Here is a 57,671-nt window from a genome sequence, read left to right on the forward strand (position 1 = left end):
GCATTGAGGTTAGGGTGTAATATGGGGCCGCCTCCGGATAGAGAGTAGGCGGTGGAGCCTGTCGGTGTGGCGCAAATTAATCCGTCAGAGCGCTGACTAAAAACAAAATGGTCATCAATGTAGAGCTCGAACTCTATCATGTGGGCGACTTTGTCAGAATGCAGAACAATTTCGTTAATGGCGCGTCCTGCACCTGCTGGAGAACCGTTGCTAATCACTTCGGCAGAAAGTAGAAAACGCTTTTCAACGCGGTATTCGCCTTCTAAAACGTTAAGCAAGTGGGTCATTACTTCGTCAGGGTCCAGGTCAGTCAGAAAGCCTAAATTACCCCGGTTCACACCAATGACTCCAATGTCATGTTCGCAGAGCGCTCTTGCTGCACCTAACATATTACCATCACCACCAACGACAACGGCAATGTCAGCCCACTCTCCAAGCTCTGCTAAGTTTATGGTTTTGATTTTACCAGACTCAAGTAGCTTTTGAGGTAACTGTTCAGCAGTGCGGGACTCAAGTGCTATGTCATAGCCACGTTCGTTTAGTGCCGTCGTTACCGTTTCTAAAGTGAGTTGTGTGCCGCGGTCATTGACCTTGCCGAGTAAGCCAATTCTCTGAAATGCGCTCATAATGACAGTTCCTGTGGTTTAGGCTGTTTACGCTACGATCAGGTGGAAAATTTATCAAGTCATAGAAAGCCCCTTGAAAGTAAAAAACTTGCCCCCATTAACTTGGCAACCTCAATTTAAACCGGACTGAAGAGAGTCAAATATGGCGGATAAGAAAGACCAACAGACTGAACAGAATGTTGACCAGACGGTCGAGCAACAGCAAGCAGAGCAGCAGGCTGCACAAGCGGCGGAAGAAGCGATGCAACAGGACACAACAGCTGCGGAAGCAGAAACAGCAGGCACATCTGCCGACCAAACTGACAAAATTGCCGAGCTTGAGCTGGCACTGAGTAAAGCTGAAGCACAGGCGAAAGACCAGCGTGAGTCGGTGTTGCGTACGCAGGCTGAAATGGAAAACGTACGACGTCGTGCAAGCCAGGACGTGGAAAAAGCGCATAAGTTCGCGCTAGAGAAGTTCGCCAATGAATTGCTAACGTCCGTGGATAACCTGGAAAGAGCACTGCAACTAGCCGACCAGCAAGACGAGTCGAGCCGCAATTTTATTGAAGGTATTGAGCTGACTTACAAGAGTCTGACCTCAACCCTGGAAAAGTTTGGTGTGAAAGCGGTAGGAGAAGAAGGCGAAGCCTTTAACCCTGATTTGCACCAGGCCATGTCGATGCAAGAGTCTAGCGAGCACTCAAATAACACCATTATGGCTGTCATGCAGAAAGGCTACGAACTAAATGGCCGCTTGCTGCGTCCCGCTATGGTTATGGTTGCGCGTAATTCGGACTCGGGCGTCGATACGAAAGCATAAAGATTAATCAAATATCCTTACATAGGGTGTTGAAATCAAAATAAAGAGACCCCAAATAAGGGGTAACGAAACAAATTTCATGAATCTGGAGTTGGAGACGAATCATGGGCAAAACAATTGGTATTGACTTAGGTACAACAAACTCTTGTGTTGCTGTACTAGACGGCGGCAAAGCACGCGTTATCGAAAACGGTGAAGGTGACCGCACAACCCCTTCAGTGGTTGCATTTACTGACGACGGCGAGATTTTGGTGGGTTCACCAGCAAAACGCCAAGCAGTAACTAACCCGAACAAAACTTTATTCGCAATTAAGCGTTTAATTGGCCGTCGTTTTCAGGACGACGAAGTCCAGCGCGATATTGGCATTATGCCTTATAAAATCGTTAAAGCGGACAATGGCGACGCTTGGGTAGAAGTGGATGGCGATAAAAAGGCACCACCACAAATTTCTGCAGAAGTTCTGAAGAAAATGAAGAAAACCGCAGAAGAGTTCCTGGGCGAGAAAGTAACAGACGCCGTTATTACTGTCCCTGCATACTTTAATGACGCTCAGCGTCAGGCAACGAAAGACGCAGGTAAAATCGCAGGCTTAGAAGTTAAACGTATCATCAACGAGCCGACCGCTGCTGCATTAGCCTACGGTATGGACAAGAAGTCTGGCGACAATGTCATTGCGGTTTATGACTTAGGTGGTGGTACCTTCGATATCTCTATCATCGAAATTGATGAAGTTGAAGGCGAGCACACGTTTGAAGTATTAGCGACTAACGGTGACACGCACTTAGGTGGTGAGGACTTTGATAACCGCTTAATCAACTACTTAGTTGAGCAGTTTGAAAAAGACCAGGGCATTGATCTGCGTAAAGATCCATTAGCAATGCAGCGCTTAAAAGAAGCGGCAGAGAAAGCAAAAATTGAACTGTCATCGGCACAGCAGACCGAAGTGAACCTGCCTTATATTACGGCAGACAACACCGGTCCTAAGCACATGGCAATTAAAGTAACTCGTGCGAAGCTTGAGTCACTGGTTGAAGACTTAATTACTAAGTCACTAGAACCGGTTAAGCAGGCATTGGCAGATGCAGACCTGTCAGTAAGCGACATTAACGACATTATTATGGTCGGTGGTCAGACTCGTATGCCGAAAGTGAGCGCTGCGGTTACTGACTTCTTTGGCAAAGAGCCACGTCGTGACGTGAACCCGGATGAAGCTGTTGCAGTGGGTGCTGCGGTTCAAGGTGGTGTCTTGTCAGGTGATGTAAAAGACGTACTGTTATTGGATGTATGTCCGCTGTCACTGGGTATCGAAACCATGGGCGGTGTAATGACTAAGTTGATTGAGAAAAACACCACGATTCCAACCAAAGAATCGCAAACGTTCTCAACAGCTGAAGACAACCAGTCTGCGGTAACTATCCACGTTATCCAGGGTGAACGTAAGCGCTCAGCCGATAACAAGTCACTGGGTCAGTTTAACTTAGAAGGTATCCGCCCGGCAGCGCGTGGCGTACCGCAAATCGAAGTCACGTTCGATATTGATGCAGACGGTATCTTGCACGTATCGGCGAAAGACAAAGACACGGGTAAAGAGCAGAAGATCACCATTAAAGCGTCTTCTGGTCTGGATGAGTCTGAAGTCGATAAAATGGTGAAAGACGCAGAAGCCCACGCTGAAGAAGATAAGAAGTTCGAAGAGATGGTGCAGGCGCGTAACCAAGCTGACGGCTTAGTTCACGCAACTCGTAACCAGCTGAAAGAAGTTGGTGACGCTCTGTCTCAAGAAGACAAAGACGCCATCGAGAAAGCGTGTGAAGAACTTGAGCAAGCAGCCAAAGAAGGCGACAAAGAAGCCATCGATGCGAAGTCTCAAGCTCTGATGGAAGCGTCTCAAAAATTGATGGAAGCCGCTCAACAGCAGCAAGCTCAGCAAGGTGCTGAAGGCGCAGCCGGTGGTGAGCAGTCTTCGTCAAAAGCAGATGACGACGTTGTCGATGCTGAATTTGAAGAAGTCAAAGACGACGATAAGAAGTAAGCACTAAGGCAACTTCGCTAATCAACACGGGTGTTGCCGCAAGGTAATGCCCGTGTATTCGTATCAGAGTAGGACAGAAGACGTAACATTATGGCGACACAAGATTTCTATCAAATTCTTGGGGTCTCAAAAGACGCCAGCGATCGTGATATTAAAAAAGCATACAAGCGTATGGCGATGAAATATCACCCGGATCGCACCAAAGGCGATAAAGACCTCGAGTTAAAGTTTAAAGAGATAAAGCAAGCCTACGAGGTCTTATCTGACCCGCAGAAGCGCCAGATGTATGACCAATATGGGCACGAAGCCTTCGAACAGGCACGTCAGGGCGGTGGCGGCCCGGGCGCCGGCGGATTCGGCGGTGGTGCCGATTTTGCTGATATTTTTGGTGATGTATTCGGTGATATTTTCGGTGGCGGTGGTCGCCGTCAGCAGGCACGTGCGCAGCGTGGCGCGGATTTACGCTACAACCTGGATATGTCGTTGGAAGAAGCGGTACGTGGTAAAACTGTTGAGTTAAAAATTCCAACCTTGGTTGAATGTGAAGACTGTGACGGTAGTGGTGCCAAGAAAGGCAGCAAACCGCAGACCTGTGGTCATTGTCACGGAGCGGGTCAAATTCAGATGCGCCAGGGCTTTTTTGCTGTCCAGCAAACCTGCCCACAATGCCGCGGTAAAGGTACTATTATCAGCGATCCATGCCGCACGTGTCATGGACAGGGCCGCAAAGAGGAAACTAAGACCTTGTCGGTTAAAATTCCGGCCGGCGTGGATACCGGCGATCGCATTCGCTTAGCCAATGAAGGTGAAGCGGGTGAGAACGGCGCTCCAGCAGGGGACTTATATGTTCAGGTGCATGTCCGTGAACACCCAATTTTTTCTCGCGACGGTAATAACCTGTACTGCGAAGTGCCGGTAAGCTTTACAAAAGCCGCGTTAGGTGGAGACATTGAAGTGCCAACGCTGGATGGCAAAGTGAAGCTAAAAGTGCCAAAAGAAACGCAGACCGGAAAACATTTCCGCATGCGTGGCAAAGGCGTGAAATCAGTAAGAACTGGTGCCGTTGGTGATCTTATTTGTAAGGTGGTTATAGAGACACCTGTGAACCTTTCGGCCAAGCAGCGTGAAATGCTTGAGGAGCTGGAAGAATCTATGGGAACCGGCGACGAAGCTGCCAAGTTTAGACCCAAAGAAAAGGGCTTTTTCGACGGCGTAAAACAGTTTTTTGATGACTTACGCGGATAAATTGGCTATCACTATAGTGTATTAGCTAATGATTGGAGGCAGCGGATGCAGCTTAAAACAGTTTTGTTAGGTATAACAGCAGCAGTGACTCTGGCCAGTTGTGCACAGTCACCAACCGGACGTTCACAGTTGCAGCTCTATCCGAGCAGTGAGTTGAACAAGATGGGTGCTGCCTCCTACGAGGAAATGCGTAAAGAAGGTAAAATCAACCAAGATGAACAGGTTAACGCATACGTGCGTTGTGTTACCGATGCTTTGGTTGAGACTTTGCCGGGTGACTATGCGCAGATGGACTGGGAAGTCACTGTGTTTGATGAACCAACGGTCAATGCTTTTGCACTACCTGGTGGTTATATAGGTGTTTATAACGGCTTGCTGGAAACTGCGGAAAATCAGCATCAGTTAGCGGCGGTTATTGGACACGAAATTGGTCATGTCATTGCTGAACACAGCAATGAACGCATTTCCAGTAATATGCTAGTCGGCTTAGGATTACAGATTGGTGGTGTTATCGCCAGCACTCAAATGGACAGTGATGAAGCTGGCCTGTTAATGGCGGCATTGGGGATTGGTGCTCAAGTCGGTGTACTTTTGCCGTACTCTAGAACGCATGAGTCTGAGTCAGATGAGTTAGGTCTAGAGTATATGGCTGACGCCGGTTTTCAGCTCGACCAAGCGCCGGAATTATGGCGCAATATGAAAGCCGCGTCCGGCGGCTCTGCCCCGCCTGAATTACTGTCAACTCACCCGAATCCAGACACTCGTATTCAGGACTTAGAAGCGCAAATACCCTCGCTTCAAAGCCGGTATCAGCAAGCGGTTGCTGCAGGTAACACGCCTAACTGTCAACGACCTGCATCGCTCGATAAACCTGCTGAGTAATGACCAGGTCCTAAAGTCAGCAAACAAGCGCGGTCTATTATGCCGCGCTTTTTGTTTAAACGGTTATAAGGTATATCAACCGGTTCTTTCCCTTTGTAAAGTGACACACTAGTCTAGCGCCCATTTCTCAGAATAACGGGCAGTAGTATGTTGAAAGTGTGGTTCGCAATTCCGTTTTGGCAGCGCGTGTTAGGGGCATTTGCTGCTGGTATGCTGATTGGTGGCTTAGCACCGGAAGTAGGTGTTGCCTTAAAGCCATTGGGTGACCTTTTTATTAAAGCCATAAAAATGCTCGTGGCTCCATTAATATTCTGTGCCATTGTCAGCGCTATTACTGATCTAAACGATGGCAAAAAATTAGGGCGACTGGGTGTAAAAACCATTGGTTTATTCATGTTCACAGCGGTTATTGCCAGTGCAATAGGTTTGACACTGGCGACCGTTATCGACATTAGCCCGGAAACCGTTTTGACCCCAACTGAACAAAATGAAAAAACCATTCCGAGTGTGTCAGAAGTTTTTCTCAACTTTGTTCCTGATAACCCATTTGCGGCGCTGACAGAAGGTAACGTTCTGCAAATCGTGGTTTTTGCGGCGCTAGTCGGTATTGCCATTCAGCGACTCAGTCAGAAGGCAGAGCCGTTACGTAAGACGATAAAGTCTGGCGCAGAGGTTATGTATGAAATCACTCGCATGGTTTTACAACTGACGCCTGTTGGCGTATTTGGCCTTATGTCCTGGGTTATTGGTGAATATGGTTTTGCAACGCTGCTGCCGCTGGCCAAGTTTGTTGGGGTTATTTATCTTGCGTGTCTTATTCATATAGTAGTTGTCTACGGAGGCTTGGTAAGAACCGCCGGCGGTATGAGTGTACGGGAGTTTTTTAAAGCCGTATTTGATGCTCAGATAGTTGCATTTACGACCTGTAGCTCGTTCGGTTCTCTACCGGCGGCTCACAGAGCGGTAACAGAACGCCTTAAAGTCTCAAAAGACTACGCAAGCTTTGTGTTGCCTCTGGGGGCTACTATAAATATGGACGGTTGCGGTGGTATTTACCCGGCTGTGGCATCCATTTTTATCGCTCAGCTTTATGGTATTCCGTTAGAATGGATGGATTACGGACTCATCATGCTTACCGCAACACTGGCGTCAGTGGGGACAGCCGGGGTTCCCGGTACCGCATTGGTTATGTTGACGGTCACCTTGAACGTTATTGGCTTGCCGCTGGAAGGCATCGCCTTTATTGCAGCCATTGACCGTATTATCGATATGGCGCGTACGCTGACAAATGTCACCGGTGATATGATGGTGTCACGAGTGGTTGCACGTAGTGAAAACCTGTTGCAGGATGACAGCACAGTTAAAACGGAGTCATAACAATGTTAAAAGTGGGTGTTTTGGGTGCGTCCGGGCGCATGGGGCAAGCGGTTGTTACTGCGCTTGGGCAAAGCGAAAAGGCAGAATTGACGGCTGCAATTGTCCGCTCAACCAGTAGCTCTTATGGAAAAGAGCTGGATACCGGCCTCACGTACACGTCATTGCAAAACACCAATGCACAAAACATTGATGTGCTTATTGACTTCTCACTGCCCGAAGCACTGGAAGAGAACTTAACCTATGCTTCGAAAAACCAACTTCCTATTGTGGTGTGCACGACAGGGCTTACGGATGAGCAACAATGCATGCTGGCAATCGCCTCTGAGCAGATTCCTGTACTCTACGCACGCAATACCAGTGTGGGAGTGGCTTTATTAGAGCAGTTAGTTGCATTAGCGAGTGCCGCTTTATCAACAGCTGACATTGAGATATTTGAAGCCCACCATAAACACAAAAAAGATGCCCCCTCAGGTACGGCTATAGCACTTGGGGAGGCCGCCGCAAGTGGGCGTCGTCAAAACTGGAATGAAGTGAACGTCGGCGTTCGTGGTGATGGCGTCAGGCAAGATGACAGTATCGGCTTTTCGGTGATGCGCGCGGGCGATATTATTGGTGAACATCAGGTTACCCTTGCCACAGAAGGTGAGCGTATAGAGTTAGGCCATAAAGTCAGTAATAGAAATACCTTTGCGCAAGGCGCTATCAATGCGAGCTTATGGCTATACGGGCAAAAGCCCGGTAACTATGGTATGCAGGATATACTCGAGCTTAACAAGGTGTTCAGTCAGCTGCTCAAGCAATAAATATAACTGGACGATTTCCGTAAAATTTCGTAGAATAAGTGCAATTTGCCTAAGTCAATTCGGGCAGTTAATTCAGTCAGTTAACGTGCTTTTGGATGTAACAGGCAAAATGCGCGGTTCAGGACGCAAGGCGGGCGAAGTCAAATTATTTGATTCACCCGTTTTTTTATGTACGGAGGTTGCCCTTGAGTATTCTAGCGAGTCAATCCGCTAAACGAGCGATTCTGGTGCTTGCCGACGGGTCCGTTTTTCGCGGAACCGCAATAGGAGCGGAAGGCTCCGCCGTCGGTGAAGTTGTCTTTAATACGGCAATGACAGGCTATCAGGAAATTCTTACCGACCCATCTTATACCGAACAAATTGTTACCCTCACTTATCCCCACATTGGCAATACAGGCACTAACTCAGAAGATCAAGAATCTGATAACGTGTGGGCGAAAGGGTTAATCATTCGTGATCTGGCTATGAAGGCCAGTAACTTTCGAAAAGAAGAAACGCTAAGCGCCTATTTGCAACGTCATAATGTTGTGGGTATTGCCGATATCGACACCCGTCGTTTGACTCGCATTTTACGTGAAAAAGGCGCTCAGAATGGCTGTATTATCGTCGGTGAGCTTGACGAGCAGAAAGCGCTGAAGTTAGCGCAGGAATTCCCCGGGCTTAAGGGTATGGACCTTGCGAAAGAGGTTTGCTGTGACAAACCGTATGAGTGGAAAGGCGGAAGCTGGCAACTTGGCGAAGGTTTCACTCAACCTGAACAGTCAAAGTACCATGTTGTCGCATACGATTATGGCTGCAAACAAAATATTTTAAGGCTGTTGGCTGACCGTAATTGTAAAATAACCGTCGTACCGGCACAGACACCGGCGGAAGATGTTCTGGCAATGAACCCTGATGGCATCTTTTTATCCAATGGCCCGGGCGACCCAGAGCCATGTGACTACGCAATTGAAGCCATAAAAACCTTCCTGGACAAAGATATTCCTATTTTCGGTATTTGTTTAGGTCACCAACTGCTGTCAATTGCCAGCGGAGCGCAGTCCGTAAAAATGAAATTTGGTCACCACGGCGCAAACCATCCAGTTCAAGACCTTAAAACTAAGCAGGTCATGATAACGAGCCAGAACCACGGTTTTGCGGTTGATGAAGAAAACCTGCCGGCGTGTCTTGATGTCACGCATCGCTCATTGTTCGATGGCACTTTGCAGGGCGTTCACCGTAACGATAAACCCGCGTTTAGTTTCCAGGGGCACCCTGAAGCGAGTCCGGGTCCACACGACGCCAGTGAGCTTTTCGACCATTTTATTGAATTAATGCAGGCTAATGCGTAATTCGTTGCTCAATAAGCAATTACGTATAGCGAGAGGATAGACAGAGCGACTTATGCCAAAACGTACCGACATTAAAAGCATTTTGATTTTAGGCGCAGGTCCGATTGTTATCGGTCAGGCGTGTGAGTTTGATTACTCTGGAGCCCAAGCTTGCAAAGCCCTGCGTGAAGAAGGTTACCGAGTTATATTGGTAAACTCGAATCCGGCAACCATCATGACTGACCCGGAAATGGCCGATGCCACTTATATTGAGCCAATTCACTGGGAAGTTTTAGAAAAAATTATTGAGCGCGAGCGTCCTGATGCCATTTTGCCAACAATGGGTGGCCAAACGGCACTGAACTGCGCGCTAGACCTTGATCGTCATGGTGTACTTGAGCGCTATAAAGTAGAAATGATCGGTGCTAATGCCGATGCTATTGATAAAGCAGAAAACCGTGACCGTTTCGACAAAGCTATGAAAGCTATTGGTCTGGAAACACCTAATGCGGAAATGGCGCACAGTATGGAAGAAGCGTTCGATGTGCTGGACCGTTTAGGCTTTCCGTGCATTATTCGTCCGTCTTTCACTATGGGTGGAAGCGGCGGTGGTATCGCGTACAACCGAGAAGAATTTGAAGAAATTTGTCGCCGCGGCTTAGACTTGTCACCGACAAACGAGCTCCTTATCGATGAGTCGCTGCTTGGTTGGAAAGAATACGAAATGGAAGTGGTGCGCGATAAGAGCGACAACTGCATTATCGTGTGTACCATCGAAAACTTCGATGCTATGGGTATTCATACTGGTGACTCCATTACGGTTGCTCCGGCACAAACACTGACCGACAAAGAGTTTCAGATAATGCGTGATGCGGCGATGGCCGTGCTGCGTGAAATTGGTGTTGAAACCGGTGGTTCAAACGTACAGTTCGGTGTTAACCCAGACACAGGGCGTATGGTTATCATTGAGATGAACCCGCGAGTTTCTCGCTCCTCGGCTCTGGCATCGAAAGCAACGGGCTTCCCAATTGCTAAGGTAGCGGCGAAGCTGGCAGTTGGTTATACGCTAGACGAGCTTGAGAACGAAATTACCGGTGGTGTCACACCAGCGTCGTTTGAGCCTGCGTTAGACTACGTGGTCACTAAGATTCCTCGCTTTAACTTTGAGAAGTTTGCAAACTGTAATGACCGTTTAACCACACAAATGAAGTCGGTGGGAGAGGTTATGGCTATTGGCCGTAACTTCCAGGAATCGATGCAAAAAGCGTTGCGTGGCTTGGAACTTGGGGCTGCCGGCTTTGACCCTGTGGTCGACCTGCAGGCAGAAGATGCGCGCTCGAAGGTCATTCGTGAATTGAAAGAGCCGGGCGCTGAACGTATTTGGTACATTGCGGATGCGTTTCGTTTAGGCATGACTGTTCGCGAAGTGTTTGAATTAACACGCATAGACGAGTGGTACCTGATTCAAATTGAAGAGCTTATTAACTTAGAAAAAGAAGTCGACGAATTGGGCTTGGCCGGATTGACCGAAGACGTTATGTCTGTGCTTAAGCGTCGCGGCTTTGCCGATGCTCGCATTGCAGATGTTCTGCACGTAAGTGAGGCTGAAGTTCGAAAAAAACGTCAGCAATACAATATTCACCCGGTTTACAAGCGCGTCGATACGTGTGCAGCGGAGTTTGCTTCAAGCACTGCATACATGTACTCGAGTTACGATGAAGAGTGTGAAGCAGAGCCGTCTGATAAAGAGAAAATCATGGTTATTGGCGGCGGTCCTAATCGCATCGGGCAAGGTATTGAGTTCGATTATTGCTGTGTTCACGCAGCGCTGGCGCTTCGCGATGATGGCTATGAAACCATTATGGTGAACTGTAACCCAGAGACTGTGTCAACCGACTACGACACGTCTGACCGCTTGTATTTCGAGCCTATTACTCTGGAAGATGTACTGGAAATTGTGCGTATTGAGAAGCCCAAAGGCGTTATTGTTCAGTACGGTGGCCAGACTCCTCTGAAACTGGCGCGTGAGCTAGAAGCGAATGGTGTACCTATTATTGGTACGTCGCCAGATGCTATTGACCGGGCGGAAGATCGTGAGCGCTTTCAAACGGCGGTTCGTCGTTTAGGCCTTAAGCAGCCGGAAAACGCCACGGTCACAGGCTTTAATGAAGCTCTGACTGAAGCGAAACGTATTGGTTATCCGTTGGTTGTTCGTCCCTCATACGTTCTGGGTGGCCGGGCTATGGAAATTGTCTACGACGAGACAGATTTGCAGCGTTATCTGACTGATGCCGTAAAAGTATCAAACGATGCGCCTGTATTGCTGGACAAGTTCCTTGATAATGCGATTGAGGTCGATGTCGATGCTATTTGTGACGGCAAGGACGTCCTCATTGGCGGTATAATGCAGCACATTGAAGAAGCCGGTGTTCACTCAGGTGACTCGGCGTGTTCATTACCTCCTTATTCTTTAAGCGATATCATTCAGGCGCAACTACGTGAACAAATGCGTAAATTGGCGTTTGAGCTCAATGTAAACGGCTTAATGAATGCACAGTTTGCTGTAAAAGACGACGAGATTTACTTAATAGAAGTGAACCCTCGTGCGGCTCGTACCGTACCTTTTGTATCTAAAGCAACCGGTGTACCACTGGCGAAAGTTGCAGCACGAGTTATGGTGGGACGCAGTCTTGAAGAGCAGGGCTATGTGAAAGAGATTATTCCACCGTATTACTCGGTCAAAGAAGTGGTTATTCCTTTTGCTAAGTTCCAGGGCGTGGACCCTATTCGAGGTCCGGAAATGCGCTCAACGGGTGAAGTTATGGGCGTTGGTGAAAGCTTTGAAGAAGCCTACGCCAAAGCTAATTTAGGGGCTGGTGAAGCGCTGGCGAAAAAAGGTAAAGCGCTTATTTCAGTGAAAGACAGCGATAAACAGCGTCTTATGGATCTTGCTCGTGGCTTGCTGGCACTAGGGTTTAGCCTTGAAGCAACGCGCGGTACGGCGAAGATGCTTGCAGAAGAAGGTATTGACTGCTCTATCGTCAATAAGCTTCAGGAAGGTCGACCAAATATTGTTGATGCTATAAAGAATGGCGAGTACAGTTATATTATCAACACGGTAGAAGGTCGTCAGGCGATTGAAGACTCTGTTTACATTCGTCGAGAAGCGCTGTTGAATAAAGTGATTTACACCACCACATTAAATGCAGCGTTCGCAACCGTTAAAGCAAACACCGCGGACGACAGAGCTCGGGTTAGCTCAGTACAAGAATTACATAAAAGGGTATCGTTAGTATGAACCAGATTCCAATGACGGAACGGGGCGCTCAGTTGTTAAGAGATGAGCTGAAGCGTTTAAAAACGGTAGAGCGACCTCGCATTGTCGAGGCGATTGCCGATGCACGTGAGCACGGTGACTTAAAAGAGAACGCTGAGTACCACGCTGCGCGTGAGCAACAAGGTTTTTGTGAAGGTCGAATTCAAGAAATTGAATCGAAGCTTTCTAACGCTCAAATCATTGATGTCACTAAAGTACCTAATAACGGTAAAGTGATTTTTGGTGCAACAGTTACAGTGTATAACACCAAGACTGATGAAGAGGTTACTTATAAAATTGTTGGTGATGATGAAGCGGATATTAAGTCGAACCTTATTTCCGTTAACTCTCCAATTTCTCGTGCCTTAATTGGTAAGGAAATCGATGATGTTGCAACAGTAACGACACCTAATGGTGAAGTTGAGTACGAGGTTGTTGCAGTAGAGTACAAGTAACTCCTTAAATTTATTGATATTTTTAAAAGGCTGGAAACTTAAGTTTACCAGCCTTTTTTATTTTTTAGCCTTGTTTTTGGTTGTTTTTCCACCGTCTTGCTGTATATTTCCGCACCCATCACTAACTGTTAACATAAATAAAACAAAGAAGCTAAACGATGGACACGGAAGCCCCGGGGTTTGACCCTCTCTCCTATACTCAAGTTGACGACTTATCCGTTACAGAATGTTTTGAAAAGCTGAAATTGGTTTCAAACAAGTCTACCTATAAAGATGTGGCTATTTGGCTCGGCAAAACACAGATGGACTACAATAATTGGCGTCGCAGTGGCAAGCTGCCTTGGTTTGAGATTATTCGGGCGTTACTCAGAGAAGGTATATCGCTGGACTGGTTCTTCGCGCCTGGACAAGAGTTAAGTAAACCACAGTATGTCTATAGTTCTGCTGACTACACCAAAGCAAGTGTCCGGGAGCACGAGCAATGGCAAAGATTTAACTTTCTGAATGCTCACCGAAGAGTCAGGCCATTATTGGAAAAATACCAACTAGAGAGCAGCAGAAAAGCCGAAGCCTTTCTGCTGGAGTGCTACCTATTGTCTAAAGACAACTTTCTGAATAAAGAACAGGCGGTCGAGCTTATTGCTCGCGCACTGGCCATGGACCCTCCCAAGACGGAGGAGCTGAGTTAACTTAACGGCGAGGTAGTTTTATCTGAGGCTCTTCGGCCTGTTTATACAGAATTTGAGTTTTACCAATAATTTGCACTTGCTCAGCGTCGGTATGCTGAACAATAGTTGCCATAATTTGCTGGCGTAACTCTTTGTCTTCTTCTGGCACCTTTATCTTAATGAGCTCATGGTGTTCAAGTGCTTGCTCTATTTCGGCAATAACACCTTCGGTTAATCCGTTTGCGCCTAATAACACAACAGGCTTTAACGGGTGAGCCAGTCCTTTCAAAAACTGCTTTTGTTTATTTGTTAATGACATTTGCTAATATTCCGGTTTACGACTTGAATTTTTGGTATTGTAACGCCAGATAAGGTGTTCTAGCCAGTTAATTGAGGAAACTTCGGTAAATCATGGGAAAAAAGCGCAGTGTCAGTAGTCAGCGTTGGCTGAAAGAGCATTTTGATGACCATTTTGTGCAAAAAGCGCAAAAAAAAGGCCTGCGTTCTCGGGCGGTTTTCAAACTGGAAGAAATTCAGCAGAAAGATAAGTTGATCAAAAAAGGCCAAACTGTCGTTGATCTAGGGGCTGCTCCCGGCGGTTGGTCACAATACGTTGCTGACTATTTCAATGGCGACGGGCAAATTATCGCCTGCGATATTTTACCGATGGACCCAATCGCTGGTGTCGATTTCCTTCAGGGCGACTTTCGTGAAGAATCTGTACTGGAGGCGTTAACCGACAGAATTGGTGGCAAGAACGTCGATGTTATATTGTCGGATATGGCGCCAAATATGAGTGGTAATGGCACGGTTGATCAAGCACGCTCTATGTACTTAGTAGAGCTAGCTTTGGATATGTGTCACCAAGTATTGAAACCTGGCGGCCATTTTGTCGTCAAAGTATTTCAGGGGCAAGGGTTCGAAGAGTTCCTGAAAGATGCAAGAGCCGCTTTCAAAACGGTCAAAACACGTAAACCAGATTCTTCTCGGGCTCGTTCCAGAGAAGTCTACTTGGTAGCGACACATTATAAAGTATAGTACCCTGTTGGGTAGTGATTTTAATAGAGGTAATAGGCTTTGAGCGATATGGCAAAGAATCTCATCTTGTGGCTGGTAATAGCCGTTGTGCTGATGAGCGTTTTTCAGAGCTTCAGTCCAAGCGAATCGTCGTCTTCAACCATGGCGTACAACGAGTTTGTAAGTCAGGTTAACAATGGCAACATTCGCAAGGCTGAATTTGGTGATGACGGACGCACGATTTCAGGGGTAACTCGAAACGGACAATCTTATAAAACGGTTGTTCCAACCCAGTACGATCCAAAAATCCTGGACGATTTATTGGCGAACGACGTTCAAACACAAGGTACTCCTCCTGAGGAGCAAAGTATTCTTGCGTCAATTTTCATCTCATGGTTCCCAATGTTACTGCTTATTGGTGTGTGGATATTCTTCATGCGTCAAATGCAAGGCGGCGGTGGTAAAGGCGCCATGTCGTTCGGTAAGAGCAAGGCCCGTTTAATGAGCGACGAGCAAATAAAAACGACGTTCAAAGACGTGGCTGGTTGCGACGAAGCCAAAGAAGAAGTAACCGAGTTGGTTGACTACTTAAAAGATCCATCGAAGTTTCAACGATTGGGCGGCAAAATCCCGAAAGGCGTGCTAATGGTTGGCCCTCCTGGTACCGGTAAAACCTTGCTGGCGAAGGCGATTTCAGGCGAAGCCAAAGTACCATTCTTTAGTATTTCGGGTTCTGACTTCGTTGAAATGTTTGTCGGTGTTGGTGCCTCGCGTGTTCGCGATATGTTCGAGCAAGCGAAAAAGTCAGCACCATGCATCATCTTTATTGATGAGATAGATGCGGTCGGCCGTCAACGTGGCGCAGGCCTGGGCGGCGGTCATGACGAGCGCGAGCAAACACTGAACCAAATGCTGGTTGAAATGGACGGTTTTGAGGGTAACGAAGGTATTATTGTTATTGCCGCTACTAACCGTCCGGACGTACTTGACCCTGCATTACTCCGACCTGGGCGTTTTGACCGTCAGGTTGTGGTGGGGCTACCAGACGTTCGCGGCCGTGAACAAATTCTGAAAGTACATATGCGCAAAGTACCTTTAGGTGATGATGTTAAACCAGAGCTAATCGCTCGCGGTACACCAGGCTTCTCAGGCGCAGATTTAGCGAACTTAGTGAACGAAGCTGCCTTGTTTGCTGCACGTGGTAATAAGCGTGTCGTTGCAATGGAAGAGTTCGATAAAGCAAAAGACAAAATCATGATGGGCGCGGAACGTCGCTCAATGGTCATGACCGATGATGAAAAAGCGATGACTGCATATCACGAAGCAGGTCACGCGATTGTCGGTCGTTTAGTGCCGGAGCACGACCCTGTTTATAAAGTATCTATCATTCCACGCGGTCGTGCGTTGGGTGTGACTATGTACTTGCCGGAACAAGACCGTGTCAGTCACAGCAAGCAACACTTGGAAAGCATGATTTCAAGCTTGTTTGGTGGTCGCTTGGCCGAAGCCATTATTTATGGCGATGAAAAAGTCACAACCGGCGCTTCTAATGACATTGAGAGAGCGACAGAAATTGCTCGTAAAATGGTGACTCAGTGGGGCTTATCGGAAAAAATGGGGCCACTGCTTTATGCTGAAGACGAAAACGAGGTGTTCCTTGGTCGTCAGGTGACACAGCATAAGAATATGTCTGATGACACAGCTCGAGCTATCGATGAAGAAGTGAAGTCTGTTATCGATAAAAACTATCAACGAGCTAAGCAGATTCTTGAAGAAAACGTCGATATTCTTCATGCGATGAAGGACGCGTTGGTAAAATATGAAACTATCGATGCAGACCAAATCGATGACTTAATGAATCGTCGGGAAGTTCGCCAACCTAAAGGCTGGACGGATAACAATAACGACGGTGACGGCACTAACGGTGGCGCTGCTAAGGCAGACGACACTGAAGAGCGCCCACAGAGACCTATCAATGTTGATAAGCCTGGTGACGCGACGTCGTAACAACAGCTAAGCTTTAAAAAGCCACCGCAAGGTGGCTTTTTAGTAATGGGGAAGCAAATTGGGAGCTGCTATGCCTAAGAATCCGAAACCTCTGCAAGTGATGGGTATTCTTAATGTAACACCTGATTCATTTTCTGATGGTGGTCGTTATAACCAGCTAGACGAAGCGATAATTAGAGCCAGTCAGTTAATAGAGCATGGTGCTGATATTTTGGATATTGGCGGAGAGTCGACCCGGCCGGGTTCGGACGCAGTCAGTGAAGCTGAGGAGCTCGATCGAGTTATCCCCGTTATAGAAGCAATAAAGCAACGTTTTGACATACCGGTTTCCATTGACACGACGAAAGCGAAAGTCATGACTGAAAGTGTCAATGCAGGCGCTAGTTTAATTAACGATGTGAATGCACTGAGAGAGGAGGGCGCTGTTGAGGCCGCTGCTAAGGCTGGCGTTGAAGTTTGCCTTATGCATATGCAGGGGCAGCCTCGTACCATGCAAGAGTATCCACACTATGACGATGTTGTCTGCGATGTTAAACGCTTTTTTCAAGAGAGAGTCGATGTTTGTACGGAGGCAGGCATAGCGCGTGAGAAGATTTGGCTCGACCCTGGCTTTGGTTTTGGCAAAACACCTCGGCACAATTATCAACTATTACAACGACTGCAGGCATTTCATGAGTTGCAGCTGCCATTGCTCATCGGTTTGTCACGGAAAAGTATGATTGGTCATGTGACTGGACGAGACGTAAGTGAACGATTAGCCGGAAGTTTAGCCGGTGCAACCATTGCAGCAATGAAAGGAGCACGTATAATTCGCGTTCACGATGTAAAGGAAACGGTTGATGCGATGAAAGTCGTCGCGGCAACATTAGAAGGAGAGCACATTTGAGCGAGCGTAAGTATTTCGGCACTGACGGTGTCCGTGGCAGAGTTGGAGACTACCCCATAACCCCTGACTTTGCAGTGAAATTAGGCTGGGCCGCTGGTCGAGCCTTAGCCGCGAAAGGCGCAAGTCGGGTATTGGTAGGTAAAGATACTCGCGTGTCAGGCTATATGCTGGAATCAGCGCTTGAAGCGGGCTTGGCTGCTGCAGGTGTTGGCGTTGATTTTTTAGGGCCTATGCCAACCCCCGGAATTGCTTATTTAACAAGAACGTTCCGAGCTGCTGCAGGTATTGTGATTAGTGCTTCACATAACCCTTATTATGACAACGGTATCAAGTTCTTTGCCGACAATGGTCACAAACTGCCTGATGCTACTGAGCTCGAAATAGAGCGTCTTATTGATGAGCCGATGGACTGTGTTATTTCGGAAGAGCTTGGTCGTGCTCGTAGAATTAATGATGCAGCAGGTCGTTACATTGAGTTTTGTAAAAGCGTGTTCCCTAATGAGATGACCCTCGAAGGTCTGCATATTGTTGTTGACTGTGCCAACGGCGCAACCTATCACATTGCCCCTAATGTATTTCGGGAGTTAGGCGCAAAAGTGACTGAAATTGGTACAGACCCGAACGGTTTAAATATTAATCATGAGTGTGGTGCGACACACCTCGATTCGCTGCAAAAAGCGGTGATTAAAGAGAAAGCCGACTTAGGCATTGCTTTAGACGGTGATGGCGATCGCATTATGATGGTCACCGAAAATGGCCGTGCGGTTGATGGCGATGAAATTCTTTACATGTTAGCAGTGACTGCGCAGCAGCAAGGGCAATTGCAAGGTGGTATTGTCGGCACCTTAATGACTAATTTCGCTCTTGAACGTGAACTGAACAAGCGCAATATACCTTTTGTGAGAGCAAAAGTGGGCGACCGTTACGTTATTGAAGAACTCGTTAAGCGTGACTGGTATTTAGGCGGTGAGAACTCTGGGCATTTGATCAACCGTCAACACCATACAACAGGCGACGGTATTATCGCTGGTCTGCAAGTGTTAGCGGCTATGTATCAGGAAGGAAAGTCATTAGAGCAGCTTAGTTGCGACTTTAAGAAAATGCCTCAGGTACTGGTCAATGTTCGTTTTGAAAAGGGTCAACAGCCACTTGAGTCGTCGGCAGTGAAAAGTGTCGTTAAAGAAGTTGAGTCGGCTCTCGGTGATAAAGGCCGAGTGTTGTTGCGTAAGTCAGGTACCGAGCCGCTTATCCGAGTCATGGTAGAAGGCGAGGATGAGGGGAATGTGCGGGCTTATGCCCAACAAATCGCCAACGAAGTTGAAGCGGCTACAAATTAAACACTTAGCGGCTTTGCTGAAAATGTTGCTTGTATCTTTGAGCGGGTTTCGCTACTATTCCCGCGCTCTGAAGTAGAGGACAAATTATGCCAAATGCATCATTAGTGATTGCAAACTGGAAAATGAACGGAAATAAAGCGTTAGCCAAAGAAATGGTAACGTCTTTAAGAGATAACCATGAGCAGTTTCAGGCTGTTAATGTTGTCGTTTGTCCTCCTTTTACTCTCATCTCTGACTTAACGCGTGAATGTTATTACGACGATATTGCTGTCGGGGCGCAAACTGTATCAGAGCATGAAAGCGGCGCTTACACTGGAGAGGTATCAACGTCTCAGTTGAAAGAAGCAGGCGTTAGCTATGTGTTAGTTGGTCACTCAGAACGACGTCAGTTGTTTGCTGAGAGCGATGAGCAAATTAACCAGAAAGTAAAAGCGACATTGAGCGAGAATTTAAAAGCGGTTCTTTGTGTTGGTGAAAACAAATCACAAAGAGACGCTGGCGAAACCTGGGATGTGGTATCGCAGCAAGTGAAAAACGCATTGCAGGGTATCGCACCTGAAAGTACAGGAAAGATTATCGTTGCTTATGAACCTGTTTGGGCAATAGGAACAGGTGAAACAGCAACACCGGAACAGGCTCAGGAAGTGCATGAGAAATTAAGAGCACTGGTTGTCGAGCTGTTCGGTGAAATTGGCAATAAATTGCCATTGTTATATGGCGGTTCAGTTAAGCCAGGTAACGCAAAAGAACTGTTTTCACAAAAAGACATTGATGGTGGCCTGATAGGTGGTGCAAGTTTAAAAACTGACGACTTCCTAAGCATCTGCCAGGCAGCACAAGGGTAATTTAATTATGTATGAATTTTTAATGATCGCATTTTTGGTCGTTGCCATTATCCTGGTTGGATCTATCATGATTCAACAAGGTAAAGGTGCAGACATGGGCGCATCGTTTGGTGCAGGTGCATCAAACACGGTATTTGGTTCGTCAGGCTCAGGTAACTTTTTGAGCAGAACCACTGCTGTTTTGGCAGTTGTCTTCTTTGTTTTGAGCTTGGCTTTAGGTAACTTGTCGACTTCAACGGGTGAAGCAACGGATGATTTTTCTGACTTAGCCGTTCCAGAACAAGAAGAGCAGTTACCGCCTGCGGAAAATAACGAAGACGAATCGTCAGACGTACCGCCTGTTAACTAAAGAATTTGCAGAAGTGGTGGAATTGGTAGACACGCTACCTTGAGGGGGTAGTGCTCTTACGGGCGTGCGGGTTCAAGTCCCGCCTTCTGCACCAATTAATTTCTCTCTGATTGTTGCTTCAGAGCTTGAAAATAAAAGAAAAAAACGTATAATGTGCAACAAGTTTCGGACGCGGGGTGGAGCAGTCTGGTAGCTCGTCGGGCTCATAACCCGAAGGTCGTAGGTTCAAATCCTGCCCCCGCAACCAAATTCAATGAAGCAGGACATAGTAATAGGCTTCGTTGAATAACTGACAAAGGGTCCAGTGTTTAAAAAGCCCCGCAGCAGCTCGGGGCTTTTTGCTATGTGACCTTAGCTATCTTAAGATAGCCAGAACACTGGGCGCTTGCGCCCTTTTTTTGTTTTTAGGAGGCAGTAATTGGCAAATTTGCAAGAACGGTTGACGGACATTATTCGACCCGCAGTAGAGGCTCTGGAGTATGAGCTATGGGGTGTTGAGTTTGTTCGAGCGGGTAAATTTTCAACGTTGCGCGTCTACATTGATCACCCTGAAGGTATCAGTGTGGATGACTGTGCAGATGTGAGCTATCAGGTCAGTTCGTTATTAGATGTCGAAGACCCGATAAACGCTGAATATAACCTGGAAGTTTCTTCCCCGGGCATGGAAAGACCGTTTTTTAATACCGAGCAAATGGTGCCTTATATCAATGAAACTGTCGCTGTGAACCTAGTTGCAGCCCAGAAAAACAAAAGAAAATTTCAGGCATTATTGGAAGCAGTTGAAGACGACACACTGACTTTAACTGTCGATGACGATACGCTTCAGGTGAAAATGCGCGATATTAAAAGCATTCATCTGGTTCCAAGATTTGATTAGATTGCGTTGGCGAGGCAGCACTCATGAGTAAAGAAATACTGTTAGTCGCAGAAGCGGTTTCAAATGAAAAAGCCGTACCAAGAGAAAAGATTTTTGAAGCGTTAGAGTCAGCTCTGGCGCATGCGACTAAAAAGAAGTACGAAGGTGATATTGACGTTCGCATCGATATCGATCGTCAGACAGGCGAATTTGATACTTACCGTCGCTGGTTAGTGGTTGACGATACCGACGAAGGTTTGGAGCATCCGTACCGTGAAATTAGCTTGTCAGCAGCGCAATATGAAGACCCGTCGTTGCAATTAGGCGATTACGTTGAAGAGCAAATTGATTCAATTCAGTTTGATCGCATCACCACGCAAACGGCGAAGCAAGTTATTGTACAGAAGGTTCGTGAAGCGGAACGGGCACAAGTTGTTGACGAATATCGTGACCAAGTGGGCGAAATGGTGAGCGGTATCGTAAAGCGTGCTAACCGTGAGCATGTCATTCTGGATTTGGGTAACAACGCAGAAGCAATTATTTATCGTGATGAAATGCTGCCACGCGAGTCAGTTCGTCCTGGCGACCGTATTCGTGGTTTGCTTTATGACGTGAAGCCTGAAGCTCGTGGCGCTCAACTCTTTGTTAGCAGAACACACCCTGAGTTCTTGCTTGAGTTGTTCCGTATTGAAGTGCCTGAAATTGGCGAAGAAATGATAGAGCTTCGTGGCGCTGCACGCGACCCGGGTTCACGTGCTAAAATAGCTGTTAAAAGTAATGATAAGCGTATAGACCCTGTCGGGGCTTGTGTCGGCATGCGAGGAGCGCGCGTTCAAGCCGTATCAGGTGAGCTTGGTGGCGAACGAGTTGATATCGTTCTTTGGGACGACAACCCTGCACAGTTTGTTATCAACGCAATGGCGCCGGCAGAAGTTGCCTCTATTGTTGTTGATGAAGATGCTCACACTATGGATATCGCTGTGGCAGATGACAATCTGGCACAAGCTATCGGTAAAGGCGGTCAGAACGTTCGTTTGGCGAGTCAGCTTACTGGCTGGACACTGAACGTAATGACAGAAGAAGAGTTTACTGAGAAAAACGAAGCGGAAACACAACGCTTGTTAAACTTGTTTATCTCAAGCCTTGATATCGATGAAGATTTCGCAACAGTACTGGTTGAAGAAGGCTTTTCATCATTAGAAGAAGTTGCTTACGTGCCAGTTGCAGAATTCCTTGAAATAGAAGGCATGGATGAAGATATTGTTGAAGAGCTTCGCGGCCGTGCTCGCGCATACTTAACAACGAAAGCATTGGCTAATGAAGAGTCTTTAGAGTCGGCGGAGCCTGATGAAACCTTGTTAAACTTAGAAGGAATGGATCGTCACCTTGCCTATGTATTGGCGAGCAAAGGCGTAACCACTCTGGAAGAGTTAGCAGAGCAGGGTATTGATGACTTAGCCGATATTGAAGAACTTGATGAACAGCAGGCTGGCGATTTAATTATGAAAGCCCGCAATATTTGCTGGTTCAGTGAAGAACAGTAAAACGATCAGCGGAGGTACAACAGACTATGGAAGAAGTAACGCTCGAAAAGCTGGCCAAAGATGTCGGTACAACAGTTGATCGTCTGGTTCAGCAGTTCGCTGAAGCGGGCATGAACAAGAAAGCTGGCGACTCAGTTAATGAAGAAGAAAAGCAGAAGTTGCTGGCTCACCTAAACCGTCAACATGGCGGTGGCGGCAGCTCTGAACCCAGCAAAATGACATTAAAACGTAAAACGAAAAGCACATTGAGTGTGGGTGGCGGACGAGACTCGAAATCCGTTCAAGTTGAAGTTCGTAAAAAACGCACTTACGTTAAACGCTCAGCAGCAGACGAAGCCGAGCGTGAAGAACAAGAGCGCTTAGCAAAAGAGAAAGAAGCTGAAGAAGCGAAGCGTCGCGAAGAAGAGCAGAAGCGCGAAGAAGAGCAGCGTAAGGAAGCGGAAGCGAAGGCGAAAGCTGAACGCGAGAAAGCTGAAAAAGAAAAGGCTGAAAAGGAAAAAGCTCGTAAAGAGAAAGAAAAAGCACGCCAGAAGGCAGAAGCTGAAAAACGTGCAGCAATGACCCCTGAAGAGCGTGAAGCTGCTGACAAAGCGAAAGAAGAAGCTGAAAAGCTAAGACGTCAGCAGGAAGAAGAAGCCCGTAAAAAAGCGGAAAAAGAAGCGGAAGCGCAAGCGGAAGAAGCTCGTAAACTAGCAGAAGAAAACGCAAAACGCTGGGAAGAAGAAGAGCAGAAACGTAAGCAGCAAGAGCAGGAAGATGTGCACTTTACTACGTCTTCTACAGCTCAGGAAGCTGAAGACGCTCAAGACTTCGACGAAGAACGCAAAAGTCGCCGTCGTAATAAAAAACGTCGTCGTAAAGATGAAGAAAATGAAGATGCACCGCGCCGCGAGAAGCGTCGTAAAGGTGCTCGTAGAGGAGCTTCTTTGCAACAAGGCTTTAATAAACCCGCTCAACCTGTTGAGCGTGAAGTAAAAATTGGTGAGACCATTACAGTAGGTGAACTTGCAAACCGTATGGCGGTAAAAGCAGGTGACCTCATTAAGACCATGATGAAAATGGGCGAAATGGTCACTATTAACCAGATTCTGGACCAGGATACAGCCGCTCTGGTTGTTGAAGAGCTTGGTCATAAACCAGCGTTGGTTAAAGACAATGCGCTCGAAGAAGAAGTGCTGTCTGATCGCCACGAAGGTGGTGAAGAAGCGCCGCGCGCACCGGTTGTCACGGTGATGGGTCACGTCGACCATGGTAAAACCTCTTTGCTTGACCATATTCGTAAAGCGAAAGTGGCGTCTGGTGAGGCTGGTGGTATTACGCAGCATATTGGTGCTTACCATGTAGAGACTGATCAAGGCATGGTGACTTTCCTGGATACACCGGGACACGCAGCCTTTACATCGATGCGTGCACGTGGTGCCGGCGCAACTGACGTGGTTATTCTCGTTGTCGCAGCCGATGATGGTGTCATGCCGCAAACGAAAGAAGCTGTACAGCACGCGAAAGCGGCGGGTGTACCACTTATCGTTGCTATCAACAAAATGGATAAAGAAGAAGCTGATCCAGACCGTGTTAAGAACGAGTTGTCACAGTTGGACGTTATCCCTGAAGACTGGGGTGGTGACACTATGTTTATCCCGGTATCTGCTCACAGCGGCTTGGGTATTGATGAGCTTCTGGAGGGTATCTTACTTCAGTCTGAAGTACTTGACCTTAAAGCGGAAAAAACAGGCATGGCGTCAGGTATCGTGGTTGAATCGCGTCTTGACCGAGGTCGTGGTCCTGTAGCGACAATTCTTGTACAGCGTGGTTTGCTGAAGCAAGGTGACGTGGTTCTTTGTGGCTTGGAATACGGCAAAATTCGTGCGATGCGTGACGAAAATGGCCAGGAAATTAAAGAAGCAGGCCCGTCAATTCCAGTGGAAATACTGGGCCTGTCTGGTGTGCCTCAGGCCGGTGATGAAGCAACCGTTGTAAAAGACGAACGCAAAGCGCGCGAAGTAGCGAATTACCGCCAAGGCAAATACCGTGAAGTGAAGCTGGCTAAGCAGCAAAAAGCTAAGCTGGAAAACATGTTTGCGAACATGGAAGAAGGCGATGTTTCAGAGCTGAATATTGTTCTTAAGTCAGACGTTCAAGGTTCACTGGAGGCAATTTCTGATGCATTGACCAAGCTGTCTACCGATGAAGTGAAAGTGAATATTATCGGCAGCGGTGTTGGTGGTATCACCGAAACAGATATTTCTCTGGCGAGTGCCTCAAACGCTATCGTTGTTGGCTTTAACGTCCGTGCGGAAGCAGCGGCCAGAAAACTGGTAGAGCAGGAAAATGTTGACCTTCGTTATTACAGCGTCATTTATGACCTTATCGACGAAGTGAGAGCCGCCATGAGCGGTATGCTGCAACCAGAGTTCAAACAAGAAATTATTGGTCTTGCCGAAGTTCGTGATGTCTTTAAGTCGCCGAAGCTTGGTGCTATCGCCGGCTGTATGGTCACTGAAGGTATTGTGAAGCGTTCAGCGCCAATTCGTGTCTTGCGTGACAACGTCGTTATTTATGAAGGTGAGCTTGAATCACTGCGTCGCTTTAAAGATGACGTTCAGGAAGTTCGTAACGGTATGGAATGTGGTATCGGTGTTAAGAACTACAATGACGTTAAAGAAGGCGACCAAATCGAAGTCTTCGAGACGGTTCAAATTGAACGTAAGTTGTAAGGAAAGGTATGCCACAAGACTTTAGCCGCACCGAAAGAGTGCGGCATCAGTTACAACGTGAAATTGCACTTATCATACAGCGTGAGGTGAAAGATCCTCGCGTTAGTATGGTGACGGTTTCCGATGTAGAAGTATCAAGAGATTTAGCGTACGCCAAAGTATTCGTTACCTTTTTTAATGATGACGAAGCAGAAACCAAAACAGCGCTTAAAATTTTAAACCAGGCTGCTGGTTTTATTCGCTCGCTTTTGGGTAAGCGCATTAAAGCTCGTATTGTGCCGGAATTGAAGTTCCATCACGACACCTCATTAAACGAAGGCATTCGAATGAGTAAGTTAGTGGCGGAAGCTCGCGCACGCGACAATAAAAATCAGAACGATTCAGAGGACTAAGCAATGGGCAAAGCTCGTCCCCGCAAAGGGCGTCCTGTCTGTGGCGTAGTGTTTCTGGATAAACCGAAGGGCATGAGTTCAAACCATGCCCTTCAACGTGTTAAACGCCTCTACAACGCTCAAAAAGCTGGCCACACAGGTGCTCTTGACCCTTTAGCAACTGGTTTATTGCCTGTTTGCTTAGGGGAAGCCACTAAATTTTCTCAATACCTTCTGGATGCGGATAAAAGCTACAGGGTTGAAGCGACACTTGGTGTGCGTACAACAACGAGTGATGCTGAAGGCGAGGAAGTCGAACGAAAAGCGGTGAATATCACTGAAGATGATATTCGCGAAAAGCTGCCTGAGTTTACCGGTAAACAGCAACAATCTCCGTCAATATATTCGGCGCTGAAGCATGAAGGCCGGCCCCTGTATTATTACGCGCGTCGCGGTATTGAAGTCCCACAGAAAGTGCGTGAGATAACCATTCATTCTATAGAGTTTATCCAACTCAACGGAGATGTACTGGAGTTACAGGTCGGTTGCAGCAAAGGTACTTATATACGTACACTAGTCGATGATTTGGGTCAGGCACTAGGGTGTGGTGCGCATGTTTCATTACTACATAGAAATGGTGTGGCGGACTTAAATGCGGACAGTATGTTAACTGTAGACCAGCTGGAGCAATTAGCTGAAGCGGGAGAGCTGGACGCGCAGCTTCATTCTGTTGATTGTCTGCTACACGCTTTACCAGAGCAAAAAGTAAGTCGTGCTGAAGCACGAGACTTGCTCCACGGGCAGCCGGCAGATAATAGTTTAGACCGTGAGGTTGCTGTTGGTGATCAATGCCGTATGTGGTGTGAGCGCCTTGATGGTGGAAAAGAGTTTATCGGTGTCGGCGCTTTAAGAGATGATAACCGCTTTTGGCCAAAGCGTGTGTTAGCGCTTGAGTTCTGCGAGTTCTCGCTGGATGATTTGAAATAATCATTGATTTTGGGCACTGTCTCTATATAATACGCGCTTCTCCCGCCCCTGAATTAGTGATCGGAGGCGGATATTTCACATAATTAGGAGTTATTATGTCACTAACTGTTGAACAGAAAGCTGAAATCGTAAAAGAGTTTGGTCAAGGCGAGAACGACACAGGTTCTCCAGAAGTACAAATCGCTTTGTTGACAAAAAACTTGGCAGAGCTTCAAGACCACTTTAAATCGCACAAAAAAGACCACCACTCACGTCGTGGCTTATTACGCATGGTTAGCCGTCGCCGTAAATTGCTTGACTACCTTAAGCGTAAAGACGAAAAGCGTTATTTATCAGTTGTTGAGCGTTTAGGAATCCGTCGCTAAGACGCTGAGCAAAGCAAAAATTCTGTAAGAAAGGGCTGAATTGAAAGATTCAGCCCTTTTTTTGTGTTCTTTTTAGTCTTATGGGTCTTAATTTTGTCACAATTCCCTTATACTATGCGGCGAGACAAATAAAGAGAGAAGACGAACATCAATCCGGATGTTCTATATTTATTAGGTAAAGGAAAGACAACGTGAATCCAATTACGAAACAATTTCAATACGGTCAGCATACAGTCACTTTAGAAACTGGCGTTATTGCACGTCAGGCCACTGGCTCCGTATTGGTCAGTATGGATGACACAACAGTTCTGGTAACTGTTGTTGCAAAAAAAGACGTCCGTGAAGGACAAAGCTTTTTCCCGCTGACAGTTAACTATCAAGAAAAAACTTACGCAGCAGGTAAAATTCCGGGTGGCTTCTTCAAACGCGAAGGTCGTCCAAGTGAAAACGAGACGCTGACATCGCGTCTTATCGACCGTCCAATCCGTCCTTTATTCCCTGAAGGCTTCATGAACGAAGTTCAGGTGGTTGCTACGGTTGTTTCAGTTAACCCACAAATTAACCCTGATATTGTTGCACTAATAGGCGCATCAGCTGCGCTGTCAATTTCAGGTGTACCATTCGCAGGCCCAATCGGTGCTGCGCGTGTTGGTGTAGTAAACGATGAATATGTATTGAACCCAACCATGGATGAGCTAGAGCAGTCTAAGCTCGATCTTGTGGTTGCAGGTACAGAAAACGCAGTATTAATGGTTGAGTCTGAAGCCGAGCTGCTGTCAGAAGACCAAATGCTGGGCGCTGTCATGTACGGCCATGAAGCCATGCAGGACGTTATCAAAGCCATTGAAGAATTTACTGCAGAAGCGGGTAAAGAAAAGTGGGACTGGAAAGCGCCTGAGAAAAACGAAACCTTACAGCAGAAAGTTCGTGAATTGGCTGAACAAGGTATTGGTGAAGCTTACCGCATTACTGACAAAGCCGAACGTAAAGGCAAGCTTGACGAAGTTAAACAGCAGATGGCTGAAAAGCTAACTGCAGAAGATGAAAATGCTGACTTAGAAGAAGCCGGCGACATCTTCCATGACCTTGAAAGTGATATTGTTCGTAGCCGTATCATTGCGGGCGAAAAGCGTATCGATGGTCGTGACCCAGACATGGTTCGTGCTATTAGTGCGGCGACAGGCGTGTTACCGCGCACTCACGGCTCTTCATTGTTTACTCGTGGTGAAACTCAGGCCCTGGTTACTGCAACTTTAGGTACTGACCGCGACGCTCAGATGATCGACGAGCTTACCGGTACTAATACCAGCCGCTTCATGCTGCATTACAACTTCCCTCCATACTGTGTTGGCGAAACTGGCATGATGGGCTCACCTAAGCGTCGTGAGATTGGTCATGGCCGCTTAGCTAAACGCGGTATTCAGGCAGTTATGCCAAGCCACGATGAATTCCCTTACACCATTCGTGTGGTGTCAGAAATTACTGAATCTAATGGTTCAAGTTCAATGGCGTCAGTTTGTGGTTCGTCATTGGCACTGATGGATGCGGGTGTTCCTATTAAATCGTCTGTAGCGGGTATCGCTATGGGTTTGGTAAAAGAAGGCGACAAGCATGTCGTTCTTTCAGATATCCTGGGTGACGAAGATCACTTAGGCGATATGGACTTTAAAGTAGCAGGTAATAACGACGGCATTACTGCGCTGCAAATGGACATCAAAATCGACGGTATCACTCGCGATATCATGGAAAGTGCACTGGCACAGGCTAAGTCAGCTCGTTTACACATCCTGAAAGTGATGGACGAGGCTATTGGTGGTCACCGCCAAGAGCTATCTGCTTATGCGCCACGCTTTACCACCATCAAAATTGATCAGGACAAGATCAAAGATGTCATCGGTAAAGGCGGTGCGGTTATCCGTGAACTCACTGAGTCGACTAATACCAACATCGAAATTGGTGACGACGGCACTATTAAAGTAGCTGCTAGTGACCAGGCTGATGCCGACGCCGCTATTGAGAAAATCAAGCAGCTGACGGCTAATGTTGAAGTTGGCAAGATTTACCAAGGTAAAGTAGCACGCATCGTAGACTTCGGTGCCTTTGTTACTGTGCTGCCGGGTAAAGATGGTCTTGTTCATATTTCTCAAATCGCTGAAGAGCGTGTAAATGACGTTAACGAATACTTGAAAGTTGGCGATGTAGTGCCGGTTAAAGTATTGGAAATTGACCGTCAGGGCCGTGTTCGTCTAAGCATGAAAGAAGCGGTTGAGAAAAAAGAAGAGGCTAACGACACAGCAAGTGACGAAAGCAAAGCTTCTGAAGAGAACTCAACAGAAGAATAATCTTCGATATACGAGAAAGCCCCGCAGTTTTAGCGGGGCTTTTTTTTGCCTGAAAGGCGCTGAATGTGCTGTAATGTAGGTTATCGTTAAATTAAAGGTACTATTATGCAGTTGGTTCGTTCCCATGCCATTCTTGGTTTTGCTATTGCTTCGATGTTTTTGTCTGGCTGTGCCTCGTTAACGGGACAGCAGCCTTCTGCAATAAGCCAAATAGTGCTTGCTGAGCCTGAGCGTGCAGAGTTCCGTTATGAAATTGAACTTGCACGGCTTGACCAAATTCTCACGGAAGACTTAAGCACTGAACAACGCGCTGAGCTTTATTACCGCCGAGGAGCGTTATATGACGCTGTAGGCCTTAGCACATTAGCGAGAATGGATTTCACTCGAGCCCTTGAATACAACCCACGGCTTGCTGACGCATACAATTTTCTTGGTATCCAATATACTCAATTGCAAGAGTTTGATTACGCTTATGAAGCTTTTGACTCAGCGATAGAGCTTGAGCCTAAGCACAACTACGCGTATTTGAATCGAGGTATCGCGGAATATTATGACTCGCGCTTTGAGCTTTCTAAAGAAGACCTGGAATATCACTTAGAGCGTGAGCCGTCTGATCCCTATCGAGTTATTTGGTTATATCTCACCAGTGTTGATATCAACAATGAACAAGCGAAAAAAGCACTCAGTGAAAACGTTCGTGAGCTGGACAAGTCGGAGTGGGGGTATCAGATAGTACAGCTGTTTCTTGGCAATCTGGACGTGGATGAGTTTAGAAAACGCATGACTCAGCAATTGGGTGAAGACGAACAGTTAACGGAACGGCTATGTGAAGCTTATTTCTACTTGGGTAAGTATATGCAGCTGAACAATAAGCCGCTGGATGCCATGAACTACTTTAAGCTGGCTCTTTCAACAAACGTATATGAATTTGTTGAGCACCGTTATGCGTCGGTAGAGCTAGACAGAGTTCGGCGGTCGCTTATTAATCGATGATAAACAAGTCGCTTATTGCTTTCATTGCTCTGTTATTTGGCAGCATTGGTCATCAGCACCTGACAAGCATTCAAGAGCGTTTTCTTCATGCTGAAAGTGGCGATATTCATGCTCAATTTGAGCTTGCTGATGCATACTGGCAGCAAGGTCAGAAAACGTCAGCCTATTATTGGTGGGAGAGAGCTGCGAATAGCGGCAGCGTTAAATCAATTAACCGCCTAATGACGCACTTCCCACAGAATTCCGATAAATGGCTGAAGCTGGCTGCAGATGCTGGAATCTCCTCAGCAATAAATGAAGTGGCCAAACGGCAGCTTGTCAGTTCAAGCTTTTCTTTAGAGGGCTGGGTGGCACGTTGGCAACATGAGCAGACGACTTGGCTTGAAAAGCAATTCGACCTATTGAACTCTTTTGAAAATAACCCTCAGTGCCAAACAACCTTGACCGTTATTGGTCACAATCACTCGCAAAAATCTGGCTACCTCAAAGTGTTGAGCGCATTGGAGGAAAGTGCTTTCGAAGTAAATTGGTGTTCTCAATGGGTTGTCGACTCAGAGCTCGAGTGCACTTTACAAGGGGAAAGGGAACGCGCGAGTTGTAGCGCAACCGAATCGGCTGACTATGAAATTATTTTCGCTGAATCGGGTATTGCCAGTGCTTCTGACCGACAAATTGTTTTAACCGAACATAGCTCCAGAGCCGTTATTCTTCATGAAGTTGCTCACTGGTTAGGGTTGGCAGACGAGTATCCTATGTCGGAAGTTTTGGCGGAGAGCTTCTGTCAGGGGCTGTACCTGCATAAAAGCTTAAATATTGTGATTACCGACGCCAGTAACAATAAGCTCTATGAACGTGATATAAAGGCTCTTTACGAGCGTCTTCCATGGAAGAACAGTTTGGGCTCATGGCGAGATATAGCGCAGCATAATGGTAGTTATTGGGTGTTAGGCTCGGATGACAAGCAGCACGACATTGGCTTATTTAAAGCCGATACCTGTAATGCTGAAGCGCGGTTTCAGGCGTGGAAGCCCGTGAAGGAAACTACCGCTATGGAGCAGCATGCAACAGAATACTGGCCTGAAATTTACTTGCAGCTAATAGAGTCTCAAAGCGAAACGGCTAATTGAGCCAAGATAATAACTGGACAAAATGTTGCCATAAACCACAGCAAAGAGCGCAGTTTGTCATAGTTAGCTAAGTAAGTAATGTGGTAGAGCACCCGTAACACGATAAACGCAATGGCAAGGAACTCAATGCGCTCAGTGACAGTGTTTGTCGCTATTGCTGCGAGCAATGCTACTGCGTATAAAGGGAATGCTTCATAAGCGTTATAGTGTCCTGCAACGGCGCGTGCTCCGCGACCAATGAGGCGTTGCTGCTGGGCTCTTGGGTGTTTATTATCGTAACCGTTATCGCGGTTTTGGAAATAAACAACAGGGGCTTTGGCTAGAATTGGTAGCAGCCCGGCAATGAGTAGACACCATAATAGTAAGCTCACAAAGCACTCCTGTTGTTTTTAGTCAATTAACGTACTGTTTCACCTGCAGCTTGCAAGTCTGCATGATAAGAAGAACGCACTAATGGGCCACTGGCAATGTGTGAAAAGCCCATTTCTACACCGGCTACTCGTAGCTCTTCAAATTCATCCGGGTGGACGTAGCGAGCGACTGGCAAGTGATGACGACTTGGCTGAAGGTACTGACCAATAGTCAGCATATCAACATCATGCGCTCTCAAGTCGCGCATAACCTCAAGTATTTCTTCTTTGGTTTCACCCAAACCAACCATCAAGCCAGACTTGGTTCGAATATCAGGGCGTGCTTCTTTGTATTTCTTCAACAAGTCCAACGACCACTGATAGTTGGCACCAGGGCGTGCTGCTTTGTATAGGCGTGGCACGGTTTCCAGGTTATGGTTGAAAACATCGGGCGCTTCTTCTTTAAGAATATCCAAAGCCACCTGCATACGGCCACGGAAGTCAGGCACTAACACTTCAACCTGAATATCACCATTACAATGGTGGCGAATTTCACGAATACAGTCAGCAAAGTGCTGAGCACCGCCATCGCGTAAGTCATCACGGTCGACTGAGGTAATGACTACGTATTTCACTTTCATGTCGCGAATGGTTTTGCCTAGCTTCTCTGGCTCTTCCGCGTCAGGAGGTAAAGGACGACCATGAGCAACGTCACAGAAAGGGCAGCGGCGAGTACATATATCACCGAGAATCATGAAACTTGCAGTCCCATGATTAAAGCATTCTGGTAAGTTTGGACATGACGCTTCCTCACAAACAGAATGCAGTCCATGGCTACGCATGGCTTGTTTTATCTCATCAATTCGCTCGGTTGAAGAGGGAAGCTTCACTTTCAACCATGAGGGCTTACGCAACATTTCATCGCGCTCGGTTGGAATAACCTGCACGGGAATAAGTGCCATTTTGTCGGCGTCGCGCATTTTGACGCCAGGTTCAACTCTAACTGGCTTTGACATAATCTTGAGCGAGTCCTGTTTGTTGAAGAATGTTGCTGTACGACAGCGCATCAGTAAAGTGATTGATGATAGCATTGGCTGCTTCATCAAAGGCTTGCGGGCCATTCATGTCTTTTGTTTGGACCATTTTAATGCCGGTTAAACCACAAGGGTTAATTCGCGCAAACGGCTCCATATCCATATTAACATTCAGTGCAAGACCGTGAAACGAGCAGCCCTTGCGAATACGTAAACCTAAAGAGCACACCTTGTCTCCGCTAACATAGACTCCAGGTGCATCGCGCCTTGCGGCTGCTTCTACCTGGTAGTCGGCGAGCATATCAACAACGGTTTGTTCTATGCGGTTGACTAACTGTCTAACACCGTATTTTAAACGGCGAATGTCTAACAGGAAGTAGATAACGACTTGACCCGGACCGTGGTAGGTCACCTGACCACCACGATCGACTTGTATAACGGGAATATTTCCGGGGGCGAGAAGGTGTTCTTCCTTACCTGCTTGCCCCTGGGTAAAGACAGGATCGTGCTCAACCACCCAGAGTTCATCGGCAGTGGTTTCATCACGTTTGTCTGTAAACGCTTGCATAGCATGCCATACAGGTTCGTATGGTTGCCTGCCAAGGTTACGTATAATAAGAGTATCGTTCATGCCGCAATTATAACGTTTGTAAAGCTTAACGGCTAGTCGTTACATCAAAGTACGTAGCGAACGTCATCAATATCGGACAGTGAGCGGTACAGTACTTCAATGTGTTCCTGACTTTCCACACGGACGGAAACTGAAACAGAATGATAATTCCCCTTGCTGCTCGGTTTTACAGATGGAGTGTAATCTCCTGGGGCATGCTCCTGGAGTACGGCTACTACTTGATCTGGCAAGCTCTCAGTAGCGACGCCCATCACTTTAAACGTGAAGCGCGTCGGAAAGTCTACCAGTTTATCAAAGCGCGTTTTTTGCATGACTTAAACCTTTATTCTTCACTAAACTGTTGCTTAATATAGTCCATGATTTTTTTGAAAAAGCCGCCTTCCTCAACCGCTTGTAAGGTAACTAATGGGAATGATGCAACATCTTCGCCATTAAGCTGTAAATATACAGTGCCGACTTTCTGACCTTTGCTTAGTGGTGCTTGTAGCTTTTGGTCCAATTCGAAGTTAGCTTTTAACTCGTCTTTTTGACCACGCGGTAAAGTAACAACCACATCTTCGCTAATACCAAGCGGTACTTCATCAATGTCGCCGCCCCAAATTCGATGCGCGACAAAGCTCTCACCGGCCTCATACGCTTTTACGGTTTCGTAGTAACGGAAGCCGTAGTTCAGAAGCTTTTTGCTTTCTACTTTGCGTGCTTGTTCGCTATTGGTTCCCATTACAACTGCGATAAGACGGGTTCCGTCTTCTACCGCAGAAGAGACCAGACTGTAACCTGCTTCATTCGTATGGCCAGTCTTAATGCCGTCTACGTTTAAGCTTCTGTCCCAAAGTAAAGAGTTGCGGTTATATTGCTTAATATTGTTAAACGTAAATGATTTCTGTGCGTATAACTCGTATTCTTCTGGCGTTTCTTCAATTAACGCACTCGCCAGGGTTGCCATGTCTCTTGCTGACACATACTGGTCCGGGTCTGGTAACCCATGGCTGTTTGCAAAATGACTGTTCGACATACCTAGCTGCTGAGCGTAGTTGTTCATAAGGTCAGCAAATGCGTCTTCACTACCAGCAATGTGTTCCGCCATTGCTACACAGGCGTCGTTTCCTGAGGAAATGATAATACCTTTGTTTAACTGCTCTACAGAAATTTGCTTACCGACTTCTATAAACATTTTGGACGACTCTGGGAAGTTCTTCGCCCAGGCATTTTCACTGATTGTGACCTGATCATTCGGGGAAATACGACCCGAAAGAATTTCTTTACCAATGATGTAGCTTGTCATCATTTTTGTCAGGCTGGCTGGCGGCAAACTTTCGTCCGCATTGCCTTGAGCCAATACTTTGCCCGTTGTGTGATCAATTAAAATATAAGCTTTTGCATTAACAGACGGTGCATTTGGCACTAGCGACTGGGCAGCTGCAAAGCTAGCTGTACTAAAGGTAATGGCAACGATAGCAAAAAAACGACAAATCTTTTTCATTGGAATTATCTTATTAGTCAGTGTGAAACAAAATGTGAAACACGAGTTTTAAATAGTGCTGGATTATATCAGTTCTGAGCTGTTCCGTCAGGCGCAGCAGCACTGTTTTGCAGTGCTTTTACACGAAACGCCTTTGGGTAGCCATTGGCTCGGACTTGCTCGAGCAAATCATGGCTTTCATGCTCAGGCACTGGCCCTAATACTAATTTGTATAGACCATTATTTTGTTCAGTAGTTGCAATTTCTTTAAACTGTGTCGGTAAATGGTCTTTTATCTGCGACAGGCGTTGTTTATCCGAGGAAGCCACGAGTTGAATGTGATAGGACGATGCTTTAGCTTGCTCACCGGCACTAGCGAGCGGTGTTTCCAGGTTGATGGCTTCGACTCGCACAGGGGCGGTGCCGGAATCCAGCATGTCGAGTTTATAAGCCGCCGCAAACGATAAATCAATAACACGTTCGGGATGGAAAGGACCGCGGTCATTGACTCTGACAATGACACTGCGGTTGTTGGTTAAGTTGGTCACTTTGACATAAGTGGGCAAAGGCAACCGAGTATGAGCAGCTGTCATACTGTACATATCGTAATATTCACCGTTCGATGTCAGGTGACCATGAAACTTGTTGCCATACCAAGAGGCATAGCCTTCTTCAGCAAACCCCTGAGCGCTATCCATAACCTGATATTGCCTACCAAAAACCTCATAGTCCCGATTACCTTGAGGACTGTGCGGCTCCGGTACAGGCACCGCATTTCGAAGCTCGGCTTGTGTTGGAAGCCGGGTTGGGGCGCTGTCGTGATGCTGACTGTATCGCCCTGAAGGCGAAGAGCTACACCCGGCAACCAGAATTACTATTAACGAGCTGAAGAGTAACTTATTGGCGCGCATTGCGAAGCTGTTCACTAAATTGGTAAACCGCCATAGCGTAAAGAGGGCTATGGTTATAGCGAGTAATGACATAAAAGTTATCGTACCCTAGCCAATACTCTGCAGACTCTTCCGTTTCAAACTCAAAGACACGGACGTTTGTTTCCGGGCTTACTGCTTCATGATTTGGTAAATCAAACCCCTTATCAACCAGCTCCTTGCGAGACGTGTTTGGCTTCATACCTTCACTGGCTACTGTTGACCAGTTGCCATCATCACTAAGCGGTTGAGCAACGGGTTGTCCGGCTTGCCATTTATGCTTGGCAAAGTAATTTGCAACACTGCCTATTGCATCGACTGGGTTGGTTAATAAGTTGCGTTCACCGTCGCCGTCAAAGTCAACTGCGTAATAACGGTAACTGGACGAAATAAACTGACCATAACCCATTGCGCCGGCATAAGAACCTTTGGCTGAGTTAATATCCCAGCCTTCTTCAGAAGCCAGTTGGAAAAACTCACCAAGCTCCGAACGAAAGAATTTGGCCCGAGGAGGATAATGAAAACCCAGAGTATATAAAGAGTCCAGTACGGAGTATTTCCCCATGTAGTTACCGTAAAAGGTTTCTACGCCAATAATAGCGACAATAATTTGCGCCGGAACGCCATACTTTTGCTCTGCTTTTTGCAGGGTAGCTTCGTGTTTTTTCCAAAACTTCAAACCGGCTTTGAGTCGCTTCTCGGTTAAAAATATTGGGTAATACTGATACCAGGGTTTTGCTTCCCAGGGGCGCTGAATGGCCTCAAGAACATCGTCGTTTACCTTAGCTTTTGCCAGCCATTGCTTTAGTTGGGTTTTATCTAAATTGTGTTGCTGAGCCTGCTCTTCAATAAACTCATCGACACTTGGAATGTTGTCTTGTGCTGCCAGACTCATGCTTAAAATAGATAACGCAATACCTGCTAATAAACGCATAACCTGCCTCTTGTTTTAATTATTAATGATGAGCCTATGGTGAGTGGCTATCGACATTAATATGCCAAAGCCTGCCATTAGCGTCACCATTGAGGTGCCACCGTAACTAATTAACGGTAATGGTACCCCAACAACGGGTAAGAGTCCTGAAACCATACCAATATTTACAAAAACATACACAAAGAAGGTAAGCGTTATAGAGCCTGCTAATAACTTGCTGAATATATCCTGAGCACGCATAGCGAGGATAAGCCCGCGCAAAATAACAAAGCCGTAGAGAGCTAAGAGTAAAACGACACCTGTCAGGCCGAACTCCTCACTGAATACTGAAAAGATAAAGTCGGTGTGTCGCTCGGGAAGAAACTCGAGCTGTGACTGCGTTCCCTGCAGCCATCCTTTACCGTCAATTCCGCCAGAGCCTATTGCTATCTGTGACTGAATAATATGATAACCGCTCCCCAGAGGATCACGCTCCGGATTTAAAAAGGTCAGGACACGTTCACGCTGGTAGTCATGCATGAGATAAAACCAGAGTACCGGAGCAAAAGCCGCAGCGGCAACGCCGGCGGTCATCACCAACCGCCAACTGAGACCGGCCAGAAAAATGGCAAAAAGGCCTGCACTGGCAACAATTAAAGAGGTCCCCAAATCGGGTTGTTTAGCTATTAGTAGGGTGGGAACCAATACCAGAATGAGACCACCAAACAAGTGTGTCAAAGTGGGGGGGATTTGCCGTCTATCCATATACCAGGCAAGCATTAACGGCATTGCCAGTTTCATAATTTCTGAAGGTTGTATCGTTACGGGGCCAACATCGAGCCAGCGCTGTGCACCTTTGCCCATTTCTCCAAAAGCAAGAACGGCAACGAGTAGAAGCACAGCAGCAATAAATAATGGAACCGCCAGGCGGCTTAATGCCCGGGGCGGAATTTGCGCCAGAACGAAAAGGACAACGAAAGACGCCAGAATTCGAATAGATTGGCGTTGCATCATGGCCATGTCCTGGCCTGACGCACTAAAAATTACGAACAAGCTGACAACAGAAAGGGCAACAAGAGCCAGAAACAATGGTCCGTCAATGTGAATTTTTTTCAGCAGCGGGTTCCGCTGTCTCTCTTCAGTTGTCAGCATTATGATTTGCCTGATCGTTGTCGTTTATCATGTAACGTGAATGCCATTCATCGAGCATTCTCCGCGCAACGGGAGCTGCAACACTACCGCCACCGCCGAGTGAGTTTTCAATAGCAACAACAATAGTCACTTTAGGGTCAGTTGCGGGGGCGTAGCCGACATACATGGCGTTATCGCGATAGCGCTCTGCGATGTCTTTTGCGTTATATTCTTCGTCTTCTCCGAGGCTTCGAACCTGCGCCGTACCTGTTTTCCCGGCTGAGCTGTATTCAGCGTCTTTAAAGGCTGAACGGGCGGTACCGGTGTCATCCATATTGACCATTTTCATGGCGTTTTTAATGACTGTCCAGTTCGACGTATTGTTAAGCTCTATCGGTTTATTATGAGTAATTAATGCTTCGGACACTTGCCCTTCGTCTATGGTGCCGCGCAGCAAGCGGGGAATGACGTACTCACCTTCATTGGCGACAATAGCTGTAGCAACCGCTAGCTGCATGGGCGTTGCGGTCCAGTAACTTTGGCCAATTCCGACAGATAATGTTTCACCGGCATACCATGGCTGGCCAAAACGGGCTCTTTTCCAACCGCGAGACGGCATGAGGGCAGGCACTTCTTCGTGAATATCGAGCCCGGTAATCTCTCCAAAGCCAAATTTAGTCATAAAATCTGACATTTTATCGATGCCTAACTTCAGTGACATATCATAGTAGAAGGTATCGCAGCTTTCGGTTATGGCCGTGGTAACATCAACCCAGCCGTGACCCCAGGCCAGCCAATCTCGATAGCGTCTATCCACACCTTTAATTTCAAACCAGCCCGGATCCCAAATTCGGGTATCTTTGGTAATAGTACCGTCCTCAAGACCTAATAATGCAATTTGTGGCTTTACCGTGGAGGCAGGAGGGTAAGCTCCTTGAGTCGCACGGTTTAATAAAGGGCTGTTTTTTGAGGTTAATAAAGAGCGATACTGTTTAACAGAAATACCATTGACGAACCAGTTAGGGTTGTAACTTGGAGTGCTTGCCATAGCTAGTATTCCACCAGTTTCATTGTCCATGAGAACAATAGAGCCTCGATTTTCTCCCAGTAGTTCAACCGCTTTTTTCTGTAGTTCAATATCGAGTTCAAGAATAACATCAATACCAGGCTCGGGCGCCTCAGTACTTAACGTGCGAACAGCTCGTCCGCGGTTATTGACCTCAACACTCTGGAAACCGACCGTGCCGTGTAGTTGTTTTTCATAATATTTCTCAATGCCCAGTTTGCCGATGGTTCGGCTGGCAGCATAATTTGCAAGCTCCCCTTGCTCTTTAAGGCGGTTAACGTCTTGCTGATTAATTTTTGCGACGTAACCAACGGCATGAGTCAACAAGTCTGCATACGGGTAACTTCGAATAAGTCGGGCTTCCAGGCTAACCCCGGGGAATTTATGTTGGTGTGCGGCGAAAATTGCCAGGTCTGTTTCACTGACGTTATCCAGAAGCGGGACATTATTAAAGCGACGTTGACTCTTTAGGTTTTGTTCGAACTGTTGGAGCACATCATCTGAAAAGCCCAGTAAACTTTGTAATTGCGAAAGTGTTGCATTGAGATCATTGACTTCTTCCGGGGTCACATCAATGCTGTATATGGGTTTGTTCTCAGCCAGAAGAACGCCATTTCTGTCGTAAATAAGCCCTCGATTAGGGGCTAAAGGCACAAGCTTTATGCGGTTGTCGTTAGAGCGGGTTTGCAGTTCGTTGTGCTCACTGACTTGCAAGTGGAACATGTTGGAAGCCAACAGCACAAAGACGGCCACAACAATAACGATAGCTACCATCGCACGGCGGGCAAAAATAGCAGATTCGGCTTCGTGATCACGTATGGTTGTGCGCTGGCGCATTATTATCGTTATTATTCTCTGTGATAAGGGTGATTATTATTCAAACTCCATGCCCGGTAAAGGCTTTCCGCAACAATTAATCGAACCATTGGGTGCGGCAAAGTTAAATTCGATAACGACCAACGCTGCTCTGCCAATGACAGACATTCATCTGATAAACCTTCAGGACCACCAACCAGCAACGTAACATCGCGACCATCCATTTGCCAGGCCGAGAGTTGCTTTGCCAGCTTAGGTGTGTCCCAGGCTTTTCCGTTAACTTCTAGTGTAATGACTTTATTGCCTTTGGGGATAGCCTGAATAAGCGCCTTGCCTTCTTCTTGCATTATTCGATTCACATCGGCCTTTTTGGTGCGTTTGTGAGCCGCAATTTCGGTCAAAACAAGCTTACAGTCATTTGGGAAACGCTTCTGGTATTGGTCAAAACCTTCTTTTACCCAGGTTGGCATTTTGGTGCCAACCGCAAGTAATTGAATGTGCACTTACTGACCCCAAAGTTTTTCTAATTGGTAAAAGTCGCGGATGGTTTCCTGCATAACATGTAAAACCACATCACCCAGGTCAACTAAGACCCATTCCGACTGCTCACCACCTTCAATTCCAATAGGTGGGAAGCCAGCATGCTTGGCTTCCGTTGCCAGGTACTCGGCAATGCTCTTAACGTGTGTTTTAGAGCTACCCGAGCAAATGACCATAAAATCAGCAACGTCGGTTTTATCGTGCACATCAAGAACTTGTATGTCACGAGCTTTTATATCTTCAATTTTATCAATGACAAAATCGCGTAATTCTTCTGCCTGCAAAGGAGGGTCTCCATTCGATTTTAAGTTTTGTTTCAACCGCTAAGTTTAACAGATTATCGCGGCTCTGTTCAGCTACAAATACAGTTTGTTTTCTTTAATGTACTTGTAAACAGATTCAGGAATTGGCGGCGACGCAGGGCGTTTGTGTAACTGTTCGCGAAGTTCGGTTGCGGAAATGTCGATAAGAGGAGTTTGGGCAATATAAAGCTTGCCGTTTTTGGCACTTTCTAAGTCGCTCGGTTGGTTAACTCTGTGTTGAGCTATAAAAGTTTCAAGCTCGTTACCTTGTGGCGCGAAAGGTACACCACTGCGAGGCATCACTACGATATGCGCATATTGAACGATTTCCCGCCATTTGTGCCAACGATTCAGGCTCATCAGCGAGTCCATTCCCATAACAAAAACAAGTGTATCGTTAGGAAAGCGTTCAGAAAGCTCAGCGAGTGTGGCTGCAGTATAGGAAGGGCGTGATTGTTGTAACTCCCAGTCTTCAGCTTCAAAACCGGGATAGTCTTTGCAAGCAAGCTTAACCATGTCGAGTCTCTGTTCAGCTGAAGCTTCTGGCTGCGTACGATGTGGGGGAGTAGCACTAGGCATAAACGCAAGCCGGTCTATTCCGAGTTCTTTCATCAGTGCGCTGGATGTTTTTAAATGACCGTTATGGATAGGGTCAAAAGTGCCACCGAAGAATGCCCGAATCATAGTGAAATAAAAGAACGTTCAGTCTGAAATGGTTGAGAGAAAGTGTTTAAATACTCGGTAGTGTTTAAGTGGTTCGTGCCTTGCTGGCAAAGCAGCCCGAGCAAATGAACAGTTAATATTAGCGGAGATTCACCGCTGTCCTGTTTTAATGCCATTTCTAAGCGTTCGATTAGGTAGTGTAACTGATGCAAAGCGTCTATAGACAAAGACTCTGCGCGCTTCATATAGCCAGGTTGTTGGTTGGACCAAATCATATTACGGCGAAAAACAGCAGAGACATCAAGGTTGTTACCACTGTTTTTAAGGGTAGTCAGCAGTTGCACTTCTCTTTGCAAAATCCAGGCAAAACGGTGAAAGTCGTTTTCTTCATCAAGTAAACGCGTAAGTCTGTGCAGAGCTTCTTTATAATTACCGGCCTGAATACTTTCTTGTAAGGCGAATACATTAAAGCGGCTGGAATCACTGCTGGCATCGGTCAGAAAATCTTGAGTGATAATGCCCGAGTCACTGAGCAGTTGCCATTTACGAAGTTCCTGATCGAGTGCTAGTAGATTCCCCTCGAACCAATCAGACAATAACTCAGGAACACCGTTTGCTAGCTGTAACTGGTATTTTTGAGCTCGCTTATGAATAAAGGCGGGGAGTCGGCCTTTATCGGGGCTTTGCGTTCTTATTAAAGGCCCATGCTGAGATAACGACTTAAACCAACGACTGTTTTGATGTTCTTTTTTTAAATAACTGCCAATAACCACAAGAGTATGGTTTTCCGGAAGCTGGCTTGCATAGCTGTGTAAAGCGTTTGAGCCCTCTTTACCGGGTTTGTTTTCAGGGAGTTCGAGTTCGATGAGTGTGTTGCTACCGAACAAACTCATTGACTGTTCAAGCTCACTGAGTTGCTTCCAGTCAAAGTCTTTTGATTGTATCCAATGGTACTTTTCAGCGTCCTGACCAAAGTGCTGGCGGATAGAATCTATGGCATCCATGCGCAGCAGTAAGTCATCGCCGAACAGCAGCAGTACGGGAGGAACGCCCGAGCGTTCAAGGTACTGGTTGAGTTGTTCGGGATACAAGGTCTGCACTTAACGCTCCGTTATTGCGACAGTTCAGAGACAATTTGCTGAAGGATAATTCGCGATGCTTCAGCCCGCATTTCGTTAACCAACATTTCACGCTCCCGAGTTTTTGCCAGGGCAAAGTTTGGGTCGTCCTGGTAGTCGCGGGCAACTTCAGCAGTTCTTTCGACTAATACCTGGTCGTCTTTTAAGAGCTGATAGTTCACTTGGTAAAGTAACTCGTATTCTGCCACCTGTCCGCTTTCGAATAATGACAGGGTGCGGCGTTCGAGCTTGTCAGAAAGCAGAGCTAACTGATAACTACTTCCGCTTTCTACGACGTTAATACCCGAGTGTACTAATCGCTGTTCCATTTGCGAGGCTAGCTCTTTTGACACATTAGAGTGTAATGCCATTGAGTCCAGGTTGGGAGGCAACTGGTAGTCACCACGCAACTGAAAGCCACACCCTGAGAGTGTGGCTAACATTGTTAGACTCAGTAGTAGTCGGCTCATTATTCTCATCGTCATTAACCAACAACAATATTGAGAATTTTGCCGGGAACGTAGATTTTCTTACGTATGTCTTTCCCTTCAATGTGCTTTTGCACTGACTCATCGTCGAATGCTTGTTGTTCGACTTGCTCGGCAGAAGCGTCAGCAGGAACGGTCAGCTTGGCGCGAACCTTCCCATTTATTTGAACCACGATAAGCTTTTCATCTTCAACCAAAGCGCTTTCGTCGACATCTGGCCATGCAGTAAACGACAATGGTTCTTCATGACCGAGCTCAATCCAAAGCTGTTCACAAATGTGTGGTGTAATAGGGGCTAGCATACGAACGACAGCATCAATGGCTTCACCTAGCACCTGACGGTCGGCAGATGTTTCCATGGGGGCTTTCTGAAGGTGATTCAGTAACTCCATAATAGCCGCAATAGCCGTATTAAAATGCTGGCGGCGGCCCATATCATCACTGACTTTGGCTATAGCTTTGTGCAGCTCACGGCGTAAGTTCTTTTGCTGAGAATTCAACGTTTCACCAGAGACATAGCCACCGGCGTTAATAAAATCGAAAGTGAGTTTCCACAAACGACGTAGGAAACGCTGAGCGCCTTCAACACCAGAATCAGACCATTCCAATGTCATTTCTGGTGGTGCCGCAAACATCATAAACAAGCGCACGGTGTCAGCACCGTATCGTTCTACCATGGTTTGCGGGTCAATACCGTTATTCTTAGACTTCGACATTTTACTCATGCCGGCGACTTCAACGGGTTTACCGTCCGCTTTTAATGTAGCCCCTGAAATAGCGCCTTTTTCGTCGCGTTGAACATCAACATCCAGCGGCGAGAACCATTCTTTACCACCTTTTTCGGTATCACGGTAATAGCTGTCTGCTAACACCATACCCTGACACAGCAAGCGCTTAAACGGCTCGTCAGACTCGACTAAGCCGGTATCACGAAGCAGTTTGTGGAAAAAGCGAGCGTACAGTAAATGCAGTATCGCATGCTCAATACCGCCAATATATTGATCCACCGGCAGCCAGTAGTTTGCTTTCTCAGGATCTAACATCGCGTCATGAGTTTGCGCACTGCAATAGCGAGCGTAATACCAGGATGACTCCATAAAGGTATCAAAGGTATCGGTTTCGTGCTCAGCCGGCATACCGTTATATTCAGTTTTACGCCATTGGGGATCAGACTTGATTGGTGAGTTAACACCATCCATAACGACATCTTCTGGTAATTTCACCGGCAGTTGTTCTTCAGGAACAGGTACAGACTCACCATTTTCCAGGTTCAGCATAGGAATGGGTGTGCCCCAGTAACGCTGGCGCGAAACGCCCCAGTCTCTCAGGCGATAATTCACTTTTTTCTCGCCGATTCCTTTCTCATTGAGTTCTTTCGCTATGGCGTCAAAAGCATCTGCTGAGCTTAACCCGTTGAAACGATCAGAATTGATGACTGTGCCTTTTTCCGTAATAGCCGCTTTAGCAATGTCATTATCGCCGGATAAAGGCTCAATAACTGGTTTTATCGGCAAGTCATATTTGGTTGCGAATTCCCAGTCGCGTTGGTCGTGGGCTGGTACTGCCATTACAGCGCCTGAGCCATAATCCATCAGCACGAAGTTAGCGACCCATACTGGAATTTCCTCGCCTGTCATAGGGTGCACTGCTTTAAAGCCAGTATCCATGCCCAGCTTGTCCATGGTAGCGATATCAGCTTCAGCGACCTTGTTGTTCTTGCAGTCTTCTATGAAGGCAGCCAGCTCGCTATTGTTTTTGGCGGCTTCTTTTGCCAGCGGGTGACCAGCGGCAACGCCCATATAAGTGACGCCATAAATAGTGTCAGGACGGGTGGTATAGACTTTGAGAGGTTGCTCATAACCATTGACAGAAAAGTCGACTTCGACACCTTCTGAGCGTCCAATCCAGTTACGTTGCATTGCTTTAACTTGCTCTGGCCAACCGTCGAGTTGGTCAAGATCGTCTAGCAACTCTTCTGCGTAGTCAGTGATTTTTATAAACCACTGTGGAATTTCCTTTTGCTCTACGGTCGCACCGGAGCGCCAGCCTTTTCCGTCGATAACTTGCTCATTTGCTAAAACCGTTTGATCGACAGGGTCCCAGTTCACAGTGGCGTTCTTTTTATAAACCAAACCTTTTTCATAAAGCTTGGTAAAGAACCATTGCTCCCAACGGTAGTAGTCGGGCGAGCAGGTTGCTACTTCGCGGTTCCAGTCATAGCCAAAGCCTAAGCTTTTCAGCTGGTCGCGCATGTAGTCGATGTTCTGATAGGTCCATTTAGCGGGAGCCGTTTTGTTTTGGATAGCGGCATTTTCAGCAGGCAGGCCGAACGCATCCCAACCCATTGGCTGTAGCACATTTTTACCCAACATACGCTGGTGGCGGCTAATGACGTCGCCGAGCGTGTAATTACGGACGTGTCCCATGTGTAACTTACCGCTGGGGTAAGGAAACATTGATAAACAGTAGAACTTGTCTTTGCCCGGTTCTTCTTTTGCGGTAAAAACGTCTTGCTCCTGCCAGCGTTTTTGCATAGCAGTTTCAATTTTGTTGGGGTTATATTGTTCTTGCATAGTCCTGCTTACTTCCGTTGGTGCAATAAAGTGAATTAACTGATGGCGTACCACATGACAAGCATGACAACGATGCCTGCTAAACCAAAAAAGCCATACTCAAATACAGAACGTTGTTTCACTTCTGCAGGGGCAGACTTATCGATACCAAATAGCATCAACCAGCTGCTTAGGCCTAAACCACCAGCGGCAACCAGAACGGCAAACAAAATAGCATCGAAAATATTTTCCATAATGATATTCCTGTAGAAAGTACAAATAATAACTGCAGATATAGGCTCTGCTGACACACTGAACACACAGCCTAATAGTGTACTGATTTTAGGGCGTTATGACTACGCTTGAGATCGCTTATTACGGGCTTTTGTCAATCCCGCGGGAAGCAGTCCTAAAAGCGCAAGTATAAAAGCGCCCCATAAACCAAACCGCTTGTACCAGGTATCGCCATTAACTGGGTAAAGCTCGGCTGAAACGGTTGCAGCCTTAAATTGCGGAGCTTTTTCGATAAACTGACCAAACTCATCGACAATAGCAGTGACACCGTTATTCGTTGCCCGTAAAAGAGGGCGCTGCAATTCAAGCGCTCGCATTCGGGATATTTGCATGTGTTGCCAAGGCCCGTGAGAGTCGCCAAACCAAGTGTCATTACTTATAGTGACCAAAAAGTCAGTGTCTTCAAAGGTATTGTCCCGAACCTGCTGCGGAAAGGCTATTTCGTAGCAAATGGCCATAGACAGCTTTCTGTTATTTGCTTCCAGGTTAGGCTGCTGATAGCCGCCCCGGCTAAAAGAGGACATGGGTAAATTAAACAGCGGAGCTATTGGACGCAAAATGTCTTCAAAAGGCACGAATTCACCAATTGGGAGCAAGTGGTGCTTTTGATAACGGTTTTCGCCACCATATTGGTAGGTGTCATCATCAAGCACAATAACACTGTTATAAAAGGCGTCATTGAGTCTGTCGTAATCGATAATGCCAGTAATTAACGCTGAGTCGTTAACCGACGCAGATTGTTCCATCGTGTTCAGAACGTCCTGCGCATAGGGCTCTAAAGCGGTTACCGCAGACTCAGGCCAAATCACAATATCATGATTGAATTTAGGTCGCGTTAAGTCGAGATAACGCAGAATATTTGGCCACTGCTGTTCGGCTTGCCATTTCAGTGACTGCTGAATGTTGCCTTGTACCAACAGTACACTGGTTAATTCGGTACTTCGCCAGGTAGGCTGCAATTTGTAACTTAAGTTTGAAACCGTGAGTAATACAAGTGGCACAATTAAGAGTAGTGGACGATGATATTTTACAGCCATTAAAATAGACAGTGCTGTTAGCCATAAGGCGACAGTAATGCCAGATTCGCCAACCAGAGGGGCTAAATTGGCAAATACACCGTCGGTTTGCGTGTAGCCAAGACTAAGCCATGGAAAGCCTGTGAACAGCCAGCCCCGAAGTAACTCAAAGCCCAGCCAAATAAGAGGAAGTGAGAAACGCCACTGTATGCTTCGGTGTGACAATTTTTGCCAAAGCCCGAATGCAAGTGCAGGAAATAAGGACAAGTAAAGAAACAGCAGCAGGAGAATAAGAAGGGTGGCGTAAATTGGTAAACCACCATACTGGTCAATACTAACGTAAATCCAACTCAACCCTGCGGTAAACCAGCCAAAGCCAAAGGTTAACCCCGCATAAAAAGCTCGCTTCGGAGCCATTGGCCAAATGACTTTCAGGACCAAAGGTAAAATAATAAAAGGCAACCAATGCCAGTTGAAAGGGGAGTATGCCAGAGTTAAAGATGCTCCAGACAAAAGCAAGAACAGAGAGTTAAGTTTACTCCCCCAGCGTTTCTTCATTATTCGGCGTTCTCCGAAGACTCGACTTCTTGAATGCTTACTTGAAGTTGTTGAATCCGTCGTTTGTCGGCGTTAGTAATACGGAAAGTGAAATTGCCTAAGGTAATTTCTTCTCCAGCTTGTGGAAGATGCCCAAAGCCATGGGCGATTAAGCCGCCTACTGTGTCGTGCTCTTCGTCGCTGAATTCTGACTTAAAGTACTCGTTAAAGTCTTCAATAGTGGTTAATGCTTTAACTGAGTATCGAGTCGGGCTTAAGCGACGAATGTTTTGTTTGTCGTCATTCTCATTGATATCGGTTTCATCTTCAATTTCGCCGACAATTTCTTCGAGAATATCTTCTATCGTAACAAGCCCTGAGACACCGCCGTACTCATCGACAACAATAGCCATATGGTAGCGGTTTGAGCGAAAGTCTTTCAGTAAAACGTCAACACGTTTGCTTTCTGGAACAATAACAGCAGGGCGCATAACTTTGTCTAGCGAAAACTCTTCGTCAGTGGCGTTAAAGCCATAGCTGAGCAAGTCTTTTGCCAGAAGAATGCCCTCTACCTGGTCTTTGTTATCAGTGACGACAGGGTAGCGGCTGTGCTGTGATTCGATAACGATAGGCAGAAACTCTTCAACGCTTTGGTGCACATCGATGGTGACCATTTGTGAGCGCGGGATCATAATGTCGCGAACTTTGAGTTCAGCAACGTCCAGGACACCTTCAATCATTTCCTTGGTATCGTTATCAATCAGGTCGCGTTCTTCGGCGTCCTGTATTAAATCGACGAGTTCTTCTCTGCTTTTCGGCTCACCGGTGAATATTTGTAATAACTTGGCTGCCCAAGATTTACCCGACGAGCCGTTGGCTGAGTGGGGGTTGTCGTCGCTCATTAAAGTGTTTGCTCCGTGTTGCTTGTAATTTCGTATGGGTCTGGATAGTCGAGAGAGGCCATAACTTTCTGCTCTAAAGCTTCCATTTCGACCGCATCTTCTTCTTGTATATGGTCGTAACCTAAGAGGTGCAGAGTACCGTGTATTACCATGTGCGTCCAGTGGGCGATGGATGACTTATGCTGCTCTTTTGCCTCACGTTCAACCACGCTTTGACAGATGACCAAATCGCCCAGTAATTGCACTGGCAGCTCCACAGGACTTTCAAACGGAAATGAAAGCACATTCGTGGGGTAGTCTTTCTCTCGGAATTGATGATTGAGTTGTGCGGCCTCTTTATCGCCCACAACTCTAACCGTCATTTCTAAAGGCTTATCGAGTGCAAGTATGTCAGCAACTGCGTTAACTGCGGTTACTATAATCGACTCTTCCGGGGCAGACTCTATACCTTCTGCTATTTGGTAATCGACCGTGACGTTACTCATGAACGTTTATCGAACTCGTCGTAGGCCTGAACAATACGCTGAACAACCGGATGTCTGACAACATCACCGGCCTGAAAGAACGTAAAACTCACATCGGACACTTTGTTTAGCACTTCAATGGCGTGGCGCAAACCAGAACGTTGGCCACGTGGCAAGTCTACCTGAGTAATATCACCGGTAATTACCGCTCGTGAATTAAAACCAATACGTGTCAGGAACATTTTCATTTGTTCGCAGGTGGTGTTTTGACTTTCATCCAGAATGATAAAGGCATCGTTCAGAGTACGACCGCGCATATAAGCTAGTGGTGCTACTTCAATGACGTTTCTTTCAATAAGCTTTTCAACTTTTTCGAAGCCAAGCATTTCAAATAGGGCGTCATAAAGCGGTCTTAAATAGGGGTCTACCTTTTGCGCTAAGTCACCGGGTAAGAACCCGAGCTTTTCACCCGCTTCGACTGCAGGACGGGTGAGTAGAATACGACGAACTTCCTGTCGTTCAAGCGCGTCAACGGCACAAGCGACGGCTAAGTAGGTTTTACCCGTTCCAGCAGGCCCAATACCAAAGTTCACGTCGTGTGCCAAAATAGCTCGGACGTACTCAGCTTGGTTATGGTTGCGTGGCTTAATAAGACCGCGTTTGGTCTTAATGTGTGTCATTTTTTCTGCGGCCGGGTCGCCTTTGTCGCGGTCCTGTTCAAGAACTTTGGCCTGTTGAATGGCTAAATGTACCTGCTCTGGCTCAATTTGACCGTCACGACCTTTCATTGGTGCAGTATCGACATATAAATCAAGCAGCAACTTTTGCACCGAAGAAACGGTTTTGGCATTGCCAATTAGACGGAACTGGTGGCCACGATGGGTAATTTCAACGCCAAGGCGGCGCTCTATATGTTGCAGGTTCTCATCTAAAGGCCCGCAGAGGTTAGAAAGCCGACGAGAATCCGTCGGCTCTAATTCAAAATCTAGCGTTTGCGTTTGTGGACTCAATCGATTCCTCTTTAACTCGCTTGGGGAGGCATTTTCACAACACCCAATTCATCGGGTTCGTTGACTTTGCCTCTTTGTAAAATAGTTTCGGGCGCGGTGTCGACACGCAGTCCCATGTCAGCTTCTTCGCGAATAAGCTCACCACGTAAGCTGTTCGGTAACACTTCGGTGATACGAACATCAACGAACTGACCTATCATATGGGGTTGCCCAACAAAGTTTACAACCCGGTTATTTTCCGTTCTGCCAGACAGTTCCATCGGGTTTTTCTTCGATGGTCCGGTGACCAGAATTCTCTGCTCGGTGTCCAACATACGTCGCGCGTGCGCCATAGACTGTTGGTTCAGTCGCTGCTGTAAAATTTGCAAGCGCTGCTTTTTCGTTTCTTCTGAAACATCGTCAGGTAAGTCTGCAGCCGGAGTGCCCGGACGTGCGCTATAAATAAAGCTGAAACTCATGTCAAAATCAACTGCCCGGATCAAATCCATCGTTGCCTGAAAGTCGGCATCGGACTCGCCCGGAAAGCCAATGATAAAGTCAGATGACAGGGCAATATCTGGACGTGCTTTCTTTAATGCACGCATTTTGGATTTGTATTCAAGCGCAGTATGGCCGCGTTTCATCATTGTTAGTACGCGGTCTGAGCCGCTTTGCACCGGTAAGTGCAGGTGACTCACCAGCTCAGGGATAGTTGTGTACGCTTCAATAATGTCGTCAGTAAACTCAACCGGATGCGACGTGGTGTAACGAATACGGTCTATACCATCAATGGCTGCAACCAGGTGAAGTAACTCAGCAAAGCGACATTGAGTGCCGTCAAAGTGTTCACCTAAGTAGGCATTTACGTTTTGACCAAGCAAATTAACTTCGCGTACGCCTTGATCTGCCAGCTGAGCAATTTCATAAATAACATCGTCAACAGGGCGGCTGACTTCTTCACCACGAGTATAAGGAACCACGCAGAACGAACAGTATTTGCTGCAACCTTCCATAATAGATACGAATGCACTAGCGCCGTCTGCTTTGGGCTCCGGTAAACGGTCGAATTTCTCAATTTCAGGGAAAGATACATCAACCATCGGCGCATGGGTTTCGCTGACTTGGTTAACCATTTCTGGTAAACGGTGCAATGTCTGCGGTCCAAATATAATGTCGACGAAAGGCGCGCGTGAACGTATTTCATCGCCTTCTTGCGAAGCCACGCAGCCACCCACGCCAATGAGTAAGTCTGGCTTTTTCTGCTTAAGGTTTTTCCAACGCCCCAGCTGATGGAAAACCTTTTCCTGAGCTTTTTCGCGAATGGAGCAGGTATTCAGTAAGATCAGATCAGCGTCTTCTGCTTCTTCTGCAACATCGTACCCGTGCGTCGATTTGAGTAAGTCAGCCATTTTCGCTGAATCGTACTCGTTCATCTGACAACCCCATGTTTTGATATATAACTTCTTGCTCATGACGACTCGATGGTTGATAGGTTCTAGAATTAAGACCGCGTATTTTATCGTTTATTGGGGCAAATTGCCAAACACGAATTTGCTAGCTTTTACGACGCGATCGTATTGCAAAATAACCCGCCACAAATATGATGAGAGCGCCCCATAACATGTGCCAGGCAAGTGCTTCATTAAACAGCCAAAAGCCCAGTAGTGCGGCGAAAATAACAGAGCTGTAAGTAAATACGCCGACTTTTGCCGGAGGGGCAATGGAAAAGGCTTTGGTCATAGCTAACTGACCGTATACGGCCAGTAAACCCATCGCTAAAACACCAAACCAATGATGGCTCGGAATAGGCTCCCATAACCAAAGTAAAGGAATGCCTGACGCAATTGTGGCTAATGCCGAAAAGTAAAACACAATTTTGCTGGCCGATTCTGTGCTGGACATACGACGTATTACGGTCTTAGTAAATGCGGCTAAAGCCGCTGCTAAAAATGCCACAGCAATGACCGGAGACAGTTCACTGTTCATTGGGTCTAGGAAAATAAACACGCCAACAAAACCAAGGGCAATAGCCAGCCAGGTTTGACGGGCGACATAATCCTTTAACCAAAGCCAGCCAATAACGGGAATTAGAAATGGTGATAACAGTAGCACCAATGTGGCTTGAGCAAGCGGTATGGTGGCAATGGCATAAAAGAAGAGATACATCGCAGTGATGCCGGCAGCCGCTCTGACTAAGTGCAAGCTGAGTCGTGTTGTTTTTAAAGAGCTGGTACCTTTTCGCCAAAGCCATGGCAGTAACACTAAAAACGCCGTTAAGTTTCGAAAAAACACCAGTTGTTCGAAGGGTTGATCCTGGCTGATGAATTTTACTAGAGCACTCACACCGGCAAAGCTCGCTTCCGCGCTTAAAATTAAAAACGAGGCGAGAATAACAGCTTTTTGAGAGGTGTCTGTTGTTGGCATTCGTGTGCTCTTAAAAAATGTGATATTTCTACCGCTGAATCTGCCCATGATAACGGAAAAGACACTGAAAATGTGTTATTTATAGAGAACTTAAAATCACAGGCTTTTGCGGTTCTATGCAAGATTTAACAGTTGTCATAAATGGTGGTGGTATGGTTGGTGCGGCTTCGGCGCTTGCGTTCGCGAAAGCCGGGGCTCACGTTAAATTATTTGAAAGTAAGCCACCGTCACTCGACAACCAAGGCAATAATTGGGACCTCAGAATTTCATCTGTGAATGCGGCTAACTGGCAGTGGCTTTTATCGCTTGGCATTCATGGTGTTATTGACCCAGGCAAAGTAAAAGATTACCAACGATTAACCGTGACTACTCAGTCAGGGCAGAGCTTAACCTTTGGTGCTAGTGAAGTGGGCCTGACATCGCTGGGAGTTATGGTAGAAAACAATGCGTTACAGTCTTCGCTTTGGCAGTGTTTACGCGACTATGACAATGTCGATTTCGTTACTGAGCAACGTATTGACTCGTTAGACAGTCAGCAGAAAACGGTTAGGCTGACGAACAACGAACTCATACCTTTTGATTTACTGCTGGGGTGTGATGGCGCGAACTCCGTTATTGCCAAACTCAGTAGTATTGGCTACCGCGGTTGGGACTACGATCAACGCTGTTTGCTGGCCAATGTCGAACTAGAGCAGCCTATAGAGCCGGAGACCTGGGAAGTATTCAGACCGCAGGGACCTTATGCACTATTGCCATTGTCTGATACAAAAGCCTGCCTCATTGACTACGATGAAAGAGCCAGCATTAGGGCGCTTCAGCACGATGAGTCGGCGCTTCAGAAACATTTGTATTCTGTGTTCGAGCCTCGTGTCGGAAAATTTCGCGTCATAAAAGCGGCCAGCTTTCCTTTGCAGCGTAAGCACGCATTATATTATACCTCTAATGGTTGTATTGCGCTTTTAGGGGACTCGGCACACAGTATTCATCCTATGGCGGGGCAGGGGGTTAATCTGGGTTTCGCCGATATTCAGTGCTTGCTCAACGAATTATCTGACAAGCCAGTGGCTCAGGCGCTTAACGTATACGAAAAACAACGAAAATTTGAGAATGCTAAAATGATGCGGTTAATGGATGCGCTTCAAATAAGCTGGCGCAGTACTCATCCACTAGCGCGGTTCATTGCTGATGTCTCGCTAACCGCGGCAAAAGCGCCGTTGCTGAAAAACTTCTTAATAAAGCAAGCTATTGGAGATTAGGTGAGTACAGGGAAGTGAGACTAAAAACAGGCACAAAAAAACCACCCTGAGGTGGCCATTGTCTGTTGTGGTGCGGAGGGAGGGACTTGAACCCTCACGTCCTTTCGGACACTAGCACCTGAAGCTAGCGCGTCTACCAATTCCGCCACCACCGCAACAGTAGTTAGTATGGCTGGGGCACCAGGGATCGAACCTGGGAATCGCGGGATCAAAACCCGCTGCCTTACCGCTTGGCTATGCCCCATCCAACTAAGGACAGCAATCACAAAATAAATTAAAGAAGCTAATGGCTGGGGCACCAGGGATCGAACCTGGGAATCGCGGGATCAAAACCCGCTGCCTTACCGCTTGGCTATGCCCCAATTTTAGCTACCCTGAGAGAGAGTTGGTGCGGACGGAGAGACTTGAACTCTCACGCCGTGAGGCACTGGAACCTAAATCCAGCGTGTCTACCAATTCCACCACGTCCGCACATTTCTCAGTTAAGTTGGTGGCTACGGCGAGATTCGAACTTGCGACCCCAGCATTATGAGTGCTGTGCTCTAACCAGCTGAGCTACGTAGCCAACTTTTTTAACTTTCCGCTCTCTGTGAGTGCGGCGCGTATTATGCAAATCGCTCCGCAACCCGTCAACCTATTTTTGAGAAAAAATACGATAAAGCAGCGCGTTTGTGCAAAAAAACAGTCATTTGATTAAAAAGGAGTCAAATCACCATGGAAGAGGGTCACCATTACTGTGATAAAACTCGCCCGTCGACTCCATTGAAAGTTCGTCGATTCGCTGCATGAGTCGTTCGGCCGCCGTTTCTGCCGGAATATCCCCCGCATGATTGACCATGTCGGTCTGGACGAAGCCTGGATGCAGTATCGCGACAGCAATGCCTTTGTCTTTTAGATCAATAGAAAGAGACTTGCCCGCTGCATTTAACGCGGCTTTAGACATTCTGTAACCATAGCGGCTGCCCGAGCCGTTGTCGGCAATTGAGCCCATCCGGCTCGTAATCAACGCAATTTTGCTGCCTTTTGATAAGTTATCCAGTAATGCCTCGGTTACCCGCAAGGGCGCTAATGCATTGACTTCAAATTGCGCCCGAATGGTACCAGCGTCCAGCTCACCTAAAACATCTTTGTGCAGTAGACCGGCGTTATTGATCAAAATGTCCACTTTCTTGTCGGCCAATGTTTCTTTTAAGCGCAACAAGTCTGAAGCTTTGGTAACGTCAACACCTTCTATAATGTCGACATCCAATTCGGTTAACTGCTTAGAGTTATTACGGCAAACAGCCGTCACTTTGTAGCCTTTTTCGGTGTATTGCTTTGCAAATTCAAAACCAATACCCCGGTTTGCTCCTGTTATAACGACATGAGGTTGACTCATTGTACGACTCCTTTAATCCGTTATTGGCTGACGCCACCTTCTGTTAACTTTTTAGGGTTTAATAGTTGTTCCAGGCGCTCACGTCCTAAATCGGTCATTTCGTCCGCAACATCGATAATAGGGCGACCGTTTTGGTAAGCCTTTTTCGCTATCTCAGCGGCTTTACTGTAACCAATAACAGGATTAAGCGCGGTCACTAAAATAGGGTTTTTAGCCAAGGCTTCATTAAGGCGCTCTTCGTTAACTTCAAAATCTTTAATGGCTTTATCAGCTAAGGCATGACAGCTGTTTGTCAGAAGCTCTATCGACTGTAGTAAATTATAGGCCACAACGGGCAGCATAACGTTCAGCTGAAAGTTTCCTTGCTGAGCCGCAGTTGTAATAGTGGTGTGGTTGCCGTTAACTTGTGCAGCCACCATAGCCACGGCTTCCGGTATTACCGGGTTTACTTTACCGGGCATTATGCTGCTGCCGGGTTGAAGTGCCGTTAACTGAATTTCACCCAGGCCAGCTAGTGGACCACTGTTCATCCAGCGTAAGTCATTGCTTATTTTTAACAGCGTCGTGGCCAGGGTATTCAATTGGCCGTGTAACTGCAGATTCAATTCTTGTCCCGCAATGCCTGTAAATGGATTTGGGGATGTCTTAAATTCAGTACCAGTGAAGTCGCTGAGTTCTTTTGCAAAAGCTTCTGCGAATCCCTCTGGGGCATTAATTCCGGTACCTATCGCTGTACCGCCCTGGGGCAGAATACGGCTGTGCTGAAGCAATTGTGGTAGCTGTTCTGCCGAATGACTAAGCTGCCCAGCCCATGCTTCCAGCTCTTGCGCCAATGTCATAGGCATTGCGTCCATTAAGTGGGTTCGTCCGGTTTTTACGACGTCCCGAAGCTCGACAGCTTTACTCCGAATAACCTCCATTAAATGCTTAATGGCAGGCTGTAAGCGTTTTTCTATGGCTAACACGCTGGCCACTTGAATGGATGTGGGTATGACGTCGTTACTCGACTGGCTTTGGTTGACATGGTCATTCGGATGAACATCAACGCCGTTTCTTTTACACAAATTCGCGATAACTTCATTGACGTTCATATTCGAGCTGGTGCCCGAGCCCGTTTGAAAAATGTCGATAGGGAAATGGGCGTGGTGCTCACCGTTTATAATTTGTTCGGCGGCTTTGACAATTGCGTCTCGCTGCTTTTCTTCTAAACAGCCCACTTTGGTATTGGCTTTAGCTGCTGCGGCTTTGACTCTGGCTATAGCCTGAATCATATCGGTTGGCATCGTTAACCCGCTTATTGCGAAGTTGTCGACCGCGCGTTGTGTCTGTGCCGCGTAGAGCGCGTCTTCAGGAACCTGAACTTCACCCATACTGTCGCTTTCTGTGCGATACCCTTGAGTCATAAAGTAAACCTCCTGCGGCAAAGTGTTTATTCAAAGTTAACTTTAGTAGGTATAACACATTACGAGCTGAGCGAGGTGAAGATCAGTTTATTAGGTAAGCTAAAGTTGCGGAATTTGTGATGTGGGGTAATCTAGAATTATTAATCTAAAATGGAGTTTCATTTGAGAGCGCTTAATTACCTTTTGGTCACTTTCGTGTGTTTTCTGTCGGTCATGATGGTTAATGCAGAAGAGCTGGCGCTGACTATTGTTGACGCAGAGGACAAGCCATTGCCAAATGCAGTGGTCATTGTTGATAACGAATATGTGACTGACAATGCAGAGCTCAAAATCGAGAAAACGATCATTGATCAGGTTGATCGTCAGTTCACCCCCTTTATGACGGCTATAAAAGCCGGAAGTGAAGTCACTTTCCCAAACAGCGACAATATTCGTCATCATGTCTATTCGTTCTCGAAGCCTAAGCCTTTTGAGCTTAAGTTATACGCCAATGAAGAAAAGCCGACATTAAGCTTTAATAAACCGGGTTTGGTGACATTAGGCTGCAATATTCATGACCAAATGATAGCCCATATCATTATTACTGACCGAGAAACCGCTTGGGTAACCGATGAAGAAGGCAAAGTGACTCTCGATATAAATATCCAGAGCGAGTCATCAGTAAAGGCTCGTCTATGGCATCCGCTGATAGGTTCGGATCTAACGTTGGCAAAAGAGGTGTCTTTGGTGAATGGAGAAAACAGAACGCTGTCGTTAAATGTGATAAACGAAGAGGAAGACAAGGAACCAAAGTCACGTCTAGAGCAACGATTCAACCGAACAGGTAATTTATGATTCGGCGCTTTCGCACCAGACTGGTTGTTATTCTATTGCTGCTTGTTTCAGGGGCTATTGCACTGTCTCTGATAGCAATGGGCTTTAGTGTAAAACAACAAGCTGAACGCTCCATCGCTCAAGAGCTGAATGTCAGTGAACGAGTTTTTCGCGAACTTCTGAATAGCCGCAGTGAGTTGTTGCTGCAAGCGGCACAAGTGTTGACCGATGACTTTGGCTTCAAGCGAGCAGTGGCTAGCGGCGATAAAGACACTATCGTGTCCGTATTAGTGAATCACGGAGAGCGCATCAATACTGAATTGATGGTGCTACGAACGCCGACAGGAGAAGAGATTGCTGCCACCCACCCAATTGGTGATGAAATTACTAATAACTCAAGTGGTCAGCAGCTGGCCATTGTTGATGGTGAGCTGTTTCAGTTGATAACGGTTCCGGTGAAGGCTCCGCAACTTATTGCCTGGGCTACTCTAGGTTTTCAGATAGATTCTCAATTGGCGACAGAGCTACAAAATTTGGCGAATGCTGATATAACGCTTTGGAATGAGTCCTCAAAAAAGTTAATAGCATCCAGCCTTGAGCCGGGTGTCCAGGTTAACTTGCAGAGTGCGCTGAAACGTCAAAGCGCTCTACCTAACTGGCTCGAGCAACAAGCGTTAGTTGGGAAAGAGGCATTGCTTGATGCTTCGCAGGGGGAACAGGTGCACGTACTGTTGTCGTCGTCACTTGAAGAAGCTATGGCCGACTTTCACCGTGTTCAGCTGCAAATGTTGTTGATTGGCGGGCTTGCTGTGTTAATAGCTGGTGGGGTTGCTTTACTGATGGCACGCAGTGTCTCAAGGCCGCTTTCAAGACTGACGGAAGCGGCTAAACAACTGCAAAAAGGTGACTATGGCGACTTGAATCTTGAGAAGCGTGCCGATGA

54 protein-coding genes and 7 tRNA genes (2 of these 61 cut by a window edge) are annotated in these 57,671 nt (G+C 46.8%); 30 read left to right on the forward strand and 31 right to left on the reverse strand.

All coding sequences use genetic code 11. The features are described from left to right. A protein-coding gene (gene nadK / locus B3850_RS08855) for an NAD(+) kinase (protein WP_286911656.1) crosses the window boundary here: on the reverse strand, nucleotides 1-626 show its 5' portion. The gene continues 265 nt to the left of window position 1, outside the view; the window shows 626 of its 891 coding nt (coding positions 1-626); its start codon is at nucleotides 624-626; its stop codon lies beyond the left edge, outside the window. A 142-nt stretch (nucleotides 627-768) separates the two neighbouring features. Here nadK and grpE point away from each other — a divergent pair, with 142 nt between their 5' ends. From grpE to B3850_RS08905, 10 genes are all read left to right on the forward strand, one after another. Next, nucleotides 769-1,428 (forward strand): nucleotide exchange factor GrpE, encoded by a 660-nt coding sequence (gene grpE / locus B3850_RS08860; RefSeq protein ID WP_286911657.1) that lies wholly within the window; start codon nucleotides 769-771, stop codon nucleotides 1,426-1,428. Nucleotides 1,429-1,532: 104 nt separating this feature from the next. Then, entirely contained in the window at nucleotides 1,533-3,461 is a 1,929-nt protein-coding gene (dnaK, locus tag B3850_RS08865; RefSeq protein ID WP_058579423.1) for a molecular chaperone DnaK, read from the forward strand. A 90-nt stretch (nucleotides 3,462-3,551) separates the two neighbouring features. Further along, nucleotides 3,552-4,706, forward strand: a complete 1,155-nt coding sequence (dnaJ, locus tag B3850_RS08870; protein ID WP_058579422.1) for a molecular chaperone DnaJ — start codon at nucleotides 3,552-3,554, stop codon at nucleotides 4,704-4,706. Nucleotides 4,707-4,751: 45 nt separating this feature from the next. Further along, nucleotides 4,752-5,588, forward strand: coding sequence for a M48 family metallopeptidase (locus B3850_RS08875; protein ID WP_286874264.1), 837 nt, complete (start codon nucleotides 4,752-4,754; stop codon nucleotides 5,586-5,588). A gap of 147 nt (nucleotides 5,589-5,735) precedes the next feature. Beyond that, nucleotides 5,736-6,965 (forward strand): dicarboxylate/amino acid:cation symporter, encoded by a 1,230-nt coding sequence (locus tag B3850_RS08880; RefSeq protein WP_286911658.1) that lies wholly within the window; start codon nucleotides 5,736-5,738, stop codon nucleotides 6,963-6,965. Between the two features lie 2 nt (nucleotides 6,966-6,967). Then, nucleotides 6,968-7,768, forward strand: coding sequence for a 4-hydroxy-tetrahydrodipicolinate reductase (gene dapB, locus B3850_RS08885; protein ID WP_286874260.1), 801 nt, complete (start codon nucleotides 6,968-6,970; stop codon nucleotides 7,766-7,768). Between the two features lie 185 nt (nucleotides 7,769-7,953). Continuing rightward, entirely contained in the window at nucleotides 7,954-9,099 is a 1,146-nt protein-coding gene (gene carA / locus B3850_RS08890) for a glutamine-hydrolyzing carbamoyl-phosphate synthase small subunit (protein WP_286874258.1), read from the forward strand. Between the two features lie 52 nt (nucleotides 9,100-9,151). Beyond that, nucleotides 9,152-12,376 carry a carbamoyl-phosphate synthase large subunit gene (gene carB, locus B3850_RS08895; protein WP_286911659.1) on the forward strand — a complete coding sequence of 1,075 codons (3,225 nt, stop codon included), beginning with the start codon at nucleotides 9,152-9,154 and terminating at the stop codon, nucleotides 12,374-12,376. Beyond that, a complete protein-coding gene (gene greA, locus B3850_RS08900) occupies nucleotides 12,373-12,849 on the forward strand; it encodes a transcription elongation factor GreA (RefSeq protein ID WP_053952824.1) in 477 nt (158 codons plus the stop codon). Before carB ends, greA begins: the two co-directional genes overlap by 4 nt. A 158-nt stretch (nucleotides 12,850-13,007) precedes the next feature. After that, nucleotides 13,008-13,538 (forward strand): hypothetical protein, encoded by a 531-nt coding sequence (locus B3850_RS08905; protein ID WP_273269795.1) that lies wholly within the window; start codon nucleotides 13,008-13,010, stop codon nucleotides 13,536-13,538. Nucleotide 13,539: 1 nt separating this feature from the next. Here B3850_RS08905 and yhbY read toward each other — a convergent pair whose 3' ends face one another. Continuing rightward, nucleotides 13,540-13,836, reverse strand: coding sequence for a ribosome assembly RNA-binding protein YhbY (gene yhbY / locus B3850_RS08910; RefSeq protein WP_053952822.1), 297 nt, complete (start codon nucleotides 13,834-13,836; stop codon nucleotides 13,540-13,542). Between the two features lie 92 nt (nucleotides 13,837-13,928). On the opposite strand from yhbY, the gene rlmE reads away from it, so the two are divergent. From rlmE to B3850_RS08995, 17 genes are all read left to right on the forward strand, one after another. Beyond that, nucleotides 13,929-14,555: a 23S rRNA (uridine(2552)-2'-O)-methyltransferase RlmE gene (gene rlmE, locus B3850_RS08915; RefSeq protein ID WP_126751006.1), complete on the forward strand. Its 627-nt coding sequence runs from the start codon at nucleotides 13,929-13,931 to the stop codon at nucleotides 14,553-14,555. A gap of 39 nt (nucleotides 14,556-14,594) precedes the next feature. After that, the gene (ftsH, locus tag B3850_RS08920; RefSeq protein ID WP_286911660.1) at nucleotides 14,595-16,541 is read left to right on the forward strand and encodes an ATP-dependent zinc metalloprotease FtsH; all 1,947 of its coding nucleotides are present in this window, start codon (nucleotides 14,595-14,597) and stop codon (nucleotides 16,539-16,541) included. A 70-nt stretch (nucleotides 16,542-16,611) separates the two neighbouring features. Then, on the forward strand, nucleotides 16,612-17,427 hold the full coding sequence (gene folP, locus B3850_RS08925) for a dihydropteroate synthase (protein ID WP_286827912.1): 816 nt from the start codon (nucleotides 16,612-16,614) through the stop codon (nucleotides 17,425-17,427). Further along, nucleotides 17,424-18,764: a phosphoglucosamine mutase gene (glmM, locus tag B3850_RS08930; RefSeq protein ID WP_286827913.1), complete on the forward strand. Its 1,341-nt coding sequence runs from the start codon at nucleotides 17,424-17,426 to the stop codon at nucleotides 18,762-18,764. The genes folP and glmM overlap by 4 nt, the downstream gene beginning before the upstream one ends. Nucleotides 18,765-18,850: 86 nt before the next feature. After that, a complete protein-coding gene (gene tpiA, locus B3850_RS08935; RefSeq protein WP_273267817.1) occupies nucleotides 18,851-19,609 on the forward strand; it encodes a triose-phosphate isomerase in 759 nt (252 codons plus the stop codon). Nucleotides 19,610-19,616: 7 nt separating this feature from the next. Further along, nucleotides 19,617-19,958: a preprotein translocase subunit SecG gene (gene secG / locus B3850_RS08940; protein ID WP_058579413.1), complete on the forward strand. Its 342-nt coding sequence runs from the start codon at nucleotides 19,617-19,619 to the stop codon at nucleotides 19,956-19,958. Between the two features lie 7 nt (nucleotides 19,959-19,965). Continuing rightward, a tRNA-Leu gene (locus tag B3850_RS08945) sits at nucleotides 19,966-20,052 on the forward strand. 76 nt (nucleotides 20,053-20,128) lie between these two features. After that, nucleotides 20,129-20,205, forward strand: a tRNA-Met gene (locus B3850_RS08950). Nucleotides 20,206-20,376: 171 nt separating this feature from the next. Then, entirely contained in the window at nucleotides 20,377-20,835 is a 459-nt protein-coding gene (rimP, locus tag B3850_RS08955) for a ribosome maturation factor RimP (protein WP_053952815.1), read from the forward strand. A 23-nt stretch (nucleotides 20,836-20,858) separates the two neighbouring features. Further along, nucleotides 20,859-22,358, forward strand: a complete 1,500-nt coding sequence (gene nusA / locus B3850_RS08960) for a transcription termination factor NusA (RefSeq protein WP_053952814.1) — start codon at nucleotides 20,859-20,861, stop codon at nucleotides 22,356-22,358. 26 nt (nucleotides 22,359-22,384) lie between these two features. Beyond that, complete coding sequence (gene infB / locus B3850_RS08965) at nucleotides 22,385-25,072, forward strand: translation initiation factor IF-2 (protein ID WP_053952813.1); 2,688 nt, start codon at nucleotides 22,385-22,387, stop codon at nucleotides 25,070-25,072. An 8-nt stretch (nucleotides 25,073-25,080) separates the two neighbouring features. Beyond that, entirely contained in the window at nucleotides 25,081-25,464 is a 384-nt protein-coding gene (gene rbfA / locus B3850_RS08970) for a 30S ribosome-binding factor RbfA (protein WP_053952812.1), read from the forward strand. 3 nt (nucleotides 25,465-25,467) lie between these two features. Continuing rightward, nucleotides 25,468-26,430, forward strand: a complete 963-nt coding sequence (gene truB / locus B3850_RS08975) for a tRNA pseudouridine(55) synthase TruB (RefSeq protein ID WP_286911661.1) — start codon at nucleotides 25,468-25,470, stop codon at nucleotides 26,428-26,430. Between the two features lie 95 nt (nucleotides 26,431-26,525). After that, nucleotides 26,526-26,795 (forward strand): 30S ribosomal protein S15, encoded by a 270-nt coding sequence (gene rpsO / locus B3850_RS08980; protein ID WP_053952810.1) that lies wholly within the window; start codon nucleotides 26,526-26,528, stop codon nucleotides 26,793-26,795. Nucleotides 26,796-26,986: 191 nt separating this feature from the next. Further along, on the forward strand, nucleotides 26,987-29,137 hold the full coding sequence (gene pnp / locus B3850_RS08985) for a polyribonucleotide nucleotidyltransferase (protein ID WP_053952809.1): 2,151 nt from the start codon (nucleotides 26,987-26,989) through the stop codon (nucleotides 29,135-29,137). A 105-nt stretch (nucleotides 29,138-29,242) separates the two neighbouring features. After that, nucleotides 29,243-30,130 (forward strand): lipoprotein NlpI, encoded by an 888-nt coding sequence (gene nlpI, locus B3850_RS08990; RefSeq protein ID WP_286874910.1) that lies wholly within the window; start codon nucleotides 29,243-29,245, stop codon nucleotides 30,128-30,130. Further along, nucleotides 30,127-31,257 (forward strand): peptidase, encoded by a 1,131-nt coding sequence (locus B3850_RS08995; protein ID WP_286874909.1) that lies wholly within the window; start codon nucleotides 30,127-30,129, stop codon nucleotides 31,255-31,257. The genes nlpI and B3850_RS08995 overlap by 4 nt, the downstream gene beginning before the upstream one ends. Here the strand turns inward: B3850_RS08995 and B3850_RS09000 are convergent. From B3850_RS09000 to B3850_RS09105, 22 genes are all read right to left on the reverse strand, one after another. Further along, entirely contained in the window at nucleotides 31,236-31,628 is a 393-nt protein-coding gene (locus B3850_RS09000; protein ID WP_053952806.1) for an MAPEG family protein, read from the reverse strand. The two genes, B3850_RS08995 and B3850_RS09000, sit on opposite strands and share 22 nt — an antisense overlap. 26 nt (nucleotides 31,629-31,654) lie before the next feature. Continuing rightward, nucleotides 31,655-32,623: a lipoyl synthase gene (lipA, locus tag B3850_RS09005; protein ID WP_053952805.1), complete on the reverse strand. Its 969-nt coding sequence runs from the start codon at nucleotides 32,621-32,623 to the stop codon at nucleotides 31,655-31,657. Further along, complete coding sequence (gene lipB / locus B3850_RS09010; RefSeq protein ID WP_286874903.1) at nucleotides 32,607-33,272, reverse strand: lipoyl(octanoyl) transferase LipB; 666 nt, start codon at nucleotides 33,270-33,272, stop codon at nucleotides 32,607-32,609. Before lipB ends, lipA begins: the two co-directional genes overlap by 17 nt. Nucleotides 33,273-33,316: 44 nt before the next feature. Continuing rightward, nucleotides 33,317-33,583 carry a DUF493 family protein YbeD gene (gene ybeD, locus B3850_RS09015; RefSeq protein ID WP_053952803.1) on the reverse strand — a complete coding sequence of 89 codons (267 nt, stop codon included), beginning with the start codon at nucleotides 33,581-33,583 and terminating at the stop codon, nucleotides 33,317-33,319. Nucleotides 33,584-33,594: 11 nt separating this feature from the next. Then, nucleotides 33,595-34,755, reverse strand: a complete 1,161-nt coding sequence (locus B3850_RS09020) for a D-alanyl-D-alanine carboxypeptidase family protein (protein WP_053952802.1) — start codon at nucleotides 34,753-34,755, stop codon at nucleotides 33,595-33,597. Nucleotides 34,756-34,823: 68 nt separating this feature from the next. Beyond that, nucleotides 34,824-35,645, reverse strand: coding sequence for a septal ring lytic transglycosylase RlpA family protein (locus tag B3850_RS09025; protein WP_286874899.1), 822 nt, complete (start codon nucleotides 35,643-35,645; stop codon nucleotides 34,824-34,826). Continuing rightward, on the reverse strand, nucleotides 35,632-36,597 hold the full coding sequence (gene mltB, locus B3850_RS09030) for a lytic murein transglycosylase B (protein WP_286874897.1): 966 nt from the start codon (nucleotides 36,595-36,597) through the stop codon (nucleotides 35,632-35,634). The genes B3850_RS09025 and mltB overlap by 14 nt, the downstream gene beginning before the upstream one ends. A gap of 15 nt (nucleotides 36,598-36,612) precedes the next feature. Continuing rightward, nucleotides 36,613-37,728, reverse strand: a complete 1,116-nt coding sequence (gene rodA / locus B3850_RS09035) for a rod shape-determining protein RodA (protein WP_058579404.1) — start codon at nucleotides 37,726-37,728, stop codon at nucleotides 36,613-36,615. After that, complete coding sequence (gene mrdA, locus B3850_RS09040; RefSeq protein WP_286874896.1) at nucleotides 37,715-39,610, reverse strand: penicillin-binding protein 2; 1,896 nt, start codon at nucleotides 39,608-39,610, stop codon at nucleotides 37,715-37,717. Before mrdA ends, rodA begins: the two co-directional genes overlap by 14 nt. An 11-nt stretch (nucleotides 39,611-39,621) precedes the next feature. Beyond that, nucleotides 39,622-40,092 (reverse strand): 23S rRNA (pseudouridine(1915)-N(3))-methyltransferase RlmH, encoded by a 471-nt coding sequence (gene rlmH, locus B3850_RS09045; RefSeq protein WP_053952797.1) that lies wholly within the window; start codon nucleotides 40,090-40,092, stop codon nucleotides 39,622-39,624. Then, nucleotides 40,093-40,413, reverse strand: a complete 321-nt coding sequence (gene rsfS / locus B3850_RS09050; RefSeq protein ID WP_053952796.1) for a ribosome silencing factor — start codon at nucleotides 40,411-40,413, stop codon at nucleotides 40,093-40,095. Nucleotides 40,414-40,485: 72 nt separating this feature from the next. After that, on the reverse strand, nucleotides 40,486-41,115 hold the full coding sequence (gene nadD, locus B3850_RS09055) for a nicotinate-nucleotide adenylyltransferase (RefSeq protein WP_286874894.1): 630 nt from the start codon (nucleotides 41,113-41,115) through the stop codon (nucleotides 40,486-40,488). Then, nucleotides 41,112-42,194 (reverse strand): DNA polymerase III subunit delta, encoded by a 1,083-nt coding sequence (holA, locus tag B3850_RS09060; protein ID WP_286911662.1) that lies wholly within the window; start codon nucleotides 42,192-42,194, stop codon nucleotides 41,112-41,114. Before holA ends, nadD begins: the two co-directional genes overlap by 4 nt. Before the next feature lie 11 nt (nucleotides 42,195-42,205). Beyond that, complete coding sequence (lptE, locus tag B3850_RS09065; RefSeq protein WP_286911663.1) at nucleotides 42,206-42,682, reverse strand: LPS assembly lipoprotein LptE; 477 nt, start codon at nucleotides 42,680-42,682, stop codon at nucleotides 42,206-42,208. Between the two features lie 14 nt (nucleotides 42,683-42,696). Beyond that, nucleotides 42,697-45,273: a leucine--tRNA ligase gene (gene leuS / locus B3850_RS09070; RefSeq protein WP_053952793.1), complete on the reverse strand. Its 2,577-nt coding sequence runs from the start codon at nucleotides 45,271-45,273 to the stop codon at nucleotides 42,697-42,699. Between the two features lie 35 nt (nucleotides 45,274-45,308). Then, on the reverse strand, nucleotides 45,309-45,506 hold the full coding sequence (locus B3850_RS09075; RefSeq protein ID WP_053952792.1) for a hypothetical protein: 198 nt from the start codon (nucleotides 45,504-45,506) through the stop codon (nucleotides 45,309-45,311). Nucleotides 45,507-45,608: 102 nt separating this feature from the next. Continuing rightward, nucleotides 45,609-47,120, reverse strand: coding sequence for an apolipoprotein N-acyltransferase (lnt, locus tag B3850_RS09080; RefSeq protein WP_058579399.1), 1,512 nt, complete (start codon nucleotides 47,118-47,120; stop codon nucleotides 45,609-45,611). Continuing rightward, nucleotides 47,120-48,001: a CNNM family magnesium/cobalt transport protein CorC gene (gene corC / locus B3850_RS09085; protein ID WP_058579398.1), complete on the reverse strand. Its 882-nt coding sequence runs from the start codon at nucleotides 47,999-48,001 to the stop codon at nucleotides 47,120-47,122. The genes lnt and corC overlap by 1 nt, the downstream gene beginning before the upstream one ends. Then, complete coding sequence (gene ybeY / locus B3850_RS09090) at nucleotides 48,001-48,486, reverse strand: rRNA maturation RNase YbeY (protein ID WP_286874888.1); 486 nt, start codon at nucleotides 48,484-48,486, stop codon at nucleotides 48,001-48,003. Before ybeY ends, corC begins: the two co-directional genes overlap by 1 nt. Further along, complete coding sequence (locus B3850_RS09095) at nucleotides 48,483-49,475, reverse strand: PhoH family protein (protein WP_286874887.1); 993 nt, start codon at nucleotides 49,473-49,475, stop codon at nucleotides 48,483-48,485. Before B3850_RS09095 ends, ybeY begins: the two co-directional genes overlap by 4 nt. Before the next feature lie 11 nt (nucleotides 49,476-49,486). Then, nucleotides 49,487-50,926, reverse strand: a complete 1,440-nt coding sequence (miaB, locus tag B3850_RS09100) for a tRNA (N6-isopentenyl adenosine(37)-C2)-methylthiotransferase MiaB (protein WP_286911664.1) — start codon at nucleotides 50,924-50,926, stop codon at nucleotides 49,487-49,489. Nucleotides 50,927-51,008: 82 nt separating this feature from the next. Beyond that, a complete protein-coding gene (locus tag B3850_RS09105; RefSeq protein ID WP_286911665.1) occupies nucleotides 51,009-51,878 on the reverse strand; it encodes a DMT family transporter in 870 nt (289 codons plus the stop codon). Nucleotides 51,879-51,994: 116 nt separating this feature from the next. Between B3850_RS09105 and B3850_RS09110 the strand changes: the two genes are divergently transcribed. After that, nucleotides 51,995-53,134 (forward strand): FAD-dependent monooxygenase, encoded by a 1,140-nt coding sequence (locus B3850_RS09110; protein WP_286873649.1) that lies wholly within the window; start codon nucleotides 51,995-51,997, stop codon nucleotides 53,132-53,134. A gap of 68 nt (nucleotides 53,135-53,202) precedes the next feature. Here the strand turns inward: B3850_RS09110 and B3850_RS09115 are convergent. The 7 genes from B3850_RS09115 to B3850_RS09145 all read right to left on the reverse strand — a co-directional run bounded on the left by B3850_RS09115 (nucleotide 53,203) and on the right by B3850_RS09145 (nucleotide 55,915). Then, nucleotides 53,203-53,289: transfer RNA gene (locus B3850_RS09115), tRNA-Leu, on the reverse strand. A 14-nt stretch (nucleotides 53,290-53,303) separates the two neighbouring features. Continuing rightward, nucleotides 53,304-53,378: transfer RNA gene (locus tag B3850_RS09120), tRNA-Gln, on the reverse strand. A gap of 43 nt (nucleotides 53,379-53,421) precedes the next feature. Beyond that, a tRNA-Gln gene (locus B3850_RS09125) sits at nucleotides 53,422-53,496 on the reverse strand. 24 nt (nucleotides 53,497-53,520) lie between these two features. After that, nucleotides 53,521-53,605: transfer RNA gene (locus B3850_RS09130), tRNA-Leu, on the reverse strand. Between the two features lie 17 nt (nucleotides 53,606-53,622). Next, nucleotides 53,623-53,699: transfer RNA gene (locus B3850_RS09135), tRNA-Met, on the reverse strand. Nucleotides 53,700-53,843: 144 nt separating this feature from the next. Further along, nucleotides 53,844-54,512, reverse strand: a complete 669-nt coding sequence (locus B3850_RS09140; protein ID WP_273267869.1) for an SDR family oxidoreductase — start codon at nucleotides 54,510-54,512, stop codon at nucleotides 53,844-53,846. A 20-nt stretch (nucleotides 54,513-54,532) separates the two neighbouring features. Further along, nucleotides 54,533-55,915: a class II fumarate hydratase gene (locus B3850_RS09145; RefSeq protein ID WP_286911666.1), complete on the reverse strand. Its 1,383-nt coding sequence runs from the start codon at nucleotides 55,913-55,915 to the stop codon at nucleotides 54,533-54,535. Between the two features lie 162 nt (nucleotides 55,916-56,077). Between B3850_RS09145 and B3850_RS09150 the strand changes: the two genes are divergently transcribed. After that, nucleotides 56,078-56,749, forward strand: coding sequence for a methylamine utilization protein (locus tag B3850_RS09150; protein ID WP_286874823.1), 672 nt, complete (start codon nucleotides 56,078-56,080; stop codon nucleotides 56,747-56,749). Next, nucleotides 56,746-57,671, forward strand: partial view of a putative bifunctional diguanylate cyclase/phosphodiesterase gene (locus tag B3850_RS09155; RefSeq protein WP_286911667.1) — the beginning only. 1,336 nt of this gene lie beyond the right edge of the window; only the first 926 of its 2,262 coding nucleotides appear in the window; it begins with the start codon at nucleotides 56,746-56,748; its stop codon lies off the right edge, out of view. The genes B3850_RS09150 and B3850_RS09155 overlap by 4 nt, the downstream gene beginning before the upstream one ends.

It is taken from the genome of Idiomarina sp. UBA4520 (assembly GCF_002388365.1).
Classification (GTDB): Bacteria; Pseudomonadota; Gammaproteobacteria; order Enterobacterales; family Alteromonadaceae; genus Idiomarina; species Idiomarina zobellii.

Bases quoted from the DNA above. Each gene is read 5' to 3' on its own strand.
- grpE (WP_286911657.1), top strand. From the start codon at position 769: ATGGCGGATAAGAAAGACCAACAGACTGAACAGAATGTTGACCAGACG.
- dnaK (WP_058579423.1), top strand. From the start codon at position 1,533: ATGGGCAAAACAATTGGTATTGACTTAGGTACAACAAACTCTTGTGTT.
- dnaJ (WP_058579422.1), top strand. From the start codon at position 3,552: ATGGCGACACAAGATTTCTATCAAATTCTTGGGGTCTCAAAAGACGCC.
- B3850_RS08875 (WP_286874264.1), top strand. From the start codon at position 4,752: ATGCAGCTTAAAACAGTTTTGTTAGGTATAACAGCAGCAGTGACTCTG.
- B3850_RS08880 (WP_286911658.1), top strand. From the start codon at position 5,736: ATGTTGAAAGTGTGGTTCGCAATTCCGTTTTGGCAGCGCGTGTTAGGG.
- dapB (WP_286874260.1), top strand. From the start codon at position 6,968: ATGTTAAAAGTGGGTGTTTTGGGTGCGTCCGGGCGCATGGGGCAAGCG.
- carB (WP_286911659.1), top strand. From the start codon at position 9,152: ATGCCAAAACGTACCGACATTAAAAGCATTTTGATTTTAGGCGCAGGT.
- greA (WP_053952824.1), top strand. From the start codon at position 12,373: ATGAACCAGATTCCAATGACGGAACGGGGCGCTCAGTTGTTAAGAGAT.
- B3850_RS08905 (WP_273269795.1), top strand. From the start codon at position 13,008: ATGGACACGGAAGCCCCGGGGTTTGACCCTCTCTCCTATACTCAAGTT.
- yhbY (WP_053952822.1), bottom strand. From the start codon at position 13,836: ATGTCATTAACAAATAAACAAAAGCAGTTTTTGAAAGGACTGGCTCAC.
- rlmE (WP_126751006.1), top strand. From the start codon at position 13,929: ATGGGAAAAAAGCGCAGTGTCAGTAGTCAGCGTTGGCTGAAAGAGCAT.
- folP (WP_286827912.1), top strand. From the start codon at position 16,612: ATGCCTAAGAATCCGAAACCTCTGCAAGTGATGGGTATTCTTAATGTA.
- tpiA (WP_273267817.1), top strand. From the start codon at position 18,851: ATGCCAAATGCATCATTAGTGATTGCAAACTGGAAAATGAACGGAAAT.
- secG (WP_058579413.1), top strand. From the start codon at position 19,617: ATGTATGAATTTTTAATGATCGCATTTTTGGTCGTTGCCATTATCCTG.
- nusA (WP_053952814.1), top strand. From the start codon at position 20,859: ATGAGTAAAGAAATACTGTTAGTCGCAGAAGCGGTTTCAAATGAAAAA.
- infB (WP_053952813.1), top strand. From the start codon at position 22,385: ATGGAAGAAGTAACGCTCGAAAAGCTGGCCAAAGATGTCGGTACAACA.
- rbfA (WP_053952812.1), top strand. From the start codon at position 25,081: ATGCCACAAGACTTTAGCCGCACCGAAAGAGTGCGGCATCAGTTACAA.
- truB (WP_286911661.1), top strand. From the start codon at position 25,468: ATGGGCAAAGCTCGTCCCCGCAAAGGGCGTCCTGTCTGTGGCGTAGTG.
- rpsO (WP_053952810.1), top strand. From the start codon at position 26,526: ATGTCACTAACTGTTGAACAGAAAGCTGAAATCGTAAAAGAGTTTGGT.
- nlpI (WP_286874910.1), top strand. From the start codon at position 29,243: ATGCAGTTGGTTCGTTCCCATGCCATTCTTGGTTTTGCTATTGCTTCG.
- B3850_RS08995 (WP_286874909.1), top strand. From the start codon at position 30,127: ATGATAAACAAGTCGCTTATTGCTTTCATTGCTCTGTTATTTGGCAGC.
- lipA (WP_053952805.1), bottom strand. From the start codon at position 32,623: ATGTCAAAGCCAGTTAGAGTTGAACCTGGCGTCAAAATGCGCGACGCC.
- lipB (WP_286874903.1), bottom strand. From the start codon at position 33,272: ATGAACGATACTCTTATTATACGTAACCTTGGCAGGCAACCATACGAA.
- ybeD (WP_053952803.1), bottom strand. From the start codon at position 33,583: ATGCAAAAAACGCGCTTTGATAAACTGGTAGACTTTCCGACGCGCTTC.
- B3850_RS09020 (WP_053952802.1), bottom strand. From the start codon at position 34,755: ATGAAAAAGATTTGTCGTTTTTTTGCTATCGTTGCCATTACCTTTAGT.
- B3850_RS09025 (WP_286874899.1), bottom strand. From the start codon at position 35,645: ATGCGCGCCAATAAGTTACTCTTCAGCTCGTTAATAGTAATTCTGGTT.
- mltB (WP_286874897.1), bottom strand. From the start codon at position 36,597: ATGCGTTTATTAGCAGGTATTGCGTTATCTATTTTAAGCATGAGTCTG.
- rodA (WP_058579404.1), bottom strand. From the start codon at position 37,728: ATGCTGACAACTGAAGAGAGACAGCGGAACCCGCTGCTGAAAAAAATT.
- mrdA (WP_286874896.1), bottom strand. From the start codon at position 39,610: ATGCGCCAGCGCACAACCATACGTGATCACGAAGCCGAATCTGCTATT.
- nadD (WP_286874894.1), bottom strand. From the start codon at position 41,115: ATGATTCGGGCATTCTTCGGTGGCACTTTTGACCCTATCCATAACGGT.
- lptE (WP_286911663.1), bottom strand. From the start codon at position 42,682: ATGAGCCGACTACTACTGAGTCTAACAATGTTAGCCACACTCTCAGGG.
- leuS (WP_053952793.1), bottom strand. From the start codon at position 45,273: ATGCAAGAACAATATAACCCCAACAAAATTGAAACTGCTATGCAAAAA.
- B3850_RS09075 (WP_053952792.1), bottom strand. From the start codon at position 45,506: ATGGAAAATATTTTCGATGCTATTTTGTTTGCCGTTCTGGTTGCCGCT.
- lnt (WP_058579399.1), bottom strand. From the start codon at position 47,120: ATGAAGAAACGCTGGGGGAGTAAACTTAACTCTCTGTTCTTGCTTTTG.
- corC (WP_058579398.1), bottom strand. From the start codon at position 48,001: ATGAGCGACGACAACCCCCACTCAGCCAACGGCTCGTCGGGTAAATCT.
- ybeY (WP_286874888.1), bottom strand. From the start codon at position 48,486: ATGAGTAACGTCACGGTCGATTACCAAATAGCAGAAGGTATAGAGTCT.
- miaB (WP_286911664.1), bottom strand. From the start codon at position 50,926: ATGAGCAAGAAGTTATATATCAAAACATGGGGTTGTCAGATGAACGAG.
- B3850_RS09105 (WP_286911665.1), bottom strand. From the start codon at position 51,878: ATGCCAACAACAGACACCTCTCAAAAAGCTGTTATTCTCGCCTCGTTT.
- B3850_RS09110 (WP_286873649.1), top strand. From the start codon at position 51,995: ATGCAAGATTTAACAGTTGTCATAAATGGTGGTGGTATGGTTGGTGCG.
- B3850_RS09140 (WP_273267869.1), bottom strand. From the start codon at position 54,512: ATGAGTCAACCTCATGTCGTTATAACAGGAGCAAACCGGGGTATTGGT.
- B3850_RS09145 (WP_286911666.1), bottom strand. From the start codon at position 55,915: ATGACTCAAGGGTATCGCACAGAAAGCGACAGTATGGGTGAAGTTCAG.